This is a genomic window from Bradyrhizobium sp. 2TAF36 (genome assembly GCF_052114925.1).
In the GTDB taxonomy this organism is placed as follows: Bacteria; Pseudomonadota; Alphaproteobacteria; order Rhizobiales; family Xanthobacteraceae; genus Bradyrhizobium; species Bradyrhizobium barranii.
In genome coordinates, this window is sequence record NZ_JBFRFR010000007.1 from 57,121 (window position 1) to 112,497 (window position 55,377).

Consider the following 55,377-nt stretch of genomic DNA (forward strand, 5'->3'; position numbering starts at 1 on the left):
TGCGTAAGGCACAAACGTATCGGCGCCGCCTTGCCACAGATGAACCGGCCTATGGATCGCCGTGACGTCGAATGGCCACTGTTGGTAGAGCATCTGCGCATCGGTCACGAGACCGTCAACGCCTTGCCGGAAGCACTCGCGTCCGGACTCCACGATGGCACTCAGCACATCGTCATCAGCAAGCGCCGCGAGGTCAGCGGGGCAGCTCGCCTTCAGCAATGCCTTCTTGTACTGCTCCGGAAACCGCGTCGCAGCGAGATCAATCAGGTCATACATCAGCTGGAAACCCGGCCGGAAATGCAGTGCAAGGAACCCACCCATGGCGTCGGTCGAGGACAGATCCTTCGCTGCCCAATTCGTACCGAATGCGCCGTAGGATCCGGGAGCGATGCTGGTAACGTGTATCAGCTTCGCGGGATCGAGGTACGCCGCTGCCGCGAGCGCCCAAGGACCACCCTCAGACCAGCCTGTGACCGCAAAGCGATCGGTCTCAAAAGCGTTGGCAATCGCTTCCAGGTCTGCGGCCCAGCCTGCGAAGGTGCGACCGTGTTGAGGATCTGATTTGCCTTGGCCTGGACGGTCCACGCACACAAATCTCAAACCAAGATTGAGCGCGTGAGACGCAAAAACCTTGGCTTCCAGCCGGCTCGATGGTCCGCCATGATTGTGAAGCACGAGCGGACCGTTCGGGTCGCCGACCTGAAGGTAAGCTAGCGATCGACCGCCGATCTGGACTGCACCTTCGCCAGGACACGCAGCGTTGCTTGAATGTCTCAAATACATGCCCTCCGTCGGGCCTCGATGACTCGTCGATCTCGCGGAGCCTTTGTCTCAGCGAACCATCTCTTTCTGGAATTTCTTGATCGTGGGCTGCAACAACGGCCACCATGGTCACATGGCTGTCGGATGTCTGCAACTGGCCCTGAACAGCCATTTCGGCGTTCAAAGCTGACGCCGGCTTTTGCTCCGAAACAGGCACTTGCGATATATAGACCGATCGGTCTATATATCGATCATGAGCCGCCAAACCCCAGTGCAGTCGCCCCGTGGCCGTCCCCGAAGCTTCGACGTGGACGCCGCGGTCGAACGCGCGATGGGGGTGTTCTGGTCGCACGGCTATCACGCCACGGCGCTGCCGGACCTGCTTCGGGCCACGAAACTCTCGCGTGGCAGCCTTTACGCCGCGTTCGGCGACAAGCACTCGCTCTTCCTGCGCGCGCTCGATCGCTACATTGCCGATGCCGTGACACGGATGGATGTCGAGCTCGCTCCCCGCAGGGAGCCGGTCGACGCCCTGCGGGCCTATCTTGCCGGCTATGTCGACCGCACCAGCGGCGCCAATGGCCGGCGCGGCTGCCTGCTGGTGGCCACGGCCATGGAGCTGGCCGGCAAGGATGCCGAGATTGGTCGCCGCGTCGCGGGCTTCTTCAGGGACATGGAGGTCCGGGTGGCCGATGCCCTGTCCCGCGCGAAGGTGGCGCGCAAGCTGGCCGACGGTGTCGATCCCGCGAGTGCCGCCAAAATTCTGGTCTGTTTCGTCGAGGGCCTGCGCGTGGTCGGCAAGACGGCGCCGGCGCGGGCCACATCGCAAGCCACCGCTGACGCTCTTCTCGACCGGTTCGTCAGGTAGCAAGCCAATCAGGTCAAAAAACCCCGGACGCCTCCGCACCTGGTGCGCCAATATCTGGACCGATCGGTCTTGAAAGGATAGATGCCATGTCTGCCATCCAGATCGTGTGCGCGGTAGCCGTTCCCCTGCTCTGGGGTTATCAGTTCGTGGCCATCAAGGTGGGCGTTGCGGAGTTTCCGCCGCTGTTCTTCCTCGCGCTGCGCTTCCTGGCCATCGCGCTGCTGCTCGTTCCGTTCGTGAAAAGGCCCACGCGCCAGCAGCTCGGCCCTGTCGCAGCCATTTCGATCTTCCTGGGCGGTCTGAACTTCGGGCTGTTCTATGTCGGTCTTGGGCTCGGCTCGGGCAGCATGTCGGCCGTCGCGTATCAGCTCGCCACGCCCTTCACCGTCCTGCTGGCCTGGCCGTTGCTCGCCGAGCGGCCGTCTCTCACCACGTCCGCCGGCGTGCTGCTCGCATTCGCCGGCGTTGTCGTGCTGGCAGCGGAGCCTGGCCTGTCGGCCAACGGGTTTCCGCTGCTCCTTGTGGTCGGGGCGGCCTTCGCATTCGCGGTGTCCAACGTCCTGACGAAGCGCTACGGCCCCTTCGATCCCCTGATGCTGATGGGGTGGTCGTCGCTGTTCACGGTGCCGCAGGTCATGTTGATGTCGCTGCTGCTCGAATACGGACAACTGGCGAGCCTCGTCACGGCGGATGGACGCGGCTGGCTGGCGCTCGCCTACACGATTTTCATCGGCGGAATTGTCGGGTTCGGCCTCTGGTTCTGGCTGATCGCCCGCTGCTCCATGGGCCGGGTCGCGCCGTTCGGCCTGCTGCTTCCGGTGTTCGCCTTGACGTCGAGCGTGCTGTTCCTTGGCGAGCGCATGACCCCGAAGTTGATCGCCGGCGGGCTGCTCGCGATCGCAGGCGTTGCGATGACACAAGTCAGACCAAGCGCGCGCCCCATTTGAGCCCGGACGTTGCGTTGTGGCATCGACATCGTCTGCCCGGCAATGGAGATCACGAGGCTTCACGTCTCGGTGGTGGACCGTGTTGCGACGTGACGCCCCCAACTTGCCGTGCGCTAATATCGGACGGTCGAACCGGAGGGCGTATCATGATGTTTCGCAATCTTCTCGCCGCGCTTGTCGTCACGGTCGCGATCAGCGCGGCACATGCGGCACCGCAATGGCTGAACCTGCCGCCGACGCCGACCCTGCCCAGGGCGACGCAGAGCGGTTTTGCACCCGTCAACGGCATCAAGGTCTGGTACGCAATTTTCGGCCGCGGCGAGCCCGTCCTGTTGCTCCATGGCGGCCTCGCCAACGCCAACTATTGGGGCCGCCAGGTCCGCGCGCTGCAACGGCACTATCAGGTCATCGTCATGGACAGCCGCGGACATGGGCGCAGCAGCCGCAATCAGGAGCCCTATGGCTACGATCTGATGGCCTCGGACGTGGTCGCCCTGCTCGATCACCTGAAGATCAGGAAAGCTGCGATCGTGGGCTGGAGCGACGGCGCGATCATCGGCCTCGACATCGCGATGAAGCATCCGGAGCGCGTGAGCAAGCTGTTCGCCTTCGCCGCGAATTCGGATCCGTCAGGCGTTGCGGATATTGCGTCGAGCGACGTCTTCAACGCCTACATCGCGAGAGCAGGCGAGGAGTACAAGCGCCTGTCGCCGATCCCGACCGAGTACAAGAGCTTCGTCGCCGAGATTACCAAAATGTGGGAGAGCCAGCCGAAATGGACGGCGTCGGATCTCGCTTCCATCAAGGTCCCGACCTGGATCGTGGACGGCGACCACGACGAGGCGATCAAGCGCGAGAACACCGAGTTCATGGCGGCGAACATTCCGGGCGCCGGCCTGCTGATCCAGCCGGAGGTCAGTCACTTCTCGTTCCTGCAGGACCCCGAGCAGTTCAGCGACGACGTGCTGCATTTTCTGGAACGTGGTGGTGAGAGGCCCGGAGCGGCAGCGAAGTGAGATATCGTAGGGTAGGCAAAGCGAAGCGTGCCCACCGCGTCTATCGCAATTGCCGAGAGATGGTGGGCACGGCGCTACGCGCCTTTGCCCACCCTACGAGACCGGAGCCTCGTTGCGAGCACGGCGCCTCCACATCGTCATTGCGAGCGCAGCGAAGCAATCCAAACTGCCGCTGCGGAAAGATTCTGGATTGCTTCGCTGCGCTCGCAATGACGGAGTTCGTGGCGACGACACGCGCCTCGCCCTCGTGTCCCGGACGCGCTGCGGCGTGCAATGCTGCTGCGCAGAGCCGGGACCCAGGAGGCCGCACGGGAGGATGTGGAGACATGGGCCCCGGCTCTGCAGCGCACCGCCGAAGGGGCGCTGCGCTGCGTCCGGGGCACGAGACCGGAGTTTGAAGCGCAACTGCATCAACATCGGCCAACAAAAAACGCGGCGTTTCCGCCGCGTTTTTCAATTCGATTGGCCGCTTCTCGATTACGCCTGCGGCTGCGGCTCCAGGCCGGGATCCGGATCGGGGCGCGGACGGGACTTGCCGGCCGGGGGCACGGCGGAGGCGCGCGGCGTAGCCGGCTCGAGCACGGACTCGCGGTTCGGCTTCTTGCCCTTGAGCAGGTCGATGATCTCGTCGCCGGAGAGCGTCTCGAACTCGAGCAGGCCCTTGGCGAGAGCTTCGAGGTCGGCACGCTTCTCGGTGAGAATGCGGGTCGCTTCGTTGTAGCCCTCTTCCACGAAACGCCGGATCTCGGTGTCGATCTTCTGGACCGTCGCCTCCGATGCGTTCTGGGTGCGCGACACCGACATGCCCAGGAAAACCTCGTCCTGGTTTTCGCCATAGGACACGGTGCCGAGCGCCTCCGAGAGGCCCCAGCGCGTGACCATCATGCGGGCCAGACGCGTCGCCTGCTCGATGTCGGAGGATGCACCCGAGGTCACCTTCTCACGGCCGAAGATCAGCTCTTCGGCGACGCGGCCACCCATCATGATGGCGAGGCGCGAGGTCATCTGCTCCAGCGACATCGACAGCTTGTCGCGTTCGGGCAGCTGCATGACCATACCCAGCGCACGGCCGCGCGGAATGATGGTCGCCTTGTGGATCGGATCGGTCGCGACGACGTTGAGGCCGACGATGGCGTGGCCGCCCTCGTGATAGGCCGTCAGCAGCTTCTCTTCCTCGGTCATCACGAGCGACTTGCGCTCGGCGCCCATCATCACCTTGTCCTTGGCCTCTTCGAACTCGGCCTGCGTCACCATCCGTTTGTTGCGGCGGGCGGCGGTCAGGGCGGCTTCGTTGACGAGGTTCATCAGGTCGGCGCCGGAGAAGCCCGGGGTGCCGCGCGCGATGGTCTTGAGGTTGATATCCGGCGCCAGCGGCACCTTGCGGACGTGAACCTTGAGGATCTGCTCACGGCCGACGACGTCGGGATTGGGCACCACGACCTGACGGTCGAAGCGGCCCGGACGCAGCAGCGCGGGATCGAGCACGTCGGGACGGTTGGTCGCGGCGATCAGGATCACGCCCTCGTTGGCCTCGAAGCCGTCCATCTCGACCAGCAACTGGTTCAGCGTCTGCTCGCGCTCGTCATTGCCGCCGCCGAGACCGGCGCCACGGTGACGACCGACGGCGTCGATTTCGTCGATGAAGATGATGCAGGGCGCGTTCTTCTTGGCCTGCTCGAACATGTCGCGGACGCGGGAAGCACCGACGCCGACGAACATTTCGACGAAGTCCGAACCCGAGATGGTGAAGAACGGCACGTTGGCTTCGCCCGCGACCGCACGCGCGATCAGGGTCTTACCGGTGCCGGGAGGGCCCACCAGCAGCACGCCGCGCGGAATACGGCCGCCGAGGCGCTGGAATTTGCCGGGGTCGCGGAGGAATTCGACGATCTCCTGCAGGTCCTGCTTGGCTTCGTCCACGCCGGCGACGTCCTCGAAGGTGACGCGGCCATGGGCCTCCGTCAGCATCTTGGCGCGCGACTTGCCGAAGCCCATCGCCTTGCCGGCGCCGCCCTGCATCTGCCGCGACAGGAAGATCCACACGCCGATCAGCGCGATGAAGGGCAGCCAGGAGACCAGCAGCGAGACGAACCACGGCACGTTGTCGCCGGGCGGCTTCGCGGTGATCTGGACCTTGCTGTCATAGAGGCGCTTCACCAGCGTCGGATCGTTCGGCGCATAGGTCTGGAAGCTTGAGCCATTGGTGAAGGTGCCGTGGATATCCGGCCCCTGGATCACGACATCGCGCACATTGCCGCGGTCAACTTCGCTCAAGAGCTGGGAGAAGGCGATGTCCTGCGAGGAGGCGCGCTGACCCGGATTCTGGAAGAGCGTGAACAACGCCAACAGCAGCAAGACAATGATGACCCAGAGGGCGAAATTGCGCAGATTGGCGTTCATCGATCTTCCTTCATGGTCGCGCGGATCGCGGCCTGATCCTTGGGCGGTAGCAGTTACTTTGTCAGTGCGAGGAAATCCCCAAGGAATCCTCTTGGTTAGACGGATACAATTTAGGTGCCGCCCCGGTCGCTGCCAAGGGAACGAGATGGGACTATTTATCCCATCTTAGAGCGATTCCCGCTGAAATAATGGCGATCTGCCCGGGGTTTTTCCTGCCTGGTTAAGGTGTCCTGACGGCGCGCGGCGGAAACGGCCGGTGTCATGATCCGCCCTCATCCGCCCTCATCCGTCCCTTGGACCGCCGGGCCGGCGCCGGTGCGATGTGGATACGCCCCCCGGCAAGGCTGATCAAGGCTCCCGCAAGGGTCTGCTTCAGGAACGGCCGGCCATTTGCGGCTGCGCGGGGGCTTGCAGCTAAGGCCTGATCGAGCGCCGCCAGGAGGGTCTCGACCTTGCCGAGTTCCGCCGGCCCCTCATGACCGAGGGCATTGACGGCCCGCAGCAGGAGCCGCAGCCGGACCTCCTCGGGCAGATTGACAAATGCCGAGGCCTCGAAGCTGCGAACGCCCGCCTGCGGCGCATCGCCGCGCGCCCGAAGCTGAAGGAAGCGTTCGGCGCCATCGACCAGCACGTCGACCGCCGCATTGGCGCGCGCCAGCCTGCCTGCGAGCCGCGCCAGGCTCCTGCTGTCGCCCCCCTCGGCCGCGAGTTGCGGCAGCAGCGCGCGCAGCCGCGGCCGGGTGAAGGCGGTGTCGCGATTGGTGGGATCATCGGCAAATCCGATCTTCGCCCGCCTCAAGGTCGCGATCAGCTGCGACTTCGGGACATCGAGCAGCGGACGCACCAGCACGACGCCGTCGCGCTCCGTGAGGCGCGCCATCGCCGACAGCCCGGCAAGCCCGCTGCCGCGGACAAGGCGCATCAACAGGGTCTCGGCCTGATCGTCGCGGGTGTGGGCGGTCAGCACATGGCTCGCGCCGGCGTTGCGCGCGGCCTGCGCAAGCAGGCGGTAGCGGGCTTCGCGTGCAGCGGCAGGCAGTCCCGTGTCCGGCTTCGCGCCGAGCCAGCGCAGGGTCCGGTGCGCCAGCCCGAGTTCGGCCGCCAGCCGCTTGACCTCGCGCGCCTCGCGCGCCGCCTCCGGGCGCAGGCCGTGATCGACGGTGACGACGGTCAGTTGCGGACCGCGTGCCAGGCCGCGCTTCCAGCGCGCGGCGAGCCACATCAGCGCGACCGAGTCAGGTCCGCCGGAGACCGCGAGCACCAGCGCCGGCGCGCTTCTGAGCTCGGCGAAGAGCTGCTTCGCCGCGCGTGCCGAGATCGGTGAGTTGTCGTCGTCCGACATGACGCTGCCCAGGCCATCGCCAGACTATTTAGCGCGGCGCGATCCGCATTGTCAGGGCGCAAATGCCATGCGTCAGCACTTCACCCGCTTCTGCTCGCGATCGACGGCGGATTTGACGCCGGCGGAGGCGCGCGGATATTTGCGGCCGACCTCGCCGAAGGCGGCGCAGGCGGCCTCTTTCTCCTTCAGCGCGGCCAGCGACTGGCCGAGCCGCAGCAGGGCATCCGGCGCCTTGGCGGACTTGTCGTATTTGGTGGTGACGGCGAGGAAGGCTTCCGCGGAGTCGCGATATTGCTGGCGCTGGAAATAGCTTTCGCCGAGCCAGTATTGCGCGTCGCCGAGCAGCGGATCGCTCGGATGTTTCTGCGCAAAATTCTTCATGGTCTGCTCGGCCAGCGCATAGTCCTTGCGCTGCATGTAGCCGATGCCGAGGTCGAACTCGTCGCGCGGCGTTGCCGAGGGCGGCAGGGTCGTCAGGCCGGTGCCGCCCGATGGCGCTGGATAGCCCGATTGTGCCGGCGGATAGCCGGGCTGGGCTGCCGGCGGCACGCCTTGCTGGTAGCGCGGGCTGGTGTTGGCGAGATCGAGCGGCTCGCCGGCAGCGCGCCCGCCGCCAGGGGCGCCTGCCGCCATCGGCTGCTGCCCGCCACCAAGCGCGCGCGGCGCGCCGGGCGCATTCGGGTTCTGGTTCGGATCGAAGGAATCACCGCGGCGGCGCACGCCGGGCGCACCGGGCGCCGGCTGCTCCTGAACGATCGGCGCGGGAGCAGCGATCTGCGGCTGCTCGTAATTCGGCTGAGCCTGTTGCTGCTGGCGGTAGGCCGGCGCGGACTGCGCAGGCGGTACGGCCGCGACAGAGGGCTGCACCGGCACCTGTCCAGGCGCGGCTTGCGCGCCGCCCTCGAGCGCCCGCAGCCGCTCTTCGAGCTGGCGGTTGCGGTATTGCAGCTCCTCGTTCTGCCCGGTGAGCTGGCGCAGCTGGTTCTCCAGCCGCTCGATCCGCATCTCGGGGTCATCGTCCGACTGCGCCAGTGCAGGCGAGCACAAAGAGAACAGCGCGGCGATCGCCACGGTGCCGGTAAAGACCTTGGATCTGGATGACATCTTGCCCTGACGACGAAAACGAAATCTGCGACGGAACATGCGACGCGCCACACATTGAAAGGCAGTACGCCAAAAATGTGACTGGCACCACGGGGTTTCGGTCACAGATGGCTGAAACAAAACCGGCGCCCGAGAGGGCGCCGGCATAATCGGTTCCTGAAGATGAACGGCGCCTGACTGATCGTCAGGAGCTCGCGTTCAGCACGGTGACGGCGCGACGGTTCTGCGACCAGCAGGAAATATCGTTACAGACAGCGACCGGCCGCTCCTTGCCGTAGGAGATCGTGCGCATGCGGTTCGGATCGATGCCGCGCGAGGCGAGGAACGAACGCACCGACTGGGCGCGGCGGGCGCCGAGTGCGATGTTGTATTCGCGGGTGCCGCGCTCGTCGGCATGCCCCTCGATGGTGAAGCTGTACTGCCGATAGTTCTGGAGCCACTGAGCCTGCTTCTCCAGGGTCACGATCGCCTGCGGCGTCAGATCGGTCTGGTCGCTCTCGAAGAACACGCGGTCGCCCACGTTAACGACGAAATCCTGCTGGCTGCCAGGCGTCGCAGCATTGGCCATCGCATCCGTCGCTGCGTTCTTGTTCGCGCATGCGCCCATCGACAGCGCGATCGCAACCACCGCAGCCAGCTTCAATCCCTGGAGGATACGCATAGGGTATTTCATTCCGGAGCCTCCACGCTCACGTTCGTCCACTGCTGTCCGGTCTACAGGGGGTTGGTTAAGCGAACGTTCCGTCAACCTTGATGGAACCTTGCTTCAGCCGGTCAAATGCCCCCAAACCGCGAAAAGCAACCGTCATGGTTAATGGGTTCTAAATGTGGCGCGAGGGTGAAGCAACCTGCAGCAACCGGCAAAAGTGCAGGCTTTTGCTGGAATTTTGGGCTCGGACGATGATGGGGATGAACGGAGCCCCGGCCGAAAGGCGCGCGGCGGCTCGAGGCGGTGACGGCAGGCAATCAGACGTGAGCGGCTTCCGGCACCAGTGACGACCGCTGCGGGATCTCGCGCTGCCCGCCGCGCCCAAACAGCATCCGCCGCTCGAAGGCGGTGGAGCGCATGATCGGATAACGCTCGAACACCTTCTTCCGGAAGGTCGGGAAATCCGCCGCCATCAGGCCGAACGGCTTGGTGAGGCCCGGAACCAGGCGGGGTTCGGCGATCGTCTCGTGCAGGAACACCCGCCGGTAGAAGGCCTGATGCTCGGGACGCACGATGGCGAGGCCGAGATCGGCATTGAAGTGCTCGCACGCCATGTAGGCGAGCCGGGTCGTCAGATAGGGCAATTCCGGAACCCGCTTCACCTGGTCGGGATCGGCGACAAAGCGGGTCGGGTCGATCATGACCTCGCCGCGATCGAGCCGCGGCAGCAGGATGTCGGGGAAGACGTCGGCCGAGGTGGACTCGCGCCATTCCGAAGTCAGCACGCTGATGCGCACGGAGCTGCAGAGCTGGCCACGGAGATAGACGCCGAAGGTCCACGCGTTAGGCAACTCGTCGTAGCGGTCGGTGACGCGGGCTTCCGCGGATTCCCTGACGGCACCCTCGCGCAGATAGGCGCGGTAGCGGAGGTTGTAGATTTGCTCCTTCTCCGCGTCCGTCGCCGCGAGATGATAGTCGACGTCGGTCAGAAGCTCCGCTCCCCGTCCAACAGCCGAAATGACAGATCTGGCTGAGGACTGCATTCGAACTCCTTACCCACCACCAACAACACCACCACGCGAACCTGAGCCATTTGCCGCTGAACAACTTGCGCGCGCGTGACGATTTATTAACACCTCCTTAACGACGATGCAAAGCAATCGACGCGATAGGGTTAACCCCCGTAGCACTACGGTCGGTTCGGCAACTGCCTGAAACGACGTGCAATTTCTGGATGCGGACTCAGGCGAAGGAGCGTGAGCTGACAACCTGGAGCAGGCCCTCGCCGCGCCGTCCATGCGAAGCGTTGAGGAGCTGGCGCATCCGCACGGCGGGCACCGGACGGCTGAACAGATAGCCTTGCGCCTCGGAGACGGTGCCGTCTGCGCTGATCAGCTCGAGCTGCTCATTGGTCTCGATGCCCTCGACCACCACGGCCATGCCGAGGTCGGCCGACAGCCGCGCCACGCCACGCAGCAGCGTCAGCGGCCGGTCGGTGTCGATGCCCTCGAGGAAGGAGCGGTCGATCTTCACCTTCTGCATCGGGAAATTGTGCAGATAGCTGAGGCTGGAATAGCCGGTGCCGAAATCGTCGAGCGAGATGCGCACGCCGAGCGCATGCAGTTGCGACAGCGTGTCGTGGGTGAGCTGGGTGTTACGAAGCAGCGAGGACTCCGTGATCTCGATCTCCAGCCGGTGGGCCGGCAGCCCCGAGACCTCGAGCGCGTAGCGGATTTCGCTGAGCACGTCGCGCTGGTGGAATTGCTGCGGCGAGAAGTTGACGGCGACGCTGACGCCGTCGGGCCACTTCATGCATTCCATGCAGGCGCGGCGCAGGATCCAGCGGCCGAGATCGACGATCAGCCCCATGTCTTCGGCGACCGGGATGATGTCGACCGGCGAGACCGTGCCGCGCACCGGATGATTCCAGCGCAGCAGCGCCTCGCAGGTCGTGATCTTGCCGGACTTCAGATTGACCAGCGGCTGGTAGAACAGCTCGAACTCCTCGTTGGCCAGCGCCTTGCGCAGGTCGAGCTCGAGAATGCGGCGGGCCTCGACGGTGGCCGCCATCTCGTCGCGGAAGAAGCAGAAGGTGCCGCGGCCGTCGGCCTTGGCGCGGTAGAGCGCCATGTCGGCGTTCTTGAGCAGCGTGTCGGCCCTGACGTCGCCGTCCGGCGAGGTCAGCGCGATGCCGACGCTGGCGCCGATCTCGACCAGGTGATTGTCGATGCGATAGCGCTCGCTCAGGCGTTCGACGATGCGGCGGGCGAGGCTCGCGGCATCCTCGGCGGAGCTGATGTTCTGCTGGAACACGACGAACTCGTCGCCGCCGAAGCGGGCGACGAAATCCTCGGGACGCAACATCTCGCGCAGGCGGTTGGCGACCGCGCACAGGAGCTGGTCGCCGCAGGGATGGCCGAGCGTGTCGTTGACCTGCTTGAACTGGTCGAGATCGACGAACAGCAGCGCCGAGAGGCGCTCGGCGTCGTGCGAGATCGCCAGCAACCGTTCGATCTCGTCGCGGAACGAGACCCGGTTGGGCAACGCCGTGAGCTCGTCATAGCGGGCGAGATGGGTGATCCGGGCTTCCGCGTTGGTACGCTCGGTGATGTCTTCCAGCAGCAGCACCGTGCCACCGCCAGTCATCGGCTGGAACGTCCAGGCGAGCGCGCGGCCGCGCGCGGAATCCGGGTCGGCGGTGACGATCTCGCAGATCCGCGCATGCTCGATCTCGGCCAGGATCTGCTTGCCGCTCTCCGCCGAGATTGAGCCGGCGGCGATACAGGCCGATACGATGTCGGCAGCGGTGGCGCCACGCTTGACCAGATCTTCGGGCAACGCCATCAGCTCGCCGAAGCGATGGTTCATCACCGCAAGGCGGCCGTCGGCGCGAAACATGCACAGGCCATGCGGCATGTTGTTGAGCGCGGTGTCGAACTGGCTTGCCAGCGCGGACTCACGAAAGCTCGAGGTCAGCGCCTTGACGAAGATCGCATGCAGGCTGAGATTGATGTTCTTCAGCCCGACGAAGAAGAACACGAGCAGGACGGCGAGCCCGATGTGGTAGAAGCCGCCATGCAGCAGCAGCGCGAGCGACATCGGTGCGCAGGCGAGCGCGACGTGCCACTGGATCACCCGGGGCTGGCCGTAATTGCGGGCGGCGCCGCCCGCGGTGTAGCCGATGCCGATGGCGACACAGAGCATGTCGGCAATCGGATCGTCATTGTTGTAGATGACGACGAAGGACCACAGGCCGAGCACCGCCGCATAGCTGAGCGCGCCGAGCCAGTAGCGCGGCTCCAGGTGCTTGGCCTCCTCGAACGACAGTGGGTGCGTGCGGTTTTCGTATCCGCGCATCTGGAACGCGCGCGCGGTGCCGATCGCGATCAGCAGAAATGCGAGCGGCCACAGCCAGACATCGCCTGTCTTCAGCGCAGTCATGACCGCGGCCACGGCCGCGGAGGCCGAGCCCAGGAAAATCGCCCAGAAATTCTGCACCATAGAGTTGATGAGAGCGGCGTAGAGTATCGGCTCCAGCTCGTCTCGATCGCTCTGCTTCTGGTCGGCCAGCTGCATCGGCTTGTTACGCGTCCTGTTTGGCGCGTACTTTTACCCAGACCTGATGAAGCCTTTCTGAGGGAACATCGTTAAAGTCGAGTTGTTTTTCGGCAATAGCGAACAAATTTCCGCTGAAATATCAAGCAACTAGGCAAGCGTTGCCGGGCACAAGGTGAAGGAAAGCTTGCGTCCTGCACCAAACCCCGAAAAAATCGGCATGTTTTTTCGAAAACATCGCGCGTCTGAACGCGCAATGTCTTAGCCCCGATGTTTCAACGCGAACCTGTATCCACTTCGCCCGCAGGCGCTCTAGCCGGGTGTCGAGGRCAGCAGCGGCGACCATGCCGGGTCGGAGGCGAAGCCCGGCGTCGGCACCTTGAGCTCGTTGCGGCCGGAGATGTCGACGGAGAACAGCGACGGCCCGCCGCTGCCGCCGGGGTCGCGGAAGAACATCAGCACGCGGCCGTTCGGCGAGAAGGTCGGCCCTTCGTTGTGATAGCCCGAGGTGAGCAGACGCTCGCCGGAGCCGTCCGGCTTCATGACGCCGATCGAGAACTGCCCGCCGCCCTGCCTGGTGAAGGCGATGTAATCGCCGCGCGGCGACCACACCGGCGTCGAATAGGTGGCGTTGGTGTCGTCCTTGGAGAAGGAGATGCGCTGCGCCTGTCCGCCGCCCGCGGCCATCACATAGATCTGCGACCTGCCGCCGCGATCGGACTCGAAGCAGATGCGGGTGCCGTCCGGTGAGTAGGATGGAGAGGTGTCGATCGCCGGCGTGTCGGTGAGGCGCGTGGTCGAGCGCGAGCGCAGATCCATCACGAACAGGTTCGAATTGCCGCCCTGCTGCAGGCTCATGATGACGCGCTGACCGTCCGGCGAGAAGCGCGGCGCAAAGGTCATGCCGGGGAAATTGCCGACGATCTCGCGCTGGCCGGTCTCGATGTTGAAGAGATAGACCTTCGGATCGCCCTGGCCGAACTCCATGTAGGTGATCTCTTGCGAGTTCGGCGAGAAGCGCGGCGTCAGCACGAGGTCGGAGCCGCGGGTCAGATAGCGCACATTGGCGCCGTCCTGGTCCATCATCGCGAGCCGCTTGACGCGACGCTCCTTTGGCCCGGTCTCGTCCACGAACACCACGCGGCTGTCGAAATAGCCCTTTTCGCCGGTCATCTGCTCATAGATCTGGTCGGAGATGATGTGGGCGATACGGCGCCAATATTCCGGCGAGGTGAAATATTGCTGGCCCGCAAGCTGCTGGCCCGTGATGACGTCCCACAGGCGGAATTCCGCCTTGAGCCTTCCGTCCTGTCCCCGCGTCATACGGCCGGTGACGAGGGCCTGGGCGTTGATGGTCTTCCAGTTCTGGAATTGCGGCGCGACGTCGATGTTGCTGATGCGCTCGATGAAAGCGGCCTGGTCGATCGGTGCGAACAGGCCCGACCGCTTCAGATTGTTGGTGATGACCTGGGTGACGCCGTTGCTGACGTCGCCGTCGGCGGGCGAGCCCGGCACGAAGTTGGAGATCGCGATCGGGATCGGCCGAAACTCCGTTGGATTGAGTTCGAGCCGCTTTTGGCCCTGGGCCAGGGCATGTCCGCCCCCGAGCGTCGCGAGCGCCGATCCTGTCAGCGTCATGAAGCGGCGGCGGTTCATCGATAGGACGTCATTCATCGCAAAATTCTTTTGTTCGGATGTCACAACATGTCTTTCAGGCCGAAGCGCATCGGAATGGTCTTCCAGGTGTCATACTGCTGCTTTGGCAGGAACGAATAGACCTGACACTGCACGATGGCGCGCTTGGCGCTCTCCGCCACCGCCTGAGCAATCGACCGAGACGGGCCGCGAACCGCGACGATAACCGGCTCGGACGCAAGCGAGCCGTCGATTTTCATCGGGATATCGATGTCAGCCTCGTATTGCTCGGCGTCTTGCCCGTTATAGGTGGGCGTGAAGCAGCGCCGGACCGCATTCGTGAACGCGCCTCCCCACGTCGCAACGTTGTTGGCAGCTGTCCCGGTCGTCGATCCCAGCGCAGCCGACGCATTCAGCGCCGCGCCGGAGAGCTCGTGCCGGGTCGCCGCGCGCTTGTCGAGGTCGCGCTGGATCTGCGCGGGATCGAAGCTGCGCTCCTTGGGCTTCGGTTGCTGCTGCGGCTGCACCGCCGCGACCTTCTGCTCGACGGGCTTCGGCGGCGGCTTCTTGGTCTCCAGCTTCTTCTGGAGCTCGGCGATCGGATCTTCCTTGGCCGGATCAGGCTTCTTTTCCTGCGGCTTCGGCTCTTCCTTCGGCTTCGCCTCGGCGACGGGCTTCGGCGGCTCGGGCTTCTTCTCGACCGGCTTCTCGACGGGTTTCGGCGGCGGCTCGGGCGTCGAGTTGGTCTTGATCAGCTCTTTCTTCTCGGTGACCTTGCCGACGGCGTCTTCCTCGGGCTTGGCTTCCGCGATCTTCTCGACCTTGGGCTTCGGCTCTTCCTTCTTGCCGGTCTTCTGCCCCGACATCATCTGCGCAAGCTGATCGGTGGAGATGATGTCGATCGGAAGCGACTCTTCCGCGACAAAGGCCTTGCTGCTAAAGGTGACCAGTCCCCATCCAAGCACGAGGACGTGGAGGGCAATCGACGCAACGAGTGTCTTGTCGACGTTCACCTTCACCGGTTTACCCCTGATCCGCCTCGGTCACGAGCGCCAGCTTCTTGAAGCCCGCGCCGGACAACAGGCCCATGACCTTGGCCACCGTTCCGTAATCCGCCTTCTTGTCCGCGCGAAGATAGATGCGCTCCTCGAGCCCGCCGCGCGCGTCCGTGATCGCCTTCAGCTTCGGGATCAACTCGTTGATCGCGATCTCGGCGTCGTTGATGAAGACCTTGCCCTTGATGTCGACCGACATCTGGACTGGCTTCTGGTCGTTGTTTTCGAGGCTCTTGGCCTGGGTCTGAGGCAGGTCGAGCGGCACGCCGACCGTTAACATCGGCGCCGACACCATGAAGATGATGAGCAGCACCAGCATCACGTCGACCATCGGCGTGACGTTGATCTCGGCCACGACCGGCTTGCGCCGGCCGCGGCGCCCGCCGCCTCCGGACGAACTGGCTACGTTCATCGCCATGATCGAGTGCCCAAATTGCCCCTCACACTATACATTCCGTCCGTCAGCCCCGCTCGTCGATCTGACGCGACAGAATGGCGGAAAATTCATCGGCGAAACCTTCGAGCCGCTGGGCCTGCCGGTTCACCTCGGAAGTGAACTTATTGTAGAAAATAGTGGCAGGAATGGCGGCGATAAGGCCGACGGCGGTCGCAAACAGCGCTTCCGCGATGCCCGGCGCGACCACCGCCAGGGAGGTATTTTTCGACGCCGCGATCGACTGGAAGCTCGACATGATGCCCCAGACCGTGCCGAACAGGCCGACAAAGGGGCCGGCGGAGCCGACGGTAGCGAGCACCAGCAGCCGGCGTTCCAGCCGCTCGACCTCGCGGGCGATCGAGACGTTCATCACCTTGTCGATGCGCATCTGAAGGCCCGCGACCGAGCGGGCGTGGCTCTCGAACGAGCGCTTCCACTCGCGCATGGCGGCGACGAAGCAGGCCGCCATGGAATGCGTCGGCTTGGCCGAGAGCGTGCGATAGAGCTCCTCGATCGACTCGCCGGACCAGAATGCCTGCTCGAACCGGTCCATCGAGCGCCGCGTGCGCGCATAAAGAAAGATCTTGTCGATCGCGATGGCCCAGACCCAGACCGAGCAGGCGAGAAGCCCCAGCATCACCGCTTTCACGATCCAGTGAGCCTGCCAGAACAGCGCAATCAGCGACACGTCCGCGGAAGCGGCAACCGGAAGGGCTGACTGAGCCACGTCGGCCGGATTCATAAGCAGTATCCTCTCAAGGCGATCATTTACCTGACCTCTCCGGCCAGCAAATGGCTGCCGGTTCCCCAACAGCCGCGCTAGCACCGGCGCGGCCGGCAAGCCCGCTCAAAGCCTTGTCTTTCTGGGGTACAGGGGCTCGTCCAAAGCCGGCCGCCTGCATTCCCTGCCAAGATGTCAAAACTATGGGCCTCGAGCACGGCTCCGGGCACGACTGTCCGCAATTACCAGAGCCCGCCGATGGTTAATGTGCGGTTACCACGGCCGAATTTGGCTGCCAGAAAGGTAGGCAGCGCAGGCGGTTGGCCGCTTTGCCGCGGAGGGAGGCGCTACGTGCCTGCCGACGTATTCGAGCCGCCCGCTCAGGGCGAGATCGGTTCCTTCCCCCCTTGCGGGGGAGGGCTAGGGAGAGGGGTACCACACGGGGGCTCCCGCCGTGATAAAATCGGAGGCACGCAACGAGCACCTTTTCCTGGGCTCCCCCTCTCCCCCGCCCTCCCCCCGCAAGGGGGGAGCGCAGTGGGACTCGTGGCGCTACGACACTACGCAACGGGCGCCCCTTCTGGAACCTTCTCCCCTGCCCACCCCGAAATCGCAGGGAGCTTAGCGTGCGCCACAGCTACACCACGACCACATGCTCCATCTCGCATCTCGCGGCGGGCACGAGCTGATAGGCTGCGCTCGCGGACAACAACGTGCCGGCATCACCGGCCCAGCCTGAGGAGCGTCCAGTGCCGAAACCACAAACCAATGTGCGGTGGATGGCCGCCGCGATCATATCGATCTGCCTCACAGCCTTTGACCCCGCGCGCGCGGCGTCGGTCGCACCGGTCGCCGCGCAAAACGGCATGGTGGTGTCCGCGCAGCATCTGGCGACCCAGGTGGGTGTCGATGTGCTGAAGCGCGGCGGCAATGCCGTCGATGCCGCTGTGGCCGTCGGTTATGCCTTGGCCGTCGTCTATCCGGCCGCCGGCAATCTCGGTGGTGGCGGCTTCATGACGATCCAGCTCGCCGACGGCCGCAAGACCTTCCTCGATTTCCGCGAGACCGCGCCCAAGGCGGCGACGGCCAATATGTATCTCGACAAGGATGGCAACGTCATCAAGGGCATCTCGACCAAGGGACATCTGGCTGTGGGTGTGCCAGGCTCCGTCTCGGGCATGGAATATGCGCGCGAAAAATACGGCACCATGAAGCGCGCCGACCTGCTCGCTCCCGCGATCCAGTTCGCCGAACAGGGATTTGTGCTCGACCAGGGCGACATCGACCTGCTGCGCACGGCAACCGACGATTTCAAGGACGATCCGGCATCGAGCGCCATCTTCCTCAACAACGGCCAGCCGTTCGGCGTGGGCGATCGACTGCTGCAATCCGAACTGGCGAAAACCCTGCGCGAGATCAGCAGCAAAGGCACCGACGGCTTCTACAAGGGCTGGGTCGGCAGCGCCATCGTGGCATCGAGCCAGGCCGGCAAAGGCCTGCTGACGCAGGACGACCTCGACGGCTACAAGACGCGCGAGCTCGCACCTGTCGAATGCGACTATCGCGGCTATCACGTGATTTCCGCGCCGCCACCGAGCTCGGGCGGCGTCGTCATCTGCGAGATCCTGAATATCCTGGAGGGCTATCCTCTGAAGGAGCTGGGCTACCATTCCGCGCAGGCCGTGCACGTGCAGATCGAGGCCATGCGGCATGCCTACGTGGACCGCAACAGCTATCTCGGCGATCCGGATTTCGTGAAGAATCCGCTCGACCGCCTGCTCGACAAGAATTACGCGACCAAGATCCGCGCCGTGATCGATCCGAGCAAGGCCGGGATCTCCAAGGACATCAAGCCGGGCGTCGCGCCGCACGAGGGCAGCAACACCACGCACTATTCAATCGCGGACAAGGACGGCAACGCGGTATCGGTGACGTACACGCTGAACGATTGGTTCGGCGCCAAGGTGACGGCGGCCAAGACCGGCGTGCTGCTGAACGACGAAATGGACGACTTCACGGCCAAGGTCGGCGTGCCGAACCTGTATGGCCTGGTGCAGGGTGAGGCGAATTCCATCGCTCCGGGCAAGCGACCGCTGTCTTCGATGAGCCCGACCATCGTCACCAAGGACGGCAAGACCGTCATGGTGGTGGGCACGCCCGGCGGCAGCCGCATCATCACGGCGGTCCTGCAGACCATGATCAATGCGATCGACTACGGCATGAACGCGCAGGAGGCCGTCGACATGCCGCGCATCCACCAGCAATGGCTGCCTGATATGACCAATGTCGAGGACTATGCACTGTCACCGGACACGCGCAAGATCCTGGAAGGCATGGGCCACAAATTCGGACCGCCGCAGCCGGCCAACCATTTGGCGGTCATCATCGTCGGCGCGCCGGCGCTGAACGGCGAGCAAGTCGGCAATAATCGTTACTACGGTGCGAACGATCCACGTCGCAACAGTGGGCTGGCGGCGGGGTATTGAGAGAACGCGTAGGGTGGGCAAAGGCGCGACGCGCCGTGYCCACCGCTTCTGTAGAAGCGGTCGAGGTGGGCACGCTTCCGCCTTCGCTCTTCGAGCTACGGCGGACAAGTCGCTTTGCCCACCCTACGGGAGCTCTGCCCGGAAGTCGCGCCCCCTCACCATTTCTCCTTCGAGGTCCGCACATCGAGCTCGAACGACCAGGCGCGCTCGGGCTGGCGATAGAGGAAGGCGAAGGCATCGACGATGCCATCGATGTCGATCAGGCTGTCCTCACGGCCGGCCGCATCCGGGAATCGTGAAAAGATCTTGTCGCCGGCGATCGCGCCGTCGACCACGACATGGCCGACATGGATGCCGTCGCTCGCGTATTCCTTGGCCATCGCCTGCGCCAGCGTGCGCAGGCCGGCCTTGGATGAGTTGAAGGCGCCGTAGCCGGAGCGTCCGCGCAGCGAGGCACTGGCGCCCGTGAACAGCAGCGTGCCGGTCTTCTTCGGCACCATCCGCCGCACCGCCTCGCGGCCGAACAGGAAGCCGCCGAAGCAGACCACGCGCCAGGCATTCTCGAAATAGTCGGCATCCATCTCGATGATCTTGCCGGGCGTGTTGTTGCCGGCGTTGTAGATGGCGAGGTCGAGGTTGTCGCCGGCGGCATCGAACAGCGCGACGATGTCCCCCTCCCTGGTCGCATCGGCAACGAAGGGCACGGCTGCGCCGCCCGCCTTCGTGATGTCGTCTACAACGGCCTGCAAGGCAGACAGCGTCCGGCCCGCGACGATCACCTTGAGCCCATCGGCCGCAAAACGCTTGCAAAGCCGGGCTCCGAGCCCGCGGTCCGGACCAACGCCGATCACGATTGCCGTCTTCATTGCAACTCTCCGAAGGTTGATAGGGTCAGGCCGCCGAGGCGGGCTCGGGGCAATTGGTCAATCGCGCGGGATTGCCGATCGCGGTGCAGCCAGCGGGCACGTCACCGGTCACAACAGTGCCGGCGCCGATCTTTGCGAAATCGCCGATATTGATGTCACCGAGAATGGTCGCGCCGCCGCCGATGTAGACACCGCGGCCGATGCGCGGCGAGCGCGTCGGCAATTCACCGCGACGGCCGATGCTGACGTTCTGGAGCATGGTGACCTCGTCGCCGATCACTACATGCGCACCAATCACGATGCCGGTGGCGTGGTCGAGATAGACGGACGATCCAATGGATGCGGCCGGATGAATGCTGACCTGCAAGAGGTTCGACGCCTCGTTCTGAAACAGCAGCGCCGCGTCGCGATGGTCACGACGCCAGAGCCAGTTCGAGACGCGCCAGGCTTGCAGCGCGACGTAGCCCTTGTAATGCAGCAGCGGCGGCAGCAGGTCGGTGATGGCGGGATCGCGCAATGCGATGGCCTGCAGATCTCGGCCGGCGGTTTCGATCAGCTCTGGCTCGCCTTGAAAGGCGTCGCGGGAATAGGACGTGAAGCGCGTGCGCCCGGTGGTGCCGCTGCCGAGCCGCTGCCCGATCAAATCGGCCAAGGCGGCGGCAAAATCATCATGAGCGAGAATGGCACGCGCAAGGGCCTTGCCGAACACGGGGTCTGCATCGGCCGCGCGCTGTGCCTCGCTGCGGACCTGTTGCCAGAGGCCGTCGCTCGCCGTGATCGCAGCTTCCGCCATTGTCGCCTCCGGTCCGCCCACTCTTGTGAAGACGAATATAGGCGGTCCGGATCGGGGCGCCAGTCACGCCGCCGGGACGCGCTTGCTCTCGCCCTCAGGACCGGGCCGGGCCCGCTTGCGCAGGCTGAGTGCGTAGAGCCAGCTGCCCGCCGCAATGAGCACCGGCAGGACGAAGAGCGCGACATCGCGGAGCAGGATCATGGGGCGATGCTCCCCTTTGCAAACGAGACCGCGCGGCTGAGTGCGTACGAGGCGAACCAATAGAGATAAAGGCTGAGAAAGAACCGCCAGGATTCGCCGAGCTGCCACTGCGGATAGAGCTGGACTTCCGTCGGCCATCCATTGAGGAACGCGATCGCCACCGGCACGATGTTTCCGAACCGGTCGAACAGCGCCGAGGCGCGCTCGAGGAGCGCGATGCGCTGGCTGATCTCTTTGCGTTCGGCGTTGGTCATGGTCGTCCCCGTCAGCGCGCGGGAGGTGCGCCGTCAGGGCTTGGTCGGGCGTGGTGCGGATCGGGTTCTACCGGTCCTGCACATGTACGTGATCAACGCCGCAGAACGCACGCCCGCCGGCGCAGAGGCGAAAATGACAATCGGGATCGGACGCGCAACTGCCATAGACCAAGCCGATGTAACCCAGCACCGCTAGGGCGGTCACGGTAAGCAGCAGGCGGGTGTAGAGGTCCATGATGCGCGTCGTCCAGCAGCGCGGCGGATTGAGGTGGCACGCGCAAGTCTTGGTGTCGGATCGTCGGCAGTTGGTTCTAGTCCCCTAAGACCAAACCGCCCGCCTGCGGGTTGCGCAGGCGGGCGGCTCGGGGCCATCAGGACTTTGGGGGCATGCGCCTGAAGGCTTTGAGAGGCAGACCCCGGATCAGCCTTTTAGATCAGCCTTGCGGCTGGTCGGTCGGCGGCGGGGTCGGGCGCGTCTTGTGCTGCGCCATGAACTGGTCGAACTCTTCCTTGTCCTTGGCGTGACGCAGACGGTCGAGGAAGTTCCTGAACTCGACCTGCTCTTCCTCAAGCCGCTGCAGCGTCTCGGTGCGGTATTCGTCGAAGGCACGGTTGCCGCTCGAGGGTGGGCCGAAGCCGAAGCCGAAACCACGGCGCTCCATGCGGCCGCGCATGCGGTCCATCTTGTACTGCATCCGCTCCATCTTGTTCTGCCAGCGATCCTGGTGGCTCCAGCAACCCATTTTTCTGCTCCCGAGTGTGAAAAAGAGAAGGGCAAGTCCGATCGGCCACCAGATGATGAAGCCGAGGATGGTCACGGCGATCCAGCCGGGATGCCAGGGCGTATCGAGCATGTGGGGGCGCTCATAGCGTTCGTCAGAGGAACCGCGCCATCGATTGACATCAGCGGTGTAGGCCATTTCCATCTCCATCACGGCACCAGCGCCGTTGTGAATGTAAATAACATTTACATAGCTAGACCATCCCGCGATTTTGTCAAGCCGGCCGCCTGACAGGGTCGCCGAATTATTTGCGCAATTTTATTTCGGCTTGCCCCAGGGGCCGCCGGGCGGCAGGCCAGAACCGGAGGATGCCTCCGGTGGCACCGGCGGCGGCTCGGCGCTTCGTGCCGGCGGACGGCGGTCGGTCGGGAAGCCGAGGCCGCGGAGATAGATCAGCACCTCGGCTTCGAGCAGGTCATCCGGCGACATCGGCAATTTTCGCCGCGCGGCGTCGCCGCGTGAGAACAGCGAGGCCACGCCGTGGGCCATCGACCAGATGTGCAGCGCCATCATCATCGCTGGTGGCCGCGGCGTGCCGGGCGGCGCCAGCGCCGCAAGCCGTTCGGCGGCGGCGCGAATGATGTTGAAGGCGCGTTCACTGGCGGCCTGCAGGGCCGGATTTGAATCGACTGGCACGCCTGATTCGAACATCGCGTTGTAGAAGGCAGGCTCCTCGCGGGCAAAGGCGAGATAGGCCTTGCCGACGCGTTCGAACGCCGTGACCGTATCCGGGCGCCCGTCGTCCCAGGCCGCGGTCAGGCGCTGCTCGAACTGCTCGAAGCCGCGCTGCGCGATCGAGGACAGCAACTCCTCGCGGTCGCGGAAATGCCGGTAAGGCGCCGCCGCGCTGACGCCGGCCATGCGCGCGGCATCGGCAAAGGTGAAGCCGGCCGCGCCCTTCTCGGCGATCAGCCCGAGGGCAGCCTGCAACAGGGCTTCCTTCAGATTGCCGTGGTGATAGCCGCGCTCGGTGCGGCCCTGGTCCTTACGCCAGCTCATGTGAACAGCTTTTACATGAGCCGGGCGTGAAGTCACTAGCGCAGGCCGGATTTGATTAACCGGCCAACTCGTCATTCCGGGGGCGGCTCGACCCGGGGCTGCTCGACGAGCCGAACCCGGAATCTCGAGATTTCCGGGCTCGCGTGTGCGCGCCCCCGGAATGACACGGCCTAGCCGCCGGGAATCGGCAGCACCGGCATGATCTCGACGCGTTCGCCGGGGAAGATCGCGAAGTGCGGGTGGTTCTCGAACATCTTGGCTGCGGCCTCATGGGACGCGGCGCGGACCACGGTGAAGGCGCCCATCTCGTTGGCGATGTCGGCGACGCCCTTGCCGTCGACCTTCTTGGTCTTGCCGAGAGGGCCGCCCATGGCCTGGATCGCACCTTGATGCTTCTCGACCCAGCCTTTCCAGGCCGCCATGCCCTCCTGCTCCTTCGCCTTCCGCGCGGTCTCCGACATCGCGTTCCATGCGGCCCATTGCGGGCTGGTCTTGCTGCCCAGGAAAACGGCGAGATAGGTATCGGTGCTCATTGGTTCTCTCCTTTGTTGATGGGTGATGGATTGACGAGCCGCGAATGATCCGCGGCCGTCTCGGCTACGTCTTCAGATCGTCGAAACCGGCGGCGGCTGCCTGCACCTCCGGCGGAAAGTCGGCCATCTCCTGCACCTGCCGGATCTCGATGACTTCATTGGCGGAGGCCGGGCACTTCTTCGCCCAGGCGATCGCCTCCTGGCGCGAGGCAACCTCGATCATCCAGTAGCCGCCCAGAACTTCCTTGGCTTCGGCGAAGGGGCCGTCGGTCACGATGGGCTCACCGGTCGCGAACGAGACGCGCGCGCCCATCGACGGCGGGTGCAGGCCGTCGAGCGTGATCAGCACGCCGGCATCCTTCAGCGCCTCGTTGTAGCGCATCATCGCGGCGACGCGTTCGGGATCGAGTTGCACGTCCGGCGGCGCGGTCTCGTAGCCGAGCGGAATCATCAGCATCATGAATCGCATGAGCAGTCCTTGCTTGCTTTGTCGTTTCGGGTTTGCGCGGCGCGGCGCCACCCCCGGAAGGACGGGAGCGGCGGCCCGGGCCGCCCACCCTTACCTCTAAGACGAACCAACCTTTACGGAACCGACAAGGTGATGAAAATTATTCCGGAGGTCATTGCGCCGGCCGCTAGCGCGGCTGTGGCAGGAAACGCCCATCCGTCCGGGCCGCGCCGAAATAGACGTCGATGCGGCTGACCTTGCCACCCGCAAAGGTGAAGAACTCCGTGTTGCGAAAGCTCCTGCCATCTTTCGCCAGACAGAGATAGGTGACGAAGGCCTCGTCGCCCCGGACGAAAATCCGCTCGATGTCGTGTCGCGCGATCCAGCCGGTGTCCTTCCAGCAGCGCTCGAAATAGGCCGCCTTGTCGAGGTCGTCGTCGAACGGACTGGTGAAGCGGAAATCGTCGGCCAGTGCGTCGGCGACCCGTTGCCGGTCGTTGCCGAGATAGGCTGCGAAGAGGTCTCGAATCAGGCGCTCGCAGTCGTCGGGCATTGATGGTCTCCGCAGAGAAGCTCCTCTTGAAGACGATGCACGAACGCGTGCCCCGACATTGCTCGCCGAATTTCAACAGGGACGATGCGAAAATATCGCGAGGCGGGTCCGTACGATTACGGACCGACTATGTCCACCGCCGTGCATATAGGACGAGAATCTTCGCGCGCAGAACAACATGGCCAAGGCCGGAGACCGCGCAGCTTCCTGCAAGGGTTTACAGTTGATCAACGCGTGCATGCAACTTTTTCGGGAAGGCCAATTGCAGCCCGGCCGACGCATAGTTGAACCATTCCGGGGACCTTCAAGTGTTCAATTTCAACAGCAAGGCCAAAGTCCAGCACGCGCTCGCGGAAGTCGACGCCCTTGATCGCTCGCAGGCCGTCATCGAATTCGATCTCGATGGCACCATCCTCGATGCCAACGAGAACCTTCTGAAAATGAGCGGCTATTCGCTCGCCGAGATCAAGGGCAAGCATCACAGCATCTTCGTCACCCCGGCCGAACGCGAGAGCGCCCGCTACCGCGACTTCTGGGCCAGCCTGAACCGCGGCGAATTCCAGACCACGCAATACAAGCGCTTCGGCAAGAACGGCAAGGAAGTCTGGGTTCATGCCTCCTACGCCCCGCTGCTGGACAAGAACGGCAAGGTGGTCAGCTTCATCAAGTTCGCCACCGACATCACGGCGTACAAGATCAAGACCATGGAAGACTCCGGCAAGATCGCCGCGATCAACCGCGCGCAGGCCGTGATCGAGTTCAACATGGACGGCACCATCGTCACCGCCAACGAGAACTTCCTGGGCGCGATGGGCTATTCGCTCGACGAGATCAGGGGCAAGCATCACAGCATGTTCGTGACGCCCGAGGACCGCGCGAGTTCGACCTATGCCGCGTTCTGGGCCAGGCTGAACCGCGGCGAGTTCGAGGCGGCCGAATACAAGCGGCTCGGCAAGGGCGGCAAGGAGATCTGGATTCTCGCGACCTACAACCCGATCCTCGACGAGACCGGCAAGCCGTTCAAGGTGGTGAAGTTCGCAACCGACATCACCGCGCAGAAGATGAAGGCCGCCGACAATGACGGCCAGCTCGCCGCGATCCAGAAGTCGCAGGCGGTGATCGAGTTCAACATGGACGGCACGATCCGCACCGCCAACGAGAATTTTCTCAAGGCGGTGGGCTATTCGCTGGCCGAGATCAAGGGCCGGCACCATTCCATGTTCGTCGAGCCGAACGAGAGGAATTCGGCGGCCTACCGCCAGTTCTGGGAGACGCTCAACCGCGGCGAATACCAGGCCGCCGAATACAGGCGGATCGCCAAGGGCGGCCGCGAAATCTGGATCCAGGCGTCCTACAATCCGATTCTGGATCTCAACGGAAAACCTACAAGGTGGTGAAATACGCCACCGACATCACCGCGCAGGCGATCGGCCGCAAGAAGGCCGACAATGCGCGCGGGCTGATCGAGGCGGTCGCGGCCGGCAGCGAGCAGATGAGCGCCTCGATCCGCGAGATCTCCGAGACCATGGCGAAATCGCGCGAGACCTCCAAGGTCGCGACCACCAGGGTCGAGTCCGCGGACGGTCAGGCTCAGAAGTTGACTGCAGCGGCCCAGGCCATGAGCGGCATCGTCGAGATGATTTCGGGCATCACCAGTCAGATCAACCTGCTTGCGCTCAACGCCACGATCGAATCGGCGCGGGCGGGCGAAGCGGGCCGCGGCTTTGCCGTGGTCGCCTCCGAGGTGAAGAACCTCGCCAGCCAGGCCAAGCAGGCCACCGACACGATCACCTCCGAAATCGACACGCTGAACACCATCTCGGGCGACGTTGCGAGCTCGCTCACCGCGATCAAGGCCGCGATCGCCGGCGTCAACGAGTTCATCGCCTCCACCGCGGCCGCAGTCGAGGAGCAGAGCATCGTGACCTCCGACATGTCGTCGAACATGCAGCGCGCATCGGCGGAGCTGGCGTAAGCTCTCGCTTTATCACGATCCCCGTCATCCTTCGAGGGCCGCTGAAGAAGCGGCCACCTCAGGGGTGACGGAGAGAGAGACCGACGCTCTTACCCTACCGCTCCCAGCGTCGCGTCGCTTCACTCGCCCCTTCCGGCAGCATCTCGAAGACCGGCGAGGCCAACACCGCATGCACATGCAGCATGGTCRCTCCCGAATTGCGAAAACCGTGCTTGCGGCCGGCGGGAACCAGCAGCGCCTGTCCGGCCGTCACCGTGATACGCCGGGCTTCGACCCACATCTCCGCCTCGCCCGCCCGCACGGTGAGCACCTCCTCGACCGTGTGGCTGTGCGTCGGCGCACCGGCGCCGGGATCGACCCATTGCTCGAAGATGCAGAGCGCGGTCGCGCCGTTGCGCGCGGATGTGACCATGCGGGTCTTCACACCTGGCCGCCATTCCTCGAGCGGGATCGTGCTGGGATCGATGAGCATGGCCTGGAGCCCTTCTTGCCGGGACGAAAGCGAAGTAAAAGGAGCCGGCGCTCGTGCGCGCCCCTTTCGAACACAGGACAGATTAGCAAATGCCGCAGGCCCCACAAAACGTCGCCCTCGTCACCGGAGCCGCGCGAGGTATCGGGCTGGCGACGGCCAAGAAATTCCTGGCCGAAGGGTGGCGCGTCGCGCTGCTCGATATCGAGGGGGAGCTGCAGGCAGGCGCGACGGCGGCCCTGAAGAATCCCGATAACACGCTGGCAATCACCTGCAACGTGTCCGATGCAGCCGCCGTAGGAGCTGCAATGGTGGCGGTCATGAGCCGCTTCGGTCGGCTCGATGCTCTCGTCAACAACGCCGGCGTCGCCGTGTTCGCGCCAGTGCTGGAGACCAGCGACGCCGACTGGAACAGGATCATGGCGGTCAATCTCACCGGCCCGTTCCTGTGCACCAAGGCGGCCGCGCCGCTGATGCGCGAGCAAGGCGGCGGCGCCATCGTCAACGTCACCTCGATCTCGGCGGTGCGCGCCTCGACCCTGCGTTCGGCCTATGGCACCAGCAAGGCGGGCCTTGCGCACCTGACCAAGCAGCTCGCGGTCGAGCTCGCCTCGCTCAACATCCGCGTCAACGCAGTCGCGCCGGGGCCGGTCGACACCGCGATGGCGAAGCAGGTGCACAGCAGGGAGATCCGCGCCGACTATCACGACGCCATTCCGCTCAACCGCTACGGCCTGGAGGAGGAACTCGCCGAAGCGATCTATTTCCTGTGCTCGGAACGATCGAGCTACATCACCGGCCAAATTTTGGCCGTCGATGGCGGCTTCGATGCGGCTGGCATCGGCCTGCCGACGCTGCGCGGCGAACGGCGGAACGGGTGAACGTCGTAGGGTGGGCAAAGGCGCGCAAGCGCCGCGCCCACCTTCCCTCCAGATTTGCGATGCCATTGGTGGGCGCGCTACGCTTTGCCCACCCTACGGGATCGAGTTAGTGGAGTGCTCCATGCGACGCATGTTCTTTGTGGGTGCCTGGATGCTCGCATCTGCGCTCTTTACCACCACCCCCGCCATGGCCGAAATCCGCATCATCCAGTCGCCGGGCGGAGAGGTCGGGCCGTTCCTCGACCTGTTCGAGCAGGTGCGCGAGAGCGGCGAGCGCGTGGTGATCGACGGTCCGTGCCTGTCCGCCTGCACGCTGGTGCTCAGCATCGTGCCGGGCGAGCGCATCTGCGTCACCAAACGCGCGGTACTCGGCTTCCACGCGGCGCGTTCGGTCGACCGGCGTGGGCGCTTTTATGCCGAGCCCGAAGCCTCCGACGCGGTGCTGCAGGCCTATCCCGGCCCGGTGCGCGACTGGATCAGCCGGCACGGTGGCCTCTCGTCCAGATTGCTTTTGCTGAAGGGCCGCGACCTTGCGGCGATCTATCCGCGCTGCCGCTGAGCAACAGGCGGCCGCCAGCGATGTGACCGGTTGCATCCGCCGCTGTCCGGCGATTAGGCAGTTTTGCAAAATGTCGACGATCCGGACACGAATCCGCTCAACCGCTTGGCAATGCCTGCCCAATTTACGCGGTTTGCGGCCTTTCCCGACCGTCTATGATGGTCCCGTCCAGATTGAGGCCGCTCGGGTCACGATGGCTGCAGGGCCGTCATAATCTCAGCAGTGGTCACAGACTAGGATGGTTCCGCTTTTTCAAGATTACTCATTTTCAAACCGATCGCAGGCCGTGCAGCCCATCGATTTTCACTACCGCCTGTCGGACCAGGGACGCATTGTCCTTGGCCAATTGAGCTCCCAGGAAACCGTCGAATTCGAATTGCTGTCGCGGCGCCAGCGCGAGGGCCTGATGGACCTGCCGTCCGAGCTGCGGCTGCTCGAGCTCTATGTGAAATATATCGGCTCGGGCGCAGAGGCTGCGCTCGCGCCGTCGGAGCTCGCATGGCAGGCGAGCGAGCCACTCCAGCGGCGGAGACCGCCGCGTGCGCGAACGGCGCGGCCGCGCAACTACATCCTCTCGATGATCGTGATCGCGAGCGTCAGCTTCACGCTCATCGCGTTGCTGGTGAGCTAGCAGGCAAGCACGACGGCGAAATTGCGCCGGTCACGCATTTCGTCGGGCCTAGTAGAGCCTCTGGCTAGTAGAGCCTCTGGATGGTCTGCGCCAATTCCAAAGTCGCGCAGATGAGCATACCCCAAAGTGCAAAATTGATTTGTAGCGCCGCTGCCATCGGTCGCTCCCCTTCCAAGTTACGCCCACCCCAGTTTGTAGAATTTATGAAGAAATTATTAGCGATTCTGTCGTGGAGTTTACAGCCTAATATTTCGCCAGTTGTTGTGCGATGCGATCCGCATGATTTCACGAAGCGGCCTCACTGCTCTCGCAATGTGATGCGAGAGCACGATTCCATATTGGGCCTGGCGGCCACGTCGTTTCCCTTAGGTTCCATTTAACCGGCGCGATGCAAGGCTCCGCATGCGGAGTTTGCGTGTCGCGTACCGCACCAAGGGTCCGGCATGCTGCGTCACGGCTTCGTCTTGCTCACTTTTTGCGCAGCGCTCCTCGGATGCGCGGCGGCGCCGGCGCAGGAGCGCCGACCGATCGCATGGGACGGCCTCGGCCGCGATCCGAACCAGGCCCATCACCGCTCCTCTGTCACAAAGCGGCGCGCCGCGAACCCGGCGCCTGCACAGGACAACCCCAATCAGGAGCGGGAAAGAGTGCTCGGCACCTTGCGCCCGTTCTCCGACGCGTGGTGGGTGGTCCATGACGAAATCGAGGCGGAGAACGACAGGCAGCTTGGCACGAAACTCGTGATCTGCCCTCGCTGCGTTGAACCGCCGCCGCCAAGCGATGACGCGACCGGATCGCTCCGGTGAGCGAGCACGCGGCGATCAGCCGTGTGACATGACGACGGCATGAGTGACCCACTCCCGTAACAACGGGAGTGGGATCGTGGCTTGGCGTGTCAGGCCGACGCGCCCGTCACATGCCCTCGGCCGGGCAGTTCACCATCCAGGGAATGCCGAACTTGTCGACGCACATGCCAAAGCCCTTGGCCCAGAACGTCTTGCCGAAGGGCATGGTGACGGTGCCGCCGTCGGCGAGCGCGTTGAACTTGCGCTCGCCATCCGCGGGGTCCGTGACCGTGAGCGAGACCGAAAAGCCCTGGGCTTTCTGAAAATGCTCGGGTGGCGCGTCGGAGGCCATCAGCACGCTGCCGTCGGGCAACGACATCCGCGCATGCATGATCATCTTCTCGCGGCCGGGCGCGGCGGGCATGTCCGGCGGCGCTTCCGATGAGCGCATCATGGCGTCGATCTTGCCGCCCAAAACCTTGGCGTAGAAGTTGAACGCCGCTTCGCAGGTGTAGAACAGATAGGCATTGATCATCGTTTCTCTCCTCTCCGTTTTCTTGGCGATTCCTTGGCAGTTCCTTGGCTGCTCCTTGGGGCAGCAAGCCTCGTTACTTCTCGGTGAGCTTCTTCAGGCTGGCGAGGCCGGCCTCGAAGTCTTTGCCGATCATGTTGTCCATGTTGATGAACACCTGCATCACCTTGGACATGAACGGCGCCGGACCGTACATCGCCCATGTGACCAATGTGGCATCGCCTTGCGGCACAAAGGTGAACTCGGCGGTGTTGTGGCCTTCGAACGGGCGCTCGAAGTCGAGCTTGATGCGAAGCTTCGACGGCGTGCTCGCCTCGAGGATTTCCATATGCCCGGCGCCGACATTATTGTTGCCGTCCCAGGCATAGGTCGCGCCCTTGCCTGACGCGGTTCTGCCGAAGGTCCGCTTCATGCCGGGGTCGCGATCCTCATAGGGCGACCAGCTCATCCAGAAATGGAAATCGGCAACGTGCGGATAAATCGCATCGGCCGGCGCCTTCACGGCGAGCGAGCGCTCGACACGGAACGTATCGGGTTTTGTCAATGCGAAGACGAGGACCGCGGCTATGCCGACGGCGAGGACGACGGCGATGATGGCAATGGCTTTCAGCATGAGTGGCTCCCTGGATATGGAATTAAGACGAAGGGGAACGGCGGGAGCCGACAATCGGCGGGACGAAATTTTGGCCGTCACTTTGCCTTCGCGCCCTGCCTGGCGCTCCCGTTGCCGCCCTTCGGCTGGCTGTCCCGGATCAGGCGATCAATATGCATGCGGATGTGGGCGGCTTCCGCCGAAGTATTGGCGAGTGCGATGGCGTGGTCGAAGGCGATGCGGGCTTCGTCGTTACGGCCGAGCTGCATCAGGAAGGCACCACGCACGCCGTGGAAATGAAAGTAGTTGGTGAGTTTCGGCGCCAGCGGCTCGATCAGCTCGAGCGCCGCTTGAGGCCCGCGCACCTTGGAGACCGCAACCGCGCGGTTGAGCGTCACCACCGGCGAAGGCTGCATCAGTTCGAGCGCGCCGTAGAGCAGATCGATCTGCGTCCAGTCGGTTTCCTCGGGCGTCGACGCGCGCGCATGCAGCGCGGCGATCGCGGCCTGGACCTGATAGGGGCCGCTGCGGCGATGGCGCATCGCCTTGTCGATCAGCGCCAGGCCTTCCGCGATCATGTTGCCGTTCCACAGCGTACGATCCTGGTCGTCGAGCAGGATCACCGCGCCGTCCGCGGCAAAGCGCGCGGCGCTGCGCGCATGCTGCAACAGCAGCAGCGCCGCGAGCCCCATGATCTCCGGCTCACTCTGGAACAGCCGCAGCAGCAACCGCGCCAGCCGGATCGCTTCCTCGCACAGCGGCTTTCGGATCTCCGCCGTGTCGCCGCTGGCCGAATAGCCTTCGTTGAAGATCAGGTAGATCATTGCGGCAACGCCGGCGAGCCGCTCGGAGCGTTCGACCGCACCAGGCGTTTCGAACGGCGCCCCGGCCTCGGCGACCTTCGCCTTGGCACGGGTGATGCGCTGTTCCATCGCCGCTTCCGAGACCAGGAAGGCGCGCGCGATCTGCTTCACGGTGAGGCCGGAGACAATGCGCAGCGCCAGCGCGATCTGCTGGGTCGCCGGCAGCTGCGGATGGCAGCAGATGAACATCAGCCGCAGGATGTCGTCGCGGTAGTGCGAACCGTCGAGCCGCTCGGCGAGTGCGCCCTCGGCGTCGTCGAGATCGGAGATGGCCTGGTCATCCTCCGGCAGCGGCTGCTGCTTGCGGGCGCGGCGGACCTCGTCGATGGCGACGTTGCGGCCGACCATGATCAGCCACGCCGCGGGATCGCGCGGCGGCCCGTTCTGCGGCCAGGTCTTGAGCGCGCGCAGGCAGGCGTTCTGGAAGGCCTCTTCGGCGGTGTCGAGATCGCGGAAATAGCGCAGCAGCGCGCCGACCGCCTGGGGTCGCGCCGAGGTCAGCGCGGTCTCGATCCAGGCGGTATCGGCCTCGCTCACGTCGAAATTCCTCCGGGCCGGAATACGCCGACGGGGCGCACCTCATAGGCGCCGCCGGGATTGGCCGCGCCGAGCTCGCGCGCGACGTCGAGCGCCTCGTCGAGGTTCTTGCAATCCACGATGTAGAAGCCGAGCAATTGCTCCTTGGTCTCCGCATAGGGGCCATCGAGCACCAGCGGCGGGTCTTCCTTGCGCAGCGTCGCCGCCGCCGTGGTCGGCAGCAGCCGCGCCACCGGACCGAGCCGGCCCTGCTGTGTGAGCTTGTCCTGCACCACGGCGAGCTTCTTCATCACGGCCTCGTCCTGGTCCTTGCTCCAGGAGCCGACGAAGTCCTCGTCGTGATAGCAGAGGATCGCATAAAGCATGGGCAGCACCTTCCTGAACGCTTGTTTTTAAGACGATCCAATATGCCCCGCCCCGACAGGGCTGCGGAAAAAATTTGCGAGAAAAATCCGTCGGATCGTGCCAAGGAGGGTTTTCAAAACGGAACCGACGAGGCACTTCGAATGAGCATGGGCACACTGGCCGTCCTGATCAACAGCACGCAGCAGAATTGGCTGCCGGAGCGCTGGAAGGCCCGGTTCGACGCGGTCTGCGGCGGCCGCCGCGTGGTGCTGCTGCCCGACGCCGGGCTCGATCCGGCCGAGGTACACTATGCCGCGGTGTGGAAGCCTGTGCCAGGCGACCTCAGCTCTTTCCCCAATCTGCGTGCGATCTTCAATCTGGGCGCCGGCGTCGACGCGCTGATGGCCGACAAGAGCCTGCCCGACGTGCCGCTGGTGCGCGTCGCCGTGCCTGATCTCACCAATCGCATGACCGAGTATGTCGTGCTGCACGTGCTGATGCACCACCGCCAGGAGCTGTACTTGCGGGACTCGCAGCGCGCAAAGCGCTGGGAGCCGCAATATCAGTGGCCGGCGAGCGCCGTCACCGTCGGCGTGATGGGGCTTGGCACGCTCGGTGCCGATGCCGCCGACGTGCTGCGCCGGCTCGGCTTCCGGGTTGCCGGCTGGAGCCGCAGCCCGCGCACGATCGAGGGCGTGGAATGCTTCCATGGCGCCGCGCAGATCGACGCGTTCCTGCGCAAGACCGACATCCTGGTCTCACTGTTGCCGCTGACGCCGGATACGCACGGCATCCTCAACCGCGACGTCTTCACCAAGCTCAACCGCAGCAGCCCGCTCGGCGCGCCCGTGCTGATCAATGCGGGTCGCGGCGGCTTGCAGAACGAAGCCGATATCCTGGCCTGCCTCGACGACGGCACGCTTGGCGCGGCCTCGCTCGACGTTTTCGTGCAGGAGCCGCAGCCTGCCGACAGCCGGTTCTGGACCCACCCCAAGGTGCTGCTGACCCCGCACAACGCGGCCGACACCGACGCGGATGCAATCTCGGCCTATGTCGCCGAGCAAATCGCAAAGTTCGAGGCCGGCGGTGCGCTGGAGAACGTGGTGGACCGGGCACGGGGATATTAGACGCTTCGGCAGGCTGAGAGAGGCCCGCACGCGCCCCACCCTCGCTGTCGTCCCCGCGTACGCGGGGACCCACACCGCGTGATTTATCGTTGCGGATGGTCGCAGTACCGAACGACCAGCCTTCGCCAAACTTCTCTCTGTGGTTATGGGTCCCGGGCTCGCGCTGCGCGCGCCCCGGGACGACGGCCTAACTTTTGGCCCCCACCATCACGTCAATCGCACCCTTCACGATCACCTCGAGTTCTTTGCGCGACACGCGGGCGCGGGAGCGGATGGCGATCGAATGCACGGTTGCGGAGGCGAGCTGCGCCAGCACGGCCGGGTCGGCGCTCGCGGGCAGCTCGCCCTTCTCCTTGGCGCGGCGGAAGCAACTGGCAAAGGCCTTGTCGAGTTCGGTCAGTCCATCCAGCACCATGGCACGGATCTCGGGATCGCCGACAGCTTCGGACGCCGCGGTCACCACCGTGAAGCAGCCGCGCGGACCGGTCTCGCCGGAGAGATAGATGTTCAGCGCGGACGCGAAGATGCGCTCGAGCCGCTGGCGCACCGGCATCTCCTGGCGAAAGATCTCGACCATCGAGGCGCGCGCGTCCTCGCGGTAGCGCTGGTAACTCTTGATGTAGAGCTCGCGCTTGTCGCCGAAGGCGCCGTAGAGGCTCGGCCGGTTCATGCCGGTCGCTTCGCTGAGATCGTCCAGTGACGTCGCCGCAAAACCCTGCCGGCGGAACAGGTCGAGCGCCTTGCCGAGCGCGACATCGGGCTCGTAGGCGCGCGGGCGCCCGCGGCGCTTCGGCTCATTGGCAGCAGCTGGCGGCTTCGATTTTTGTACCATCTCGCAAATTAATCCTTGACCGCCGACATATTATACAAGATGGTACAAAAATCAATCTGGCCAGGTTGAGCGACACCCAAAGAGGAATTGCCCAAGGAGGCCCAAGATGGATCTTTATTTCTCGCCGCTCGCCTGTTCGATGGCGACCCGCGTCGCGCTGTATGAAGCCGGCGCCGAAGCGAATTATCTCGAAGTCGATCCGCCGACCAAGAAAGTGCTGAACGACGGCACCGACTTCCGCACGGTCAACCCGATCGGGCTCGTGCCGACGCTGCGCACCGACGAGGGCGTGGTGCTGACCGAGAACGCCGCGATCCTGCAATATGTCGCGGATCGGTTCCCGCAATCCGGCCTCGGTGCGGCCCATGGCATCGATCGCACCCGGCTGCATCAATGGCTCTGTTTCATCGGCACCGAGCTGCACAAGGGCCTCTTCATTCCCCTGCTCGACCGCAAGGCGCCGCAGGAAACCAAGGCCTATGCACTGGAGAAGAACCTGTCGCGGCTCGACTATCTCGACAACTACCTGAAGGGGCGCGACTTCCTGCTCGACCATTTCAGTGTGGCGGACGCCTATCTCGTCACGGTCATCAATTGGACCATGGCGACCCCACCGATCGAGCTCGCCAAATGGCCGAACGTGAAGGCGTATCACGACCGCCTGCGCCAGCGGCCGTCGGTCGCGAAGGCGATCGCCGAAGAATTCGAGCTGTACAAGGCCGAGCAGGCGCGGAAGAAGGCGGCGGCTTAAGGCCAAAGCGATATCTTCGCAGAGCGACGTCGTCCTTGCCAAACCGGGACGGCGTCGTTCTTTCGGCAATCGGCTACCTCGGCGCTTGCAGCACGATCCCATAGCGACCGTAGATCCGATCGATCGTACCGTCGTTGCGCAGCCGTTCCAGCGCTCCGTCGATCGCCTCGCGCAACGCATCATCCGGGCGGACCATGCCGACGGCGACATTCCAGTTGAGATCGGCCACGCCCTCGTCGCGATCCAGGATCCGGAGTGCCTTGTCAGGATGCGTCAGATTGAAGTAGCCCGCCGCGGTGGGCGTGACCGCAGCCGCATCGATCTCCTTGTTTGATACGGCGTCGAGGCTGTCGGTCTCGAAGCCGAAGATCGATATGGGCACGTGCCGCTGACCGATGATCATGGCGGCGACAGAGCCGACCTGCACCCCCACCTTGGTATGCTCGCCGAGGCTCTTGAACGATGTGAGCGCGCTGGATGACGGCACCGCGAGCGCGACGCCCGTGCGATAGTACGGTTTCGAGATCCTCAAGCGGGTCTCGCCTTGCGCTTCGCGATCGGCGATGACATCCAGAAGAATGTCACAATTGGCGCTGCGCATTTGGTACTGCGTGATGATCCAGTCGAGCCGTAGCGAGACACCGAGCTCGCGTGCCAGCACCTGTCCCAACTCGACCTGAAAGCCGGATGGATCGCCGCCCTTGCGCGCAAAAGGAAGCGAGTTGGGATGCGCGCAGAGTCCGAGCGCGCCACTCGCGCGGATCGCCTCCAGGGTTCGCGCCTGCGCCGGTCCGGACAGCCCGATGGCGGCACCGACGATAATCAGGACAATTGCCTTCATGCCGCGTCTCATCTGGATGGATCAGGTCCCGGCGGGTCAGCCCTCGCGCGGCTTCAAGGCGCGGATATATTTGACGATCTGGTCGATCTGCGCGTCACTGAAGCTCTCGCCGAATGCCGGCATCGCACCTTGCTTGCCGATCTTGATACGGTTGTGCAGAAATTCGTCGTCTCGTTGCGAATTCATCAGTTGCGGTCCCCTGCCAGCAGCCCGGCCGCCGTCGGAGTGGCAAAAGCCGCAGGTGCCTGCGAACAACTGCTCGACGTCCAGTGACCCGTTGTCCGGCGCCGGCGTGGCAGATTGAGCTCGAGCCACCACAACGCACAGCAACGAAGCGCCCAGCACCGCCGGAAGCGACTTCAAATGCAGTTTCAACACGTCCGCTCCATTCCTGAATCACGCCCGGCCGCTGCAATCGACCGAGGAGCGGGTTTGCACCCGCTCCTCGGCAGATCGTTTGAGACAGACTATTTCAAGCTGAAGACGACGAGGGCGCCGTCGTCACGCGGCATGCTCTTGTAGACGCCGCCGAAGTTTGGCGCATATTCGTCCGCCAGCATGCCGCCGAAGCCGGCCGCCACGGCGATATATTGCTTGCCGCCGACGGAGTAGCTGACGATACCGCCCTGGTGGCCGGTGCCGTTGTTGTGCTTCCACAACTCGGCTCCGGTTTCGGCATCGTAGGCGTGAAGGATGCCACGGGAGTCGGGTACGAACACAAGATTACCCCCGGTCGACAAAACGCTCCCAAGCGGCGGCTCGGGAAAGCGAACCTCCCATTTTTTCGCGCCCGTTATCGGGTCGCGCGCGTCGAGATGTCCGTAGATCTCGCCGCTCGGAGGCGGCACCATCTTGAAGTCGGCGCCGATGTTGAGCTGGACCTGGGGCGCGGTGACCGGCGTCGTCTTCTGAATATCCAGCGTCATGCACCATTCCTGGCCGATCTTGTAATAAAGACCGGTCTTCGGGTTGTACGAGCCGGCATTCCAGCTGATGCCGCCGCCAATGAAGGGACACAGCGGTACTTCAGTGACTTTCCCGACAGGGAAATCGCGACGGCCGATCAGCGCGCCCGTCTTGGGATCGATATCCTTGACGAAGTTGATGTTCTCAACCAGCCGCCAGACGTTCTTCACGCCAAGATTACGGTCGTAGACGAAGACGAAGCCGCCCTTGTTCGGATGAACCACGTATTTCTGGCCATCGCGCTCAAGCATCACGAACTCGCCGACGGCGCTGTCGAAGTCCCAGGCGTCGTGAGGCAGTTCCTGATGGTAGGATTTCAGCTTTCCGGTATCGATATCGAGAGCGATGACCGAACTCGTATAGAGATTGTCGCCGGGACGCGCACCTTGCGTCTTGTAATCAGCGCCCGACCAATCGTAGAGCGGCGCCGGGTTCGCGGTGCCCCACAGGACGGAGTTGGTCTCGGAGTCGTAGGTGCCCGGCATCCAGCCGCCGCCACCGCCCGTGCGCCAGGAATCGTTGCCCCAGGTCTTCATGGCCTCGTCGGTGCCCGCGACCGTCAGAAACTCCCACTTTTTCTTGCCAGTGGTGGCATCGACAGCGAAGATCGGGCCACGGCCCGGCCATTCACCCCCCTGCGAGCCGATGATGACGCTTCCCTTCGCGTAAAGCGGCGCGCCAGTGAAGCCGACCGTGAGCTTCTGCGAGTCGATCAGCCTGGTTTCCCAGAGAACCTTTCCCGACTTCGCATCGAGCCCGAACAGACGACCATCCATCGTACCGACGAAGACCTTGCCTTCACCAAGGGCTACACCGCGGTTGTAGGGCGAGTGGGTCTGTCGGCTGATGAGCGCCTCATCGAGTTCCGGAAAGAACGACCAGATGACCTCGCCGGTCGCGCCGTTCAGCRCAAAGACCCGGCTGTACGAACCCGAATAATAGAGCACGCCGTCGGCCACGAGCGGCATTGACTGCAGGCCGCGCGTCGATCGTCCGGGAATGTGCGTCCAGGCTACGCCCAGATTGCCGATGTTGCTCGCATTGATCTGCGCGAGCGGGCTGTAGTGATGGGATTTGTATGAACCGTGATAGGTGAGCCAATCGTTCTGACCGGCGTTCTCGATCCGGGCAGTATCCACGGATTGGGCCAACGCCGCCGACGCCGCAAGTGTCGCGCCGACAACAAGAGGTAGACCAGAATTACACCAACGCTTCTTCATCCGTTCCTCCCGCTTTTGTGTTTTGTTGAACTCGCGTCTCGCAGACGCTGCGAGGGATGTTTGCAGCTCGCTAAGTGTCGGTTCTTCTCCATCGCATATGAGCTGCCAACAGCTCTCGATCTCTCTCGGCGGACATCGCCAAAAGGAGCTACGTTTCCTGGACTGGTTGCTGTTGCACTCCTGCTCGCTCTCACAGAGTACGCCGGATGAGGGAGGGCGCAAAGATGGAATGCGCGAGCGGCGCGAATTTAACGCGCAGCACGAATTTGAAACGTCAGCTGCGCTGACCATTTCGTCTTGGCCACAGATCTCGGACTCAAAAATCGCAGCGCCCACGGAGAAGCTTCATCGCGTGATCATTTGGACGGGGGCGGCGTCAATCTCTTTTGAGCAATTCAAGAACGGCCATCATAACGGAGCGATATACAAAGCCTTGCTCAAAGCGCGACGCCGCGCCATACAAGTGCCGCGATACGCGACCATTGAATACAAGCAATAATTGATCCACTGACCGCCCTCTCCTTCCGCGATTTTGCTCTGAAGACCGAATGGCCCCGCGGCCGGCGGCCTGGGCGCGAAGCAGGGCCAAGCTGGAATAAGAAGAATGCCCGTTTCTTTGCGAATTGTTCATTCGACGAAACGTGCCGGGCTTGTTGCGCTCGCCCTCACCGCACTCGCGCAAGCCGCGCACGCCGCCGACAAGCCGCCGCTCGCTCCCGATCCGCCGGCGCCGCTCGCCACGACCTCGCGGGTGTCTGCAACCATCGAGTTCGGTCTGCCGGCGCTCGCCAAGGCGATCGAGCAGGATATCCCCAAGCGGCTTGCCACCATCGACGAGCGCGTCAACTGCGTGCACCGCCGCGTACTGATGTTCCGTGTCAACGCCAATTGCGACGTGTTTGGCTTCGTCAATCGCACTAGCGGCGTCTCGCTCTATGGCCGCGGCGACCGCGTCTATGGTGCAGTCTCGATCTACGGCGCGGCCGAAGGCCAGGGCGCCAACCGCTTCACCGCGCGCATCCGCGGCCAGACCGAAGCGCGCGCGACCATCGAGGCCGAGGCACGGCCCGCGCTGCGCAAGGACTGGTCGCTCGACCTGAATTTCAGCGACTCCTTCCACTGGAGCGAAGCACCTTATTTGCACGTGCTCGGCCGCGAGTTCGATCTTGCGCCCTACGTCGAGCCGCGAATCCGTACGCAGCTCGCGCGCGTGCGATCACGTGCGCTGGCCGCAGCAAGGAAACTCAATCTGCGCGACAAGGCGGCCGCTGCCTGGACGCATGCGTTCGAGCCGATGAAGCTCGCCGACGAGCCGCCGGTCTGGCTGCAAGTGACGCCGCAAGCTGCCGCATTTGCCGGCGTGCGGGCCAACGACAAGGTGTTGTCCGGCTCGCTCGAACTCTCCGGCAGCGCCGTGACGTCGATTGGGCAGCAGGGTGCGAGCGTCACCCCGACATCGCTGCCGCCGCTTGGCACCGACGTGACCGCGCCGGGAACGTTCGACGTCATCCTTCCGGTCCGGCTCGGCTATGACGCGATCAAGGACAAGATCAGCCAGGCGATCGCCGCGCTGCCGGCGCAAGACAGCGCGTTGCGCGAGGTTCAGGTCTATCCGTCGGCGGGCAAGCTTGTGATCGGCCTGCGTCTTGCGAAGACGTCGGACAGCGACCCCAATGCAGGCCAATGGAGCTATCTCTCCGGCGCACTGAAGGTGGACGATACCAGCAAGAGCGTCGCGCTTGCCGATCTCGATCTCGCCGCGCAGGACGGAGAGGCAAACCCCGGCTTGCAGTCGATCGTCGCGCAATTGAAGCAGGCCGTGAACATTGACTATGGCGTCTCCTACCAGAACCTGCTGATGGCGGCGAACCAGCGGCTGACGCGTCCGCTCAAGGACGGCTTCCGTATGGAAGGCAAGCTCTCCTCGGTGCAGTTCGACAAGGCCTTGCTGCTTGCCGACGGGATCACACTCGCGTTGCGCGCGAGCGGCGAGCTGAAAATCCTGTACGGGATGTGATCGTGCGCTGGAGCGGATCGCAAATGCTTGTCGCCGCCCGCGCTCTGATGGCCGCACTCGTCATGTTCGCCGCCGGCATCGTGACTGCCCACGCGCAATCGGCATTTTACGACGCACCGGCATCGCTTGCGGACGGACCGCCTGGCAGTCTGGTGCGGCAAGAGCCGATGGACGGCGCGCCGCTCGGCGCATCGGCCTTTCGCGTGCTCTATCGCTCAACCGGATTGAAGGGCGAGCCCATTCTCGTCTCGGGCGTCGTCATCGTGCCGCAAGGACCGCCGCCACCGGGCGGCCGCCCGATCGTGGCCTGGGCGCATCCAACGTCAGGCATTGTGCCGCGCTGCGCGCCGTCGCTCGCGATCTTCCTGTTCCAGCAGATCCAGGGACTGCGCTCGATGGTGGCGCGTGGCTACATCGTCGCGGCGACCGACTATCCCGGGCTCGGCACGCCGGGTCCGCATCCTTATCTCGTCGGCGAGAGCGAGGGCCGCGCCGTGCTCGACATCGTGCGCGTCGCGCGCGATCTGCCGGGCGCCGGCGGGACTAAGGATTTTGCCTTGTGGGGACACTCGCAGGGCGGACAGGCTGTGCTGTTTGCCGGGCAGCTGGCGCCGACCTATGCGCCCGATCTCCATCTGCTCGGCGTTGCCGCTGCGGCGCCCGCGACGGATCTCGCCACGCTGATGAGCGACGACATCAACTCAGTCGGCGGCAAGAACATCACAGCGATGACGCTGTGGTCATGGCATCGCGTCTACGACGCCGCGCTCGACGGTGTCGTCGACCCGCGCGCACTTCCGGCGATCGACCGACTGGCGCGCGAATGCATCGAACGTCCCTTCGATATCTTCATCCGGCAGCGGACCGAGCGGCCGCTCCAGAAATATTTTCTGACCGTGCTGGATCCGACCAAGCGCGAGCCCTGGCGCTCGCTGCTGGAGAAGAACAGCGCCGGCACGTTGGCCGCCGGCATGCCAGTGTTCCTCGCTCAAGGGACTGTCGACCAGATCATCCGGCCCGCGGTGACGCGCGCCTATATGAGCCGGCTGTGCAAGGCGGGCAGCCCCGTGAAAATGGTCACCCTTCCCAACATCGGACACGGCCGCGCCGCACAGGCGAGCACGATGGCCGCTGTGAACTGGTTGACCGACCGCTTTGCCGGGAAGCCGGCGCCGAACGACTGCGGCGGGTAATCGCCGCAGTCGTTGCCCGAGCGTTAGCTACCCATAAACGGCAACAGCGTTGTCAGCCGACACGAGACCGCTCTCAACGTCATCCTTGATCGCTGCACGATCGCGCTCCTTGGGGTCACCGATACCGGCGCCGCCCGGCGTCATCACCACCAGCCGGTCATCCGGTGGAATGGTCTGAAAGCCCTTGCCACGCATCTTCTGGCCGGACTTCAATCCGACATAGCCGGCCTCGCCGTTCTTGCCGCCGTCGCGACCGCGCGGCGGATGGTCGATGCGGTCGAATGCAGCGAGGATGTCGAAGGGCGCCTCGATGCCGCTGCCGACCTCGATGATCTGGCCGAGGCCGCCGCGGGTGCGCCCTGCCCCGCCGGAATCCGGACGAAGCTCCTTGCGCCAGAAGATCAGCGGCGTTTGCGTCTCCGCGATCTCGACCGGCGTGCCGCGCACGCCGCTGGGATAGGCGGTGGCCGACAGCCCGTCCTTCGCAAATCGCGCGCCGGTACCGCCATTCGAAGTTACCGCCATCGAGAACCCGTAATTGCCGCCAGCACCTGAGCGGGTCTGTCCGCGGACGTTGAGATTCCACAGGCACGAGGTACCTTCCGCGGGCACGCGCTCGGGAATGATCTGGCGCAGGCAGCCGAACACCACGTCCGGCAGCATCTGTCCGACGATATGACGCGACGCCACGGGCGCCGGCTTCGGCGCATTCAGGATCGCGCCCGCGGGAGCCGACACCGTCAGCGGCGACAGCGAGCCGGCATTGTTCGGGATCTGCGAGGCGACGACGCAGCCGAGGCCGAACACGGTGTAGGCCGTGGTGTAGGACAGCGGCACATTGATGCCGAACTTCGAGGCGGCCGAGGTGCCGTCGAAATCGACATGGATGCCCGTCTCGGAGATCGTCAGCGTCGCCGCGAGCGTCACCGGCGCATCATAGCCGTCGACGACCATGGTGTTGTGCCAGCTTCCCTTCGGCAGTTTTGCGATCTCGGCCAGCACGGCCTCGCGCGAGCGGTCGCAGATGTAGTCGCCGAGCTCGTCGAGCGTGTCGATCTCGAACTCGGTCATCATCTCGACCAGCCGTTCGCAGCCGACGTCGTTGCAGCCGGCCAGCGAATAGGTGTCGCCCTCGGTGTCGATCGGCAGCCGCGTGTTGGTGCGGATCATCGCCATCAGCGTCTCGTTGACGACGCCCTGGTCGATCAGCTTGAGCATGGGGATGTAGAGCCCCTCCATGAACACGTCGGTGGCGTCAGGGCCGAAGCCGATGCCGCCGATGTCCATGAGGTGGCTGGTGCAGGAAAACAGCGCGACCGGCTTGCCGTCCTTGAAACAGGGCGTGGTGACGACGAAGTCGTTGAGATGACCTGTGCCCATCCAGGGATCGTTGGTGATGTAGGCGTCGCCTTCCTTCATCGTCTCAATCGGGAAATGCGCAATGAAGTGCTTGACCGATTCCGCCATCGAGTTGACGTGGCCGGGCGTGCCGGTCACGGCCTGCGCCAGCATCCGTCCCCTGAGGTCGAACACGCCGGCGGAGAGGTCGCCGCATTCGCGCACGATCGGGCTGAAGGCGGTGCGGAGCAGCACCTGCGCCTGCTCCTCGACCACGGCGATCAGCCGGTGCCACATGATCTGAAGGTCGATCAGGCTCGCGCCATTTGCCTTGGTCATGATCAGGCCGCCTTTCGTTCCATGACGATGCTGCCGGCACCGTCGATATGGGCGTCAAAACTGTTGGAGACGAAGGTGGACGTTTCGTCCTCGGCGATCACGGCGGGACCCGCAATGGTCGCGCCCGGTGCCATGTCCTCGCGGCGATAGAGCGGGATCTCGATTACTTCCCCCGCGCGTCCGTCGAAGAATTTGCGGCTGCCCGAGGCCTTGCCGGCGGGCTTGCGCGCAACGGAAGCGACGACAGAAGGATGGTGCGCATCGGTGGTCGCGAGCACCGACCAGCTCAGGACCTCGATCGCGGCGCCCGGGATCGGCCGCTCGAACATCGCCGAATAGTCGGCCTCGAACTTCTGGCGTAGCCCGGCGAGATCGGCCGATGTCAGCCGCCGGTTCGGCAGCTCGACCGAGATCTCGTGGCCTTGGCCGACATAGCGCATGAAGGCTGCACGGCGTTCGCGCACTGGCGCACCGGCCGCGCCCGGCTCCACCAGCGCGCGCGCTTCAGTCACCATCTCCTGGAGCAGCTCCGAGACCCCCTCGGTGTCGAAATCATCGAGGCGGACATGGCGGCTGCGCACCAGCTCGTAGGCAATGGGAGCAGCCAGGAAGCCGACCGCCGAGCCGACGCCGGCATTCGAGGGCACGATGACCCGCGAGACGCCGATCTTCTCGGCGACGCGCGCCGCATGCAACGGCGCCGCGCCACCGAAGGCGATCAGCGTGTGCTGGCCGACGATCTCGCCGCGCTCGACCGCATGCACGCGCGCCGCGCTCGCCATGTTCTCGCAGACGACCTCGTGCACGGCGTAAGCCGCGGTTTCCGCCGACAGCCCCAGCGGCTCACCGACGGCGCGCAACAGCGCCGCCTTTGAAAGCTCCGGGCTGAGCTTGATCGTGCCACCCGCAAAGGCGTCAGGATCGATCATACCGAGCGCAACGTCCGCATCCGTCACGGCCGGACGCTGGCCGCCGCGGCCGTAGCAAGCAGGTCCCGGCTCCGACGAGGCGCTCTCGGGGCCGACAGTGACACGCTTCATCGCATCGACATGCGCGATCGAGCCGCCGCCGGCGCCGATCTCGACCATCTCGATTACGGGGATGCGCACCGGCAGGCCGGAGCCCTTCAGGAAGCGCGCCGCGCGATCGACCTCGAATACGCGCGAGGTCTCGGGCTGGTATTTTTCGATCAGGCAGATTTTTGCGGTCGTGCCGCCCATGTCGAAGGACAGCACCTTGCTCTCGCCGAGCCGCGCTGCGATCTGCGCCGCGAAGATCGCGCCGCCGGCGGGACCGGATTCGACGAGGCGCACCGGAAAGCGCCGCGCCGTCTCGATCGAGGTGACGCCGCCGCCGGAGGTGACGAGATAGATCGCGCCGCGGAACTGCTCGACCTGCAAGGCATCCGCCATGCGGGCGAGATAGCCGTCGATCAGGGGTTGCACATAGGCGTTGGCGACCGCAGTGGACGTGCGCTCGTATTCGCGGATCTCCGGACACACCGCAGAGGACACGGTCACGGAGATACCAGGCATCTCCTCGCTGAGGATCGCGGCCGTGCGGCGCTCGTGCTCGGGATTGGCGTAGGAGTGCAGGAAGGCGATCGCGACACTCTCGACGTTCAGCGCGCGCAATTTTGGCGCGAGTGCACGCACTGCCGCCTCGTCCAGCGGGAGGCGAACGGCGCCGTGCGCGTCGATGCGCTCCGGCACGGTGAAGCGGAGGGACCGCGGCGCCAGCGGCCTCGGCTTGTCGATGCTGAGATCGTACTGGTCATAGCGGCTCTCGGTGCCGATATCGAGCACGTCGCGAAAGCCGTCGGTCGCAATCAGCGCGGTCTTGGCGCCGCGGCGCTCGATGATCGCATTGGTCGCGAGCGTCGTGCCGTGAATGAAGACGTCGATGTCGCTCATATGCGCGCGCGCGTCAGTGAGAATGAGACGCATGCCGTCCAGCACCGCCTGCTCCGGCCGCTGCGGCGTGGTCAGCACCTTGCGCGTCTTGCGATCCTGCCCCACGTCCAGCACGATGTCGGTGAACGTGCCACCGATATCAACGGCAAGCCGCACCTCGGCTCCCTCAAGCATTCCAAATTCTCCGTGCTGATCGACAAACTGCGCGAAAACCGCAGCAATTTTCATACCAGCGACAACGCCCGGGGTGAAGCGTCCGAGCCGTTTTGCGTGGCACCTATGCGGTAGAAGGGTGCGGCCCACGCGCTCAGAGCAGGAATGCAAGCGCCGCCTCGCAGCGCTCCTCGACCTTGAGCGTGAGGAGATCGTCGGCGCGGGTGCGTCCGAGATTGACCGCGGCGATCGGGATCTGCCGGTTCGCGGCAGACTGCACGAAGCGGAATCCGGAATAGACCATCAGCGAGGAGCCGACGATCAGCATGGCGTCGGCCTGCGCCAGATGATCCTGCGCGGTGGCGACCACGTCGCGCGGAACGTTCTCGCCGAAGAACACGACGTCGGGCTTGAGGATGCCGCCGCAGGCTTCGCAGGCGGGCACCTTGAACGACGAGAAATCCGCATGCTCGAGATCGGCGTCACCATCAGGCGCATCGGCGGCGTCGAGCGTCAGCCATTCCGCATTGGCACGGCCGAGCCTGTCCTGGAATTCGTTGCGCGGGGTGTTCGCCCCGCAGCCCATGCAGCGGACCAGATCGAGCCGGCCATGCAGGTCGATCACCTGCCGGTGGCCGGCGGACTGATGCAGCCGGTCGACGTTCTGGGTCAGCAGCATCTCGCAGCGCCCGCTCGCCTCGAGCCGGGCCAGCGCATGATGCGCATCGTTCGGCCTCGCCTGGCCGAACCGCCGCCAGCCGATCAGGCTGCGCGCCCAATAGCGCTGGCGCGTAGGCTCTTCCGACATGAAGGCCTGGAAATTGACCGGCTGGGTCCGCTTCCAATTGCCATGGCTGTCGCGATAATCGGGAATGCCCGAATTGGTGCTGCAGCCGGCGCCGGTCAGCACGAACAGACGTTCGTGCCGGCCGACGAAATCTTCGAGCGAACGGTTTGCCAGCGGAGGTTTTGCCATGGCGCAGATGTAGTTCACGCCGTGTCGTTTTGCCAGATCACCCCCGCGCCGGCAGCTCGAAGCCGGCGATCAGCTTTTAGCCTGCGTCAGCCCGAGCAGGCCACGCCGCTTACCTTTGTGACGGGGCACATTGGCAAACCAGTGGCCGCTACCGGGCGGCGTTCCAATCGGATCAGGCGCGCCGGTGAAATGCCGGCGGCAACGGCTCGCGCACCAGTTCGCTGAGATTCAAGGTCTCCCCGCTTTCCGCAATGTCCGAGAACAACACCTCGACAAACGGATGCTGACGGTTGAACCGGGTGCCCCGCTGGTATTTGGCGCTCACGATGTGCTCAAGCGCGGCAAAGTTCCGTTTGCCAAGCGCGTTGTATTGCTTCCGGAACAAACTCTGACGTCCGCCACTGTGCTCGACCGATTCAGCCCAAACGTCCATCACCTTGCGACTGACGAACGCTTCGACTTCTCTCGTGCCTTCCTGGGCAAGAAGCCGCAGCCCGTCCATGGCATGCAGCTCTTCATCGATACGGAATCTTGTCAGTGCCATCGGGATCCTCCTGTTGTTTGCGTCCATATGCTTCGCGAACCGCGCCTCTCGCTCAGCCCCTGAACATGTCAGATCTTGGCGGGATCGGCGTCGTGCCTATGCTTGTGAAGAAACCGGGCAATCTGCCCGCGGAGCGCCGCCGTATCCAGCAATGTCCCAACCGATCCGGCGGTATCGAAGATCTCCCGCTGGAGCGTCGTCGGCAATGAATTCCATTGCATGATGACGGCCGCRCCGAGACAGCGCAAAACGCGCTCTTCCTCCGCCGCGAGGGCCGCGCCACGCAGTCGCTCCGTTTCCCCGGCGTTGACTGCATCCACATATTGGTCCGCGAGCATCTGCTCGTTGTCCGCGCGCGATGTGTGGCTGTCCTGCAGTTGTTCGAATTTGCGCGTATCGGCTTTGCCGGGCGAATTCCTCGCCAGTTCGCCATACGCGGCCGCTTTTGCTCGGTAGTGAAGAAATTTGAACATGCGGGCTCCTTCAGCAGCGGTCCTTCGCCGCCGAGAAATACGCGAGGATTTCAGCGGCATTTCCGAGGATCGCTGCCCGGCGCATTGCCACCGTGCGCTTGTCTCCCGACGGCAGCTTGCGGGCTCGATCGAGGGCGTTGATCGCCCTGGAGTTCAACTCGCAAGCCAAAGAGACCGGGATCGATTCTGACGAACTGCTTGCTTGAGTCGATGGCGAAGGCACGCCGAGACCGGCTACCATTGTATGAGCATCGATGCGGCGATCAACACCACGAAGAAAACCGGCAGCAAGACCGGAGGTACGAGCCACTCGCGAAGGCTGAATCTAGGGGAATCCGACATACTGACCGCCTGTTGGTTCCGGCGGGAGYGCAATGCTCTCAGTCACCGATGACAGCCGAGGGGCGCGCGGTGATAAACTGTATGTAGTGATCCCTTCGCCGAATAGCGAGGCATATCAAGAAACTATTTGTCGCGATCGGCATTGAATCGGATTGCTGCCCTGTTGCCAAATCTTCATTTGAGAGTGGCGCAACCGGCGCGTCTTCGTCTGGACGGAACGTCCGTGTTCCTGACGTACGCGGGCCGAGCGTCGGCCACCCGGCGAGCCCCGACTCAAACGGCGAAAGGCTGGCGCGCGGCACCTGCAACCTGATCGGCCTGACCATGATCGACTTTCCAAATCACAGCCGCTCGTATGACCGGACGCGGCATGCCGTGCGGTTCTGGGGACACGACAGCGCCATCGAGGCCTCGTTCTTCATCGACGAAGACGCATTGAAGCGGATTCAACCGGGTACCCATTCCAGCGAATCGGGATTTCTGATCGCGTTCGATTCCAACCGCGACTTGATATGTGCCGCTGCGGCCAAAAAGTATGTCCGCGGCAGCCGGGGCTCCTACGACCTGCTCGCGGGAGATTTTTGAGGCGGTCGGCACGGGGTGATGAGTTCGTGGCTTCGGTCGTGAACCCACGTTTCTAGCTCGCCCAGTTCTCGCGAAACTCGGGGAACAGCGTCAGGCCTCCGCAGGCGTAAATGGTCTGGCCCGTGATGTAGCTGGCGTCATCCGAGGCGAGGAAGGCGAACACGGCGGCGATCTCTTCCGGCGTGCCGACCCGTCCCAGCGGAATGTGGCTGGTGACGACGCCGCGCTTGACGGGATCACCGGTCCAGGCCGCGTTGATCGGCGTGTCGATCGCGCCCGGGCCGACCGCATTGACGCGAATGCCGCGGCCGGCGAATTCCAGCGCCAGCGTGCGCGTCAGATTGGCGATGCCGCCCTTGCTGATCGAATAGGCGAGATAGCCCGGCTTCGGGATGATCTGGTGGACGCTGGAGCAGTTGATGATGCTGCCGCCTCCGCCGCGCGCGACGAAATGGGCAAGCGCCTTCTGCGCGCAGACCACGGCGCCGTTGAGATTGACGTCGATGATGCGGCGGTAGGTGTCGATGTCGAGCGCCTCGCTCGGCGACTCCCGCTGGAAGCCGGCATTGTTGACGAGACAGTCGAGCCGCTTCCAGCGCGAAAGCACTGTCTCGAACATCGCGGCGACCTCCTGCTCATTGCTGACATCGGCCCTGACGACGACATGATCGAGCTTGCCGTGGCCGCGGTCAGCCGATCCTGTCCTTGCGAGCGCGAGCGTCTCCTCGGCCCTCTCGGGGTGATCGACATAGTTGATGGCGACGGTCGCGCCCTCCTGCGCGAGCCGAATGGCGATGGCGCGGCCGATGCCTTGCGAGGCACCGGTCACCAGCGCGTATTGGCCGACGAGGCGGGAGGAAAACGGGGTCGAGCGATCGGTCTGCGGCATGAGCTTTCTCCGGGGATGCTTCATCATGGACGGAACCGGCGTTTTGTTCCATCCCGCTTGCGCATCGCAGGGATTCACCCGGCGCGGCGCGCGAGCGGCGAGGTCAGGATCTGGTAGAGAATGATGGCGCCGAAGGTCGCCGTGCCGATCCCGCCGATCGTAAACGCGCCGAATTTGAACGTGAGGTCGCCGGCGCCCGCGGTCAGCGCCACGGCGACGGTGATCAGGTTCGCAGGATTGGCGAAATCCACCTTGTTCTCGACCCAGATCCGTCCGGCCATCGCGGCGATCAATCCGAACAGCACGATCGAGAGGCCGCCGATGACGGGGCCGGGAATCGACAGGATCAGTGCGCCGAACTTCGGCGAGAAGCCGAGCAGGATCGAGACCGTGGCCGCGAATGCAAACAACAGTGTCGAATAGACCTTCGTCGCCGCCATGACGCCGATGTTCTCGGCATAGGTGGTGACGCCGGTGCCGCCGCCGCAGGCCGCCACGATGGTCGCGAGGCTGTCGGCGAACAGGGCGCGGCCGAGATAGCCATCGAGGCTCCGGCCCGTCATCGCGCCGACGGCCTTGATGTGACCGAGGTTCTCGGCGACGAGGATGACCGCAACCGGCGCGATCAGAAAGATTGCATCGGCCTGGAAGGTCGGCGTGGTAAAGCTTGGCATGCCCAACCACGGCGCGGCCGCGAGCTGCGCGAAGTCGATCGGCTTGCCGAAGCCGAGGCCGTTCGCGAACAGCAGGTACAGGAGATATCCGCCGATCGCACCGAGGATGATCGGCAGGCGGCGCCACAGGCCTGGAGCGGCAACGGCCACCACGCCGATGATCAGAACCGTCGCGAGCCCGATCCAGGTGTCGAACGCGTTGACGCTCACCGCCTTGACCGCCACGGGCGCGAGATTGAGGCCGATCGCGGCGACCACGGCCCCGGTGACGGCCGGCGGCATCAGGCGCTCGACCCAGCCAACGCCGGACCACATCACGATCAGCGCGATCACGCCGTAGAGCACGCCGGCGCCAACGATGCCGCCGAGCGCGACGGAGAGATTTGGATTCGGCCCCTGCCCGGCATAGCCGGTGGCGGCGATGACGACGGCGATGAACGCGAAGCTCGAGCCGAGATAGCTCGGCACGCGCCCGGCGACGATGACGAAGAAGATCAGCGTGCCGATGCCGGAGAACAGGACCGCAACATTGGGATCGAACCCCATCAGCAACGGCGCGATGATCGTCGAGCCCGACATTGCGACGCAATGCTGGAGACCGGAGACGACGGTCTGGCCCCATGACAGCCGTTCCTCCGGCATGATCACGCCCGAGGCCTTGAATTTCCAGCGCGGAAAATAGCTCTGCGGCTGCGCGTCCGAGCCCATCGTGGTTGTCATATTCCCCCCGTTGCGGTGCAGCGACTGATCTTCGTGCGATCCGACAAAAATGTGATTGTCGCTTCTGCGGAGACCATCACATGATGCGAGTCATGCAAGATTCAAAGCTTGCAAAATCCAGATCTTGCAGGATCAAAATCAATGCGTTCCGGGGCACACACTATGACACAAGTCGCGATCCAGCCAGCCGTCCATCGCCGGCATCAGCCCTGGTACAAGATCCTCTACATCCAGGTCCTGATCGCGATCGCACTCGGGGTGCTCATCGGCTATTTCTATCCTGATCTCGGCAAGGAGCTGAAGCCGCTCGGCGACGGCTTCATCGCGCTGATCAAGATGATGATCGCGCCTGTGATCTTCTGCACCGTGGTGCACGGCATTTCCTCGATGGGCGACCTCAAGCGCGTCGGCCGGGTCGGGCTGAAGTCGCTGATCTATTTCGAGACGGTCTCGACCGTCGCGCTCGCCATCGGCCTGCTCGTCGGCGAGATTCTCCAGCCCGGGCACGGCTTCAACATCGATCCCGCCACGATCGATCCGAAGTCGGTCGCGACCTACGTCACCAAGGCCAAGGAGGAAGGCATCGTCGCCCATCTGATGGCGATCATTCCCGACAGCTATGTGGGCGCGATCGCGCGCGGCGACCTGCTTCAGGTGCTGCTGATCTCGATCCTGTCGGGCTTCGCCATCGCCTTCCTCGGCAAGGCCGGCGAGCCGATCGCGGAGGCGATCGACAAGGCCGCGAAAATGTTCTTCGGCATCATCCGCATCATCGTGCGCGTGGCGCCGATCGGCGCGTTCGGCGCGATGGCGTTCACCGTCGGCGCCTACGGCCTCGGCTCGCTGCTCAACCTCGCGGCCCTGATCGGCACGTTCTATCTCACCAGCATCCTGTTCGTGTTGATCGTGCTGGGCTCGATCGCGCGGCTCTCCGGCTTCTCGATCCTGCGCTTCATCGCCTACATCAAGGACGAACTCTTGATCGTGCTCGGCACCTCCTCGTCGGAAACGGTGCTGCCGCAGATGATCCAGAAGATGGAGCATCTCGGCGCCTCGCGCTCGGTGGTCGGCCTCGTCATTCCGACCGGCTACAGCTTCAACCTCGACGGCACCAACATCTACATGACGCTGGCGACGCTGTTCCTCGCGCAGGCGACCAACACCCATCTGACGATCTGGCAGGAGCTCGGCATTCTCGGCATCGCCATGATCACCTCGAAGGGCGCCTCGGGCGTGACCGGCGCCGGGTTCATCACGCTTGCCGCGACGCTCTCGATCGTTCCCGACATCCCGATCCAGTCGATCGCGATCCTGGTCGGGATCGACAAGTTCATGAGCGAGTGCCGCGCGCTGACCAACCTGATCGGCAACGGTATCGCCTGCGTCGTCATCAGCATCTCCGAAGGCGAGCTCGATCGCGAGGCTCTGCACGAGACCATGGCTCATCCGCTGGAGATGGGCGAGGCGCTGGAACCGGGCGGCAGCGCGGCCTCGTAGGCCGCGCCACGCAGCCGGTAGAGCCTCAGAGAGTCGCGTTGGCGACCAGCTCGACCCTGCGCGCGATCTCGATCGCCTGCAGGAACGCCTCGTCGTGACTGACCACGAGCAGCGCGCCGTCATAGGCCCTCAAGCCTGCCTCGACGGCTTCGATCGAGTCGATGTCGAGGTGATTGGTCGGCTCGTCCAGGATGAGCAGGGACGGCGGCGTCGACCCGCCTAGAACGCAGGCGAGGCCCGCACGAAACAGCTGTCCGCCACTCAGGCTCCCCACGATCTGCGAGGCGGCATCGGCGCGAAACGCGAACCGGGCCAGAGCAGCATGGCACTCGTTCGCGCTCGCTTTCGGATTGAGACGCCCGAAATTGTCCAGGATGGAGATCGCGGGATCGAGCAGGCTGACCTTCTGGTCGAACAGCGCGAAGTCCGGCCTGACCCGCACGGTGCCCGCGAACGGGCGCAACTCGCCTGTGACGAGCTTGAGCAACGTTGTCTTGCCGGAACCATTCGGCCCGACGACCCCGACGCGCTCCGGGCCGACGAGCGTGAGTGAGAGATCGCGCAGGACCGGCTGCTCCGGCTGATAGCCGGCGTTGACGCGATCGAGCCATACCACCTCCCTGCCCGCCGGCAGGCCGGTCGGGGGCAGCTTGACCGACAGCGGCTGGCGAATCTCGACGCGCCGGCGAGCCGTGTCGACGGCCTCGATCGCCTCCGCGCGCCGCCGCTCGGCGATCTGCGCGGTCTTTCCGCCGCTGTCCTCGCTGCGGTCCTTGCGTGCACCGGCGAGAATGCGCGGCATGTCGCCCTTGGCGCGCTTCTTCCTGCCGCCGCTGTCCTTGCGCGCCTTGCGTTCCGCCGCCTCCTGCGCCTTGCCGTCGATCTCGGCGAGATGCTTCTCGGCATGCGCAAGGTCGTGCCTGACGGCGGCGAGCTCGATGGCCTTCTGCTCGCGGTAACTGCTCCAATTGCCGCCGTACCGTCTTGCCCCGAGCGATGTCATCTCGACGATGGCATCCATGGTCTCGAGCAGGTCGCGGTCGTGACTGACGACGATCGCCCCGCCCCGCCAGCCTGCGAGCAGGTCGACCACTGACTTACGTCCATCCCGATCGAGATTGTTGGTGGGCTCATCGAGCAGCAGGAAGTCCGGCTCGGCGAAGACCAGCGCGGCCAGACGGATCCGCGTGATCTGCCCGCCCGACAAACGATCCAGCTCCGTGTCGGTATCAGGATCGAACCCGACACGCGCGAGCGCGGACGCAAGCCGCGCTTCAAGCGTCCAGTCGACGTCGGTGACTTCGTCGGCGAATGCATCGCCCCGCTCGGCACGGCGAAGCAGCTCCAGCGCTGCGCGCGCGCCGAACAGATCGATCACCGCGGCGCCCGCAGGAAGCTGGACGTCCTGGCGGAGCATTCCCACGGTTCCGCTCACGAGAACGCGTCCCGCTTGGGGAATGTGCTCTCCGGTGATCGCAGCAAGCAGCGTTGTCTTGCCGACGCCGTTGCGGCCGACGAGACCAGCCCGTTCGGCACCAAATGTCAGGTTGAGGTCGGAAAGGAGAGGACGGCCGTCAGGCGTGGACAGCGAGAGGTTCGACAGAATGATCGATGCAGGCATGGAATTCCCCGTGAGCAAGGCGGATGGGCGTTGCGGTCGGGGTGAAATCCATGGATGCGAAACTCCTGATTGATGTCTCGCTGATAATCCCGCCGGGCGCCGAGATCAAGGCGCATTCCGTGCGACGCGTCCGCGCCAATCAGCAAAGCATCACGAAGCTGTTGATGGACGCTGCATGGGGCATGCGGTAAGGGGCAAAAAACAACGTGTCTCAACCAAGAGGCCATCTCTTGAGCGGCAAGCCGAATAGCCCCCTCGCCCAACTGCTTCAGCAAGCCTTTCTGGCGCTACGTGCAAAGCAGTTCGACATTGCAAGGCAGCTTGCGACCGAAGCCCTGAAATCAAATCGCACCGACCGGAATGCCGTGCTGATCCTCGCCCATGCCCTGCTCGGCCAGGAGCGTGCGGAGGAGGCGATTGCGCCGCTGGAGAAAGCCGCGAAGCGCAATAGCGATCCCGAAATCGAGACGCTGCTCGGCCATGTGCTGTGTGCCGCGCGGCGCAGAAGCGATGGACTGGCGCAACTGCGGCGAACCACAGCGCGCCGTCCGCCCTATCTGCTCGCGTTCCAGGAGCTGGCGGGCCAGCTTGCGAACGCCGGCGAGGTTGGCGAGGCGGTCGGGATGATCGAGCAAGCCCTCGCGCTCGCCCCGGCCAGCGTCGATCTGCAACTCGACCTTGGCCGCATGCATGTCCGGAATAACAATCGCGCCAAAGCGCGTACCGTGCTGACCGCGGCGCGCGCGATCGGGCCGGGACGCACCGATATCCTGACCGAACTTGGCTGGGCCGAGCTTCTCGACGGCGCCTATGCGGAGGCCGCCGACACCTACCGTCACGCGCTCGGGCTTCGCCCGGACGACGCTCTCTCCCGCGCCAATCTCGCGATCTGCCTGATGGAGATGGGCGAACGCGATGGCGGCGAGGCGGCGCTGCGGTCCGTGTATGGCGGACGGCCGCAGATGCTCAGCCGCGCCGCCCTCACACTCGCCGCCTCGTCGCACGGCCGCTTCTTCTTCCGCCCGAGCGCCGCGGCGAAATTCCTGGGAGCCAGGCCCGAGCGGGCTACGCCCTGAATTTCCGCCGGTACAGACCCGGCTCGCGCTTCAGCGCGGCGCGCAGGGCGTGGACCTTCTGCGCTTCATCCTCGGTGAAGGCCGAGGTCTGCCGCGTCCAATCCTCACGCTTGACCGGAATGCATTGCGCGATCGGTGTGCCCTTGGGCAGCACGCCGCGAAAGCCCGTATTGTGCCAATGCGCCGGAAAGTGGATCCAGCTGTCGCGATAGCGATCGCAATCGACGAGGCCGCTCAGCGTGATGAACGGCAGGTCGAAGCGATTGACCGGATGGGTGAAGAACAGCGAATAGCCTTCCGGCGCCTCGATGGTCCAGAGATTGTGAAACTTGATGACGAAGCGATCGGCCTCGAACAGCGGCGAGCCGGTGAGCTGGCCCTGATCGTGAAAGCTGATCGGCGAGCGCGGAAAATCGATCTCACCGCCGGGCGGGATGTCGTTGTCCCAGCTGATCTCGCCATCCTCGACCCTGATATCGCAGATTAGCGGGATCAGGAAACCGCATGTCATCGCGTCGATGAACGGCGGGCAGCGCTTAACCGTCTCGTCATCCTGCTGATTGAGGGCACTGAAGGCCGTGGTCGGCATCGCCTTGAGCCAGTCGGGAACGCCGAGATTCGCCGGCACCGGCTGCGGCAGCAGGCCTTCGAGTTCTCCGGGGCAGCGAAATTTGATCGCGAGCTTGTTGTTATTATTCTGCGAGGACATTGGGCAT

The 55,377-nt window shown here is 64.4% G+C and carries 56 protein-coding genes and 1 pseudogene (1 of these 57 only partly in view); 17 read left to right on the forward strand and 40 right to left on the reverse strand.

Annotation, left to right across the window (positions count from 1 at the left end; translation table 11 throughout):
- Window positions 1–777, reverse strand: partial view of an alpha/beta fold hydrolase gene (locus AB4Z51_RS05220; protein ID WP_441497130.1) — the 5' portion only. It extends 135 nt beyond the left edge of the window; 777 of the gene's 912 nt are visible here — the first part of the coding sequence; the start codon lies at window positions 775–777; the stop codon falls past the left edge of the window.
- Window positions 778–1,015: 238 nt separating this feature from the next.
- Between AB4Z51_RS05220 and AB4Z51_RS05225 the strand changes: the two genes are divergently transcribed.
- The 3 genes from AB4Z51_RS05225 to AB4Z51_RS05235 all read left to right on the forward strand — a co-directional run bounded on the left by AB4Z51_RS05225 (window position 1,016) and on the right by AB4Z51_RS05235 (window position 3,593).
- Entirely contained in the window at window positions 1,016–1,630 is a 615-nt protein-coding gene (locus AB4Z51_RS05225) for a TetR/AcrR family transcriptional regulator (protein ID WP_175617999.1), read from the forward strand.
- Window positions 1,631–1,716: 86 nt separating this feature from the next.
- The gene (locus tag AB4Z51_RS05230; protein ID WP_135214771.1) at window positions 1,717–2,577 is read left to right on the forward strand and encodes a DMT family transporter; all 861 of its coding nucleotides are present in this window, start codon (window positions 1,717–1,719) and stop codon (window positions 2,575–2,577) included.
- Window positions 2,578–2,723: 146 nt separating this feature from the next.
- On the forward strand, window positions 2,724–3,593 hold the full coding sequence (locus AB4Z51_RS05235; RefSeq protein ID WP_441497131.1) for an alpha/beta fold hydrolase: 870 nt from the start codon (window positions 2,724–2,726) through the stop codon (window positions 3,591–3,593).
- A gap of 477 nt (window positions 3,594–4,070) precedes the next feature.
- Here AB4Z51_RS05235 and ftsH read toward each other — a convergent pair whose 3' ends face one another.
- The 10 genes from ftsH to tolQ form a co-directional block, all read right to left on the reverse strand.
- On the reverse strand, window positions 4,071–5,993 hold the full coding sequence (gene ftsH, locus AB4Z51_RS05240; RefSeq protein WP_063981098.1) for an ATP-dependent zinc metalloprotease FtsH: 1,923 nt from the start codon (window positions 5,991–5,993) through the stop codon (window positions 4,071–4,073).
- Between the two features lie 259 nt (window positions 5,994–6,252).
- On the reverse strand, window positions 6,253–7,335 hold the full coding sequence (gene tilS, locus AB4Z51_RS05245) for a tRNA lysidine(34) synthetase TilS (RefSeq protein WP_441497132.1): 1,083 nt from the start codon (window positions 7,333–7,335) through the stop codon (window positions 6,253–6,255).
- 72 nt (window positions 7,336–7,407) lie between these two features.
- Complete coding sequence (ybgF, locus tag AB4Z51_RS05250; protein ID WP_208073019.1) at window positions 7,408–8,439, reverse strand: tol-pal system protein YbgF; 1,032 nt, start codon at window positions 8,437–8,439, stop codon at window positions 7,408–7,410.
- Window positions 8,440–8,623: 184 nt separating this feature from the next.
- Window positions 8,624–9,112, reverse strand: coding sequence for a peptidoglycan-associated lipoprotein Pal (gene pal / locus AB4Z51_RS05255; protein ID WP_028152222.1), 489 nt, complete (start codon window positions 9,110–9,112; stop codon window positions 8,624–8,626).
- Between the two features lie 293 nt (window positions 9,113–9,405).
- Window positions 9,406–10,131, reverse strand: coding sequence for an N-acyl amino acid synthase FeeM domain-containing protein (locus AB4Z51_RS05260; RefSeq protein ID WP_063981096.1), 726 nt, complete (start codon window positions 10,129–10,131; stop codon window positions 9,406–9,408).
- Window positions 10,132–10,330: 199 nt separating this feature from the next.
- Window positions 10,331–12,664, reverse strand: a complete 2,334-nt coding sequence (locus AB4Z51_RS05265) for a putative bifunctional diguanylate cyclase/phosphodiesterase (protein WP_166080001.1) — start codon at window positions 12,662–12,664, stop codon at window positions 10,331–10,333.
- 291 nt (window positions 12,665–12,955) lie between these two features.
- Complete coding sequence (gene tolB / locus AB4Z51_RS05270) at window positions 12,956–14,299, reverse strand: Tol-Pal system beta propeller repeat protein TolB (RefSeq protein WP_441497148.1); 1,344 nt, start codon at window positions 14,297–14,299, stop codon at window positions 12,956–12,958.
- A gap of 41 nt (window positions 14,300–14,340) precedes the next feature.
- Window positions 14,341–15,297: a protein TolA gene (locus AB4Z51_RS05275; RefSeq protein WP_166080000.1), complete on the reverse strand. Its 957-nt coding sequence runs from the start codon at window positions 15,295–15,297 to the stop codon at window positions 14,341–14,343.
- 4 nt (window positions 15,298–15,301) lie between these two features.
- Entirely contained in the window at window positions 15,302–15,751 is a 450-nt protein-coding gene (gene tolR / locus AB4Z51_RS05280) for a protein TolR (RefSeq protein ID WP_441497133.1), read from the reverse strand.
- A 43-nt stretch (window positions 15,752–15,794) separates the two neighbouring features.
- The gene (gene tolQ / locus AB4Z51_RS05285) at window positions 15,795–16,511 is read right to left on the reverse strand and encodes a protein TolQ (protein WP_014492404.1); all 717 of its coding nucleotides are present in this window, start codon (window positions 16,509–16,511) and stop codon (window positions 15,795–15,797) included.
- A gap of 758 nt (window positions 16,512–17,269) precedes the next feature.
- Between tolQ and ggt the strand changes: the two genes are divergently transcribed.
- A complete protein-coding gene (ggt, locus tag AB4Z51_RS05290; RefSeq protein WP_441497149.1) occupies window positions 17,270–18,976 on the forward strand; it encodes a gamma-glutamyltransferase in 1,707 nt (568 codons plus the stop codon).
- 155 nt (window positions 18,977–19,131) lie between these two features.
- Here ggt and AB4Z51_RS05295 read toward each other — a convergent pair whose 3' ends face one another.
- The 10 genes from AB4Z51_RS05295 to AB4Z51_RS05340 all read right to left on the reverse strand — a co-directional run bounded on the left by AB4Z51_RS05295 (window position 19,132) and on the right by AB4Z51_RS05340 (window position 24,405).
- A complete protein-coding gene (locus AB4Z51_RS05295; RefSeq protein WP_135214766.1) occupies window positions 19,132–19,842 on the reverse strand; it encodes an SDR family NAD(P)-dependent oxidoreductase in 711 nt (236 codons plus the stop codon).
- 25 nt (window positions 19,843–19,867) lie between these two features.
- Window positions 19,868–20,635, reverse strand: coding sequence for a serine O-acetyltransferase (locus tag AB4Z51_RS05300; protein WP_135214765.1), 768 nt, complete (start codon window positions 20,633–20,635; stop codon window positions 19,868–19,870).
- A gap of 63 nt (window positions 20,636–20,698) precedes the next feature.
- Window positions 20,699–20,836 carry a hypothetical protein gene (locus AB4Z51_RS05305; RefSeq protein ID WP_167768039.1) on the reverse strand — a complete coding sequence of 46 codons (138 nt, stop codon included), beginning with the start codon at window positions 20,834–20,836 and terminating at the stop codon, window positions 20,699–20,701.
- Window positions 20,833–21,090, reverse strand: a complete 258-nt coding sequence (locus AB4Z51_RS05310) for a hypothetical protein (RefSeq protein WP_135214764.1) — start codon at window positions 21,088–21,090, stop codon at window positions 20,833–20,835. The genes AB4Z51_RS05305 and AB4Z51_RS05310 overlap by 4 nt, the downstream gene beginning before the upstream one ends.
- A 67-nt stretch (window positions 21,091–21,157) precedes the next feature.
- A complete protein-coding gene (locus AB4Z51_RS05315) occupies window positions 21,158–21,325 on the reverse strand; it encodes a hypothetical protein (RefSeq protein WP_135214763.1) in 168 nt (55 codons plus the stop codon).
- Window positions 21,326–21,524: 199 nt separating this feature from the next.
- Complete coding sequence (locus AB4Z51_RS05320) at window positions 21,525–22,010, reverse strand: DUF2852 domain-containing protein (RefSeq protein WP_028152211.1); 486 nt, start codon at window positions 22,008–22,010, stop codon at window positions 21,525–21,527.
- 120 nt (window positions 22,011–22,130) lie between these two features.
- Window positions 22,131–22,871: a TetR/AcrR family transcriptional regulator gene (locus tag AB4Z51_RS05325; RefSeq protein ID WP_063981090.1), complete on the reverse strand. Its 741-nt coding sequence runs from the start codon at window positions 22,869–22,871 to the stop codon at window positions 22,131–22,133.
- A 170-nt stretch (window positions 22,872–23,041) separates the two neighbouring features.
- Window positions 23,042–23,404 (reverse strand): YciI family protein, encoded by a 363-nt coding sequence (locus AB4Z51_RS05330; RefSeq protein WP_063981089.1) that lies wholly within the window; start codon window positions 23,402–23,404, stop codon window positions 23,042–23,044.
- Window positions 23,405–23,468: 64 nt separating this feature from the next.
- On the reverse strand, window positions 23,469–23,873 hold the full coding sequence (locus AB4Z51_RS05335) for a YciI family protein (RefSeq protein WP_071909736.1): 405 nt from the start codon (window positions 23,871–23,873) through the stop codon (window positions 23,469–23,471).
- Between the two features lie 166 nt (window positions 23,874–24,039).
- Window positions 24,040–24,405 (reverse strand): nuclear transport factor 2 family protein, encoded by a 366-nt coding sequence (locus AB4Z51_RS05340; protein WP_135214761.1) that lies wholly within the window; start codon window positions 24,403–24,405, stop codon window positions 24,040–24,042.
- Between the two features lie 308 nt (window positions 24,406–24,713).
- Here AB4Z51_RS05340 and AB4Z51_RS05345 point away from each other — a divergent pair.
- Window positions 24,714–26,380: pseudogene (locus AB4Z51_RS05345) on the forward strand (methyl-accepting chemotaxis protein).
- A gap of 94 nt (window positions 26,381–26,474) precedes the next feature.
- Here AB4Z51_RS05345 and AB4Z51_RS05350 read toward each other — a convergent pair.
- A complete protein-coding gene (locus AB4Z51_RS05350) occupies window positions 26,475–26,852 on the reverse strand; it encodes a cupin domain-containing protein (RefSeq protein WP_441497134.1) in 378 nt (125 codons plus the stop codon).
- 89 nt (window positions 26,853–26,941) lie between these two features.
- Between AB4Z51_RS05350 and AB4Z51_RS05355 the strand changes: the two genes are divergently transcribed.
- The 4 genes from AB4Z51_RS05355 (at window position 26,942) to AB4Z51_RS05370 (ending at window position 29,726) form a co-directional block, all read left to right on the forward strand.
- Entirely contained in the window at window positions 26,942–27,730 is a 789-nt protein-coding gene (locus AB4Z51_RS05355; RefSeq protein ID WP_135214758.1) for an SDR family NAD(P)-dependent oxidoreductase, read from the forward strand.
- 130 nt (window positions 27,731–27,860) lie between these two features.
- Window positions 27,861–28,289 (forward strand): hypothetical protein, encoded by a 429-nt coding sequence (locus AB4Z51_RS05360; RefSeq protein ID WP_425364317.1) that lies wholly within the window; start codon window positions 27,861–27,863, stop codon window positions 28,287–28,289.
- Window positions 28,290–28,575: 286 nt separating this feature from the next.
- Complete coding sequence (locus AB4Z51_RS05365) at window positions 28,576–28,920, forward strand: hypothetical protein (protein ID WP_135214757.1); 345 nt, start codon at window positions 28,576–28,578, stop codon at window positions 28,918–28,920.
- Window positions 28,921–29,363: 443 nt separating this feature from the next.
- Window positions 29,364–29,726 (forward strand): hypothetical protein, encoded by a 363-nt coding sequence (locus tag AB4Z51_RS05370; protein WP_135214756.1) that lies wholly within the window; start codon window positions 29,364–29,366, stop codon window positions 29,724–29,726.
- A gap of 106 nt (window positions 29,727–29,832) precedes the next feature.
- On the opposite strand, the gene AB4Z51_RS05375 is transcribed toward AB4Z51_RS05370, so the two are convergent.
- The 4 genes from AB4Z51_RS05375 to AB4Z51_RS05390 all read right to left on the reverse strand — a co-directional run bounded on the left by AB4Z51_RS05375 (window position 29,833) and on the right by AB4Z51_RS05390 (window position 32,594).
- Entirely contained in the window at window positions 29,833–30,240 is a 408-nt protein-coding gene (locus AB4Z51_RS05375; protein ID WP_441497135.1) for a VOC family protein, read from the reverse strand.
- Between the two features lie 73 nt (window positions 30,241–30,313).
- Window positions 30,314–30,850: an SRPBCC family protein gene (locus AB4Z51_RS05380; protein WP_063981081.1), complete on the reverse strand. Its 537-nt coding sequence runs from the start codon at window positions 30,848–30,850 to the stop codon at window positions 30,314–30,316.
- A 77-nt stretch (window positions 30,851–30,927) separates the two neighbouring features.
- Window positions 30,928–32,229 (reverse strand): RNA polymerase sigma factor, encoded by a 1,302-nt coding sequence (locus AB4Z51_RS05385; RefSeq protein ID WP_135214754.1) that lies wholly within the window; start codon window positions 32,227–32,229, stop codon window positions 30,928–30,930.
- Window positions 32,226–32,594 (reverse strand): YciI family protein, encoded by a 369-nt coding sequence (locus AB4Z51_RS05390; protein WP_135214753.1) that lies wholly within the window; start codon window positions 32,592–32,594, stop codon window positions 32,226–32,228. The genes AB4Z51_RS05385 and AB4Z51_RS05390 overlap by 4 nt, the downstream gene beginning before the upstream one ends.
- Window positions 32,595–32,735: 141 nt before the next feature.
- Here AB4Z51_RS05390 and AB4Z51_RS05395 point away from each other — a divergent pair, with 141 nt between their 5' ends.
- Complete coding sequence (locus AB4Z51_RS05395; protein ID WP_135214752.1) at window positions 32,736–33,701, forward strand: 2-hydroxyacid dehydrogenase; 966 nt, start codon at window positions 32,736–32,738, stop codon at window positions 33,699–33,701.
- A 187-nt stretch (window positions 33,702–33,888) separates the two neighbouring features.
- Here AB4Z51_RS05395 and AB4Z51_RS05400 read toward each other — a convergent pair whose 3' ends face one another.
- Window positions 33,889–34,533, reverse strand: a complete 645-nt coding sequence (locus AB4Z51_RS05400) for a TetR/AcrR family transcriptional regulator (RefSeq protein ID WP_441497136.1) — start codon at window positions 34,531–34,533, stop codon at window positions 33,889–33,891.
- A 106-nt stretch (window positions 34,534–34,639) separates the two neighbouring features.
- Here AB4Z51_RS05400 and AB4Z51_RS05405 point away from each other — a divergent pair, with 106 nt between their 5' ends.
- Window positions 34,640–35,284 (forward strand): glutathione binding-like protein, encoded by a 645-nt coding sequence (locus tag AB4Z51_RS05405; protein ID WP_135214751.1) that lies wholly within the window; start codon window positions 34,640–34,642, stop codon window positions 35,282–35,284.
- A gap of 73 nt (window positions 35,285–35,357) precedes the next feature.
- Here AB4Z51_RS05405 and AB4Z51_RS05410 read toward each other — a convergent pair whose 3' ends face one another.
- The 3 genes from AB4Z51_RS05410 to AB4Z51_RS05420 form a co-directional block, all read right to left on the reverse strand.
- Window positions 35,358–36,125, reverse strand: a complete 768-nt coding sequence (locus tag AB4Z51_RS05410; protein WP_063981076.1) for a substrate-binding periplasmic protein — start codon at window positions 36,123–36,125, stop codon at window positions 35,358–35,360.
- A gap of 36 nt (window positions 36,126–36,161) precedes the next feature.
- A complete protein-coding gene (locus tag AB4Z51_RS05415; RefSeq protein WP_175618267.1) occupies window positions 36,162–36,488 on the reverse strand; it encodes a c-type cytochrome in 327 nt (108 codons plus the stop codon).
- A gap of 104 nt (window positions 36,489–36,592) precedes the next feature.
- The gene (locus AB4Z51_RS05420; RefSeq protein WP_441497150.1) at window positions 36,593–38,311 is read right to left on the reverse strand and encodes a pyrroloquinoline quinone-dependent dehydrogenase; all 1,719 of its coding nucleotides are present in this window, start codon (window positions 38,309–38,311) and stop codon (window positions 36,593–36,595) included.
- A 604-nt stretch (window positions 38,312–38,915) separates the two neighbouring features.
- On the opposite strand from AB4Z51_RS05420, the gene AB4Z51_RS05425 reads away from it, so the two are divergent.
- Both AB4Z51_RS05425 and AB4Z51_RS05430 read left to right on the forward strand, forming a co-directional pair.
- Entirely contained in the window at window positions 38,916–40,328 is a 1,413-nt protein-coding gene (locus tag AB4Z51_RS05425) for a DUF4403 family protein (RefSeq protein WP_135214748.1), read from the forward strand.
- Window positions 40,329–40,351: 23 nt separating this feature from the next.
- Window positions 40,352–41,521: an alpha/beta fold hydrolase gene (locus AB4Z51_RS05430; protein ID WP_441497137.1), complete on the forward strand. Its 1,170-nt coding sequence runs from the start codon at window positions 40,352–40,354 to the stop codon at window positions 41,519–41,521.
- 27 nt (window positions 41,522–41,548) lie between these two features.
- Here the strand turns inward: AB4Z51_RS05430 and AB4Z51_RS05435 are convergent, their stop codons facing one another.
- The 6 genes from AB4Z51_RS05435 to AB4Z51_RS05460 form a co-directional block, all read right to left on the reverse strand.
- Window positions 41,549–43,198, reverse strand: coding sequence for a hydantoinase B/oxoprolinase family protein (locus AB4Z51_RS05435; protein WP_135214746.1), 1,650 nt, complete (start codon window positions 43,196–43,198; stop codon window positions 41,549–41,551).
- A 2-nt stretch (window positions 43,199–43,200) separates the two neighbouring features.
- Window positions 43,201–45,285: a hydantoinase/oxoprolinase family protein gene (locus tag AB4Z51_RS05440; protein ID WP_135214745.1), complete on the reverse strand. Its 2,085-nt coding sequence runs from the start codon at window positions 45,283–45,285 to the stop codon at window positions 43,201–43,203.
- A gap of 133 nt (window positions 45,286–45,418) precedes the next feature.
- On the reverse strand, window positions 45,419–46,240 hold the full coding sequence (locus tag AB4Z51_RS05445; RefSeq protein WP_135214780.1) for an NAD-dependent protein deacetylase: 822 nt from the start codon (window positions 46,238–46,240) through the stop codon (window positions 45,419–45,421).
- A gap of 172 nt (window positions 46,241–46,412) precedes the next feature.
- Window positions 46,413–46,784: a signal transduction histidine kinase gene (locus AB4Z51_RS05450; RefSeq protein ID WP_135214744.1), complete on the reverse strand. Its 372-nt coding sequence runs from the start codon at window positions 46,782–46,784 to the stop codon at window positions 46,413–46,415.
- A gap of 68 nt (window positions 46,785–46,852) precedes the next feature.
- Complete coding sequence (locus tag AB4Z51_RS05455; RefSeq protein ID WP_071909721.1) at window positions 46,853–47,257, reverse strand: hypothetical protein; 405 nt, start codon at window positions 47,255–47,257, stop codon at window positions 46,853–46,855.
- Window positions 47,258–47,267: 10 nt separating this feature from the next.
- On the reverse strand, window positions 47,268–47,498 hold the full coding sequence (locus AB4Z51_RS05460; RefSeq protein ID WP_071909720.1) for a hypothetical protein: 231 nt from the start codon (window positions 47,496–47,498) through the stop codon (window positions 47,268–47,270).
- A 425-nt stretch (window positions 47,499–47,923) separates the two neighbouring features.
- Here AB4Z51_RS05460 and AB4Z51_RS05465 point away from each other — a divergent pair, with 425 nt between their 5' ends.
- Window positions 47,924–48,184 (forward strand): DUF1488 domain-containing protein, encoded by a 261-nt coding sequence (locus AB4Z51_RS05465; protein ID WP_085401819.1) that lies wholly within the window; start codon window positions 47,924–47,926, stop codon window positions 48,182–48,184.
- A gap of 52 nt (window positions 48,185–48,236) precedes the next feature.
- Here the strand turns inward: AB4Z51_RS05465 and AB4Z51_RS05470 are convergent, their stop codons facing one another.
- Complete coding sequence (locus AB4Z51_RS05470) at window positions 48,237–49,073, reverse strand: SDR family oxidoreductase (RefSeq protein ID WP_135214743.1); 837 nt, start codon at window positions 49,071–49,073, stop codon at window positions 48,237–48,239.
- A 74-nt stretch (window positions 49,074–49,147) separates the two neighbouring features.
- Window positions 49,148–50,467: a solute carrier family 23 protein gene (locus AB4Z51_RS05475; RefSeq protein ID WP_135214742.1), complete on the reverse strand. Its 1,320-nt coding sequence runs from the start codon at window positions 50,465–50,467 to the stop codon at window positions 49,148–49,150.
- Window positions 50,468–50,629: 162 nt separating this feature from the next.
- Here AB4Z51_RS05475 and AB4Z51_RS05480 point away from each other — a divergent pair, with 162 nt between their 5' ends.
- Window positions 50,630–51,964 (forward strand): dicarboxylate/amino acid:cation symporter, encoded by a 1,335-nt coding sequence (locus AB4Z51_RS05480; RefSeq protein ID WP_071909716.1) that lies wholly within the window; start codon window positions 50,630–50,632, stop codon window positions 51,962–51,964.
- A gap of 25 nt (window positions 51,965–51,989) precedes the next feature.
- Here the strand turns inward: AB4Z51_RS05480 and AB4Z51_RS05485 are convergent, their stop codons facing one another.
- Window positions 51,990–53,585, reverse strand: a complete 1,596-nt coding sequence (locus AB4Z51_RS05485; RefSeq protein ID WP_135214741.1) for an ABC-F family ATP-binding cassette domain-containing protein — start codon at window positions 53,583–53,585, stop codon at window positions 51,990–51,992.
- Between the two features lie 23 nt (window positions 53,586–53,608).
- On the opposite strand from AB4Z51_RS05485, the gene AB4Z51_RS05490 reads away from it, so the two are divergent.
- Both AB4Z51_RS05490 and AB4Z51_RS05495 read left to right on the forward strand, forming a co-directional pair.
- Window positions 53,609–53,776, forward strand: a complete 168-nt coding sequence (locus AB4Z51_RS05490; protein ID WP_155257924.1) for a hypothetical protein — start codon at window positions 53,609–53,611, stop codon at window positions 53,774–53,776.
- Window positions 53,777–53,815: 39 nt separating this feature from the next.
- Window positions 53,816–54,661: a tetratricopeptide repeat protein gene (locus tag AB4Z51_RS05495; RefSeq protein WP_441497138.1), complete on the forward strand. Its 846-nt coding sequence runs from the start codon at window positions 53,816–53,818 to the stop codon at window positions 54,659–54,661.
- Here the strand turns inward: AB4Z51_RS05495 and AB4Z51_RS05500 are convergent.
- On the reverse strand, window positions 54,651–55,370 hold the full coding sequence (locus AB4Z51_RS05500; protein WP_063981063.1) for a hypothetical protein: 720 nt from the start codon (window positions 55,368–55,370) through the stop codon (window positions 54,651–54,653). The genes AB4Z51_RS05495 and AB4Z51_RS05500 overlap by 11 nt on opposite strands.
- Between the last annotated feature and the right edge of the window lie 7 nt (window positions 55,371–55,377).

Excerpts from the sequence above, each read along its gene's own strand:
- AB4Z51_RS05225 (WP_175617999.1), top strand. The coding sequence starts at position 1,016 with ATGAGCCGCCAAACCCCAGTGCAGTCGCCCCGTGGCCGTCCCCGAAGC.
- AB4Z51_RS05230 (WP_135214771.1), top strand. The coding sequence starts at position 1,717 with ATGTCTGCCATCCAGATCGTGTGCGCGGTAGCCGTTCCCCTGCTCTGG.
- AB4Z51_RS05235 (WP_441497131.1), top strand. The coding sequence starts at position 2,724 with ATGATGTTTCGCAATCTTCTCGCCGCGCTTGTCGTCACGGTCGCGATC.
- ftsH (WP_063981098.1), bottom strand. The coding sequence starts at position 5,993 with ATGAACGCCAATCTGCGCAATTTCGCCCTCTGGGTCATCATTGTCTTG.
- tilS (WP_441497132.1), bottom strand. The coding sequence starts at position 7,335 with ATGTCGGACGACGACAACTCACCGATCTCGGCACGCGCGGCGAAGCAG.
- ybgF (WP_208073019.1), bottom strand. The coding sequence starts at position 8,439 with ATGTCATCCAGATCCAAGGTCTTTACCGGCACCGTGGCGATCGCCGCG.
- pal (WP_028152222.1), bottom strand. The coding sequence starts at position 9,112 with ATGAAATACCCTATGCGTATCCTCCAGGGATTGAAGCTGGCTGCGGTG.
- AB4Z51_RS05260 (WP_063981096.1), bottom strand. The coding sequence starts at position 10,131 with ATGCAGTCCTCAGCCAGATCTGTCATTTCGGCTGTTGGACGGGGAGCG.
- AB4Z51_RS05265 (WP_166080001.1), bottom strand. The coding sequence starts at position 12,664 with ATGCAGCTGGCCGACCAGAAGCAGAGCGATCGAGACGAGCTGGAGCCG.
- tolR (WP_441497133.1), bottom strand. The coding sequence starts at position 15,751 with ATGGCGATGAACGTAGCCAGTTCGTCCGGAGGCGGCGGGCGCCGCGGC.
- tolQ (WP_014492404.1), bottom strand. The coding sequence starts at position 16,511 with ATGAATCCGGCCGACGTGGCTCAGTCAGCCCTTCCGGTTGCCGCTTCC.
- ggt (WP_441497149.1), top strand. The coding sequence starts at position 17,270 with ATGGCCGCCGCGATCATATCGATCTGCCTCACAGCCTTTGACCCCGCG.
- AB4Z51_RS05295 (WP_135214766.1), bottom strand. The coding sequence starts at position 19,842 with ATGAAGACGGCAATCGTGATCGGCGTTGGTCCGGACCGCGGGCTCGGA.
- AB4Z51_RS05300 (WP_135214765.1), bottom strand. The coding sequence starts at position 20,635 with ATGGCGGAAGCTGCGATCACGGCGAGCGACGGCCTCTGGCAACAGGTC.
- AB4Z51_RS05305 (WP_167768039.1), bottom strand. The coding sequence starts at position 20,836 with ATGATCCTGCTCCGCGATGTCGCGCTCTTCGTCCTGCCGGTGCTCATT.
- AB4Z51_RS05310 (WP_135214764.1), bottom strand. The coding sequence starts at position 21,090 with ATGACCAACGCCGAACGCAAAGAGATCAGCCAGCGCATCGCGCTCCTC.
- AB4Z51_RS05315 (WP_135214763.1), bottom strand. The coding sequence starts at position 21,325 with ATGGACCTCTACACCCGCCTGCTGCTTACCGTGACCGCCCTAGCGGTG.
- AB4Z51_RS05320 (WP_028152211.1), bottom strand. The coding sequence starts at position 22,010 with ATGGCCTACACCGCTGATGTCAATCGATGGCGCGGTTCCTCTGACGAA.
- AB4Z51_RS05325 (WP_063981090.1), bottom strand. The coding sequence starts at position 22,871 with ATGAGCTGGCGTAAGGACCAGGGCCGCACCGAGCGCGGCTATCACCAC.
- AB4Z51_RS05330 (WP_063981089.1), bottom strand. The coding sequence starts at position 23,404 with ATGAGCACCGATACCTATCTCGCCGTTTTCCTGGGCAGCAAGACCAGC.
- AB4Z51_RS05335 (WP_071909736.1), bottom strand. The coding sequence starts at position 23,873 with ATGCGATTCATGATGCTGATGATTCCGCTCGGCTACGAGACCGCGCCG.
- AB4Z51_RS05340 (WP_135214761.1), bottom strand. The coding sequence starts at position 24,405 with ATGCCCGACGACTGCGAGCGCCTGATTCGAGACCTCTTCGCAGCCTAT.
- AB4Z51_RS05355 (WP_135214758.1), top strand. The coding sequence starts at position 26,942 with ATGCCGCAGGCCCCACAAAACGTCGCCCTCGTCACCGGAGCCGCGCGA.
- AB4Z51_RS05360 (WP_425364317.1), top strand. The coding sequence starts at position 27,861 with ATGTTCTTTGTGGGTGCCTGGATGCTCGCATCTGCGCTCTTTACCACC.
- AB4Z51_RS05370 (WP_135214756.1), top strand. The coding sequence starts at position 29,364 with ATGCTGCGTCACGGCTTCGTCTTGCTCACTTTTTGCGCAGCGCTCCTC.
- AB4Z51_RS05375 (WP_441497135.1), bottom strand. The coding sequence starts at position 30,240 with ATGATCAATGCCTATCTGTTCTACACCTGCGAAGCGGCGTTCAACTTC.
- AB4Z51_RS05380 (WP_063981081.1), bottom strand. The coding sequence starts at position 30,850 with ATGCTGAAAGCCATTGCCATCATCGCCGTCGTCCTCGCCGTCGGCATA.
- AB4Z51_RS05390 (WP_135214753.1), bottom strand. The coding sequence starts at position 32,594 with ATGCTTTATGCGATCCTCTGCTATCACGACGAGGACTTCGTCGGCTCC.
- AB4Z51_RS05395 (WP_135214752.1), top strand. The coding sequence starts at position 32,736 with ATGAGCATGGGCACACTGGCCGTCCTGATCAACAGCACGCAGCAGAAT.
- AB4Z51_RS05400 (WP_441497136.1), bottom strand. The coding sequence starts at position 34,533 with ATGGTACAAAAATCGAAGCCGCCAGCTGCTGCCAATGAGCCGAAGCGC.
- AB4Z51_RS05405 (WP_135214751.1), top strand. The coding sequence starts at position 34,640 with ATGGATCTTTATTTCTCGCCGCTCGCCTGTTCGATGGCGACCCGCGTC.
- AB4Z51_RS05410 (WP_063981076.1), bottom strand. The coding sequence starts at position 36,125 with ATGAAGGCAATTGTCCTGATTATCGTCGGTGCCGCCATCGGGCTGTCC.
- AB4Z51_RS05425 (WP_135214748.1), top strand. The coding sequence starts at position 38,916 with ATGCCCGTTTCTTTGCGAATTGTTCATTCGACGAAACGTGCCGGGCTT.
- AB4Z51_RS05430 (WP_441497137.1), top strand. The coding sequence starts at position 40,352 with ATGCTTGTCGCCGCCCGCGCTCTGATGGCCGCACTCGTCATGTTCGCC.
- AB4Z51_RS05435 (WP_135214746.1), bottom strand. The coding sequence starts at position 43,198 with ATGACCAAGGCAAATGGCGCGAGCCTGATCGACCTTCAGATCATGTGG.
- AB4Z51_RS05440 (WP_135214745.1), bottom strand. The coding sequence starts at position 45,285 with ATGCTTGAGGGAGCCGAGGTGCGGCTTGCCGTTGATATCGGTGGCACG.
- AB4Z51_RS05445 (WP_135214780.1), bottom strand. The coding sequence starts at position 46,240 with ATGGCAAAACCTCCGCTGGCAAACCGTTCGCTCGAAGATTTCGTCGGC.
- AB4Z51_RS05450 (WP_135214744.1), bottom strand. The coding sequence starts at position 46,784 with ATGGCACTGACAAGATTCCGTATCGATGAAGAGCTGCATGCCATGGAC.
- AB4Z51_RS05460 (WP_071909720.1), bottom strand. The coding sequence starts at position 47,498 with ATGGTAGCCGGTCTCGGCGTGCCTTCGCCATCGACTCAAGCAAGCAGT.
- AB4Z51_RS05465 (WP_085401819.1), top strand. The coding sequence starts at position 47,924 with ATGATCGACTTTCCAAATCACAGCCGCTCGTATGACCGGACGCGGCAT.
- AB4Z51_RS05470 (WP_135214743.1), bottom strand. The coding sequence starts at position 49,073 with ATGCCGCAGACCGATCGCTCGACCCCGTTTTCCTCCCGCCTCGTCGGC.
- AB4Z51_RS05475 (WP_135214742.1), bottom strand. The coding sequence starts at position 50,467 with ATGACAACCACGATGGGCTCGGACGCGCAGCCGCAGAGCTATTTTCCG.
- AB4Z51_RS05480 (WP_071909716.1), top strand. The coding sequence starts at position 50,630 with ATGACACAAGTCGCGATCCAGCCAGCCGTCCATCGCCGGCATCAGCCC.
- AB4Z51_RS05485 (WP_135214741.1), bottom strand. The coding sequence starts at position 53,585 with ATGCCTGCATCGATCATTCTGTCGAACCTCTCGCTGTCCACGCCTGAC.
- AB4Z51_RS05490 (WP_155257924.1), top strand. The coding sequence starts at position 53,609 with ATGGGCGTTGCGGTCGGGGTGAAATCCATGGATGCGAAACTCCTGATT.
- AB4Z51_RS05500 (WP_063981063.1), bottom strand. The coding sequence starts at position 55,370 with ATGTCCTCGCAGAATAATAACAACAAGCTCGCGATCAAATTTCGCTGC.